Source organism: Hymenobacter sp. (assembly GCF_036388155.1).
GTDB lineage: Bacteria > Bacteroidota > Bacteroidia > Cytophagales > Hymenobacteraceae > Hymenobacter.
In genome coordinates, this window is sequence record NZ_DASVSI010000115.1 from 1 (window position 1) to 56,218 (window position 56,218).

Genomic DNA, 56,218 nt, shown 5'->3' on the forward strand with positions numbered 1-56,218 from the left:
GCTCAAAAAAGTGTCTGGCATTGACAGGACGGATTGCTTCGCTGCGCTCGCAATGACCGGACGCGCCAGCCGGTGAACTTAACCTTTTCACGCTTGTTTATCTGCTTGGAAACCGCTAGCTTTCGGCGGGTTATCCGAGCCCCAAGCGTGTATGGACCAAAAAGTATTAGTGCTGAATGGCGACTATACCGCCATTACCCTGTGCAGCGTGCAAAAGGCTTTCGTGCTCCTGTTCCTCGATAAAGCTGAGATGGTAGCCAAATCGGAGCATGGCACCCTGCGCACCATTTCGCAGTCTTACCCCAAGCCGAGCATCATCCGCTTGCAGCGGTATGTGCGCGTGCCCTACAAAGGCATTGCCCTGAGCCGCCACAATATTTTTAAGCGCGACCATTTCGAGTGTCAGTACTGCGGCTCGACCAAAAACCTGACCCTCGACCACGTAGTGCCCCGTTCGCGCGGCGGCGAGTCGAGCTGGACCAACTTGCTGACGGCCTGCGCTCGCTGCAACCACGCCAAGGGCCACCACACCCCCAACGAGGCCGGCCTCACCATTCGGCAGCAGCCCAAGAAGCCCACGTTGGCCGGCTTCCTGAAGCTCTCAGCGGGCACCATCGACCAGAACTGGCACGCATACTTAAACTAAGTTCTGCCGTATGGGGTTGAAGCGGGGTACCTTTATCCCTCGCATTCAATATCTCGCCCATGGCCCTCCCCAAATTCGCTGCTACTCGCTCCTTTCATACCGAGCTAAAAACTCGCATCAACCAGTACTTTGAGGAGTCGGGCCGGCGCATGACGGGCGATACCAGCCTAATCATTAAAGCGGTACTGCTTGTGGGCGCCTTGGTGGCGCTCTACGTACACTTGGTGTTTTTCACGCCGCCCACTGGCTGGGCCTTGCTGGAGTGCGCACTGGTTGGGTGCACCATCGCCGCCATCGGCTTCAACGTGATGCACGACGGGGCGCACGGCAGCTTTTCGCGTTATGCCTGGGTGAATAAACTGGCGGCCTACACGTTGGGTGTGCTCGGCGGCAGCCCCTACATGTGGAATTCCAAGCACAACCTCATCCACCACACCTACACCAACATTGAGGGCCACGACGACGACATCAACATCCAACCCTGGATGCGCATGACGCCCGACCAGCCCAAGCACCCGTTGCACCGCTACCAGCACTTCTACTTCTGGGCCCTGTACTGCATGCTCTACACGTCCTGGATTTTTGCCATGGACTACCAGAAGTACTTCAGCCGGCAAATCGGGGCCATCGGCCTCAAGCCCATGAACACCGGCGAGCACGTGAGTTTCTGGGGCTTTAAGGCGCTGAATCTGGTGTTGTACGTGGCGTTGCCCATTTACATGGTGGGCTTTCTGCCGTGGTTGGCTGGCTTTTTCCTGAGCACGGCCGTCGCCGGGCTGGTGTTGAGCATGGTGTTCCAACTGGCCCACACCGTGGAAGACGCCGCTTTCCCCGTGCCCCACGCCACCACCGGCAAGCTGGAAGACGAATGGGCCATCCACCAGGTGCGCACCACCGCCAACTTTGCTACCGACAACAAGGTGGTGAGCTGGCTGGTTGGCGGCCTCAACTTCCAGATTGAGCACCACTTGTTTCCGAAGATTTCGCACGTGCACTACCCGGCCATCAGCAAGATTGTGCAGCAGGTTTGCCACGAGTTCGACGTGAAGTATAACAACTACGCCCGCACCCGCTCGGCCATTGCTTCGCACGTCGGCTTCCTGCGCCAGATGGGCCGCGCGGCTTAGGTAGCTTCGACGATAAATTGGAAAGATCTCAGCTGAGCCTTTGTCGGTTCGGCTGAGGTCTTTCTCGTTAGGCCAAAGACAGCCGGGGGTTACGCGCCAGAAACAACCCGGTATCGGGGTGCCGGCCCGCTGCTTGCTCCCAGGTAAAGCCCTGCGCGAGCACGGCCCGCCGCACCGCCAATTGGCTCGCTTTCGAGTGAATTTCAATCAGCAGCGTATTTACCTGCGCCAGCCACTCGGTAGGCCCCGCAAATACCTGCTGCTCGTAGTCCTCAATGTCGATTTTCAGCAAGTCGACCCACGTCAGCTGCTGCGTTTGCAGCAGCGTGCGCATGCAAATGGCCGGTACTTCGGTGCTGCCCGCCTCCGTGCTGATTTTGGCGTTGTACGCCTGGGGGCTGGCATCAATGCGCAGGGTGCCATCGGTGGGAGAGAGGGCGGCCTGCACCGTCACGGCCGGCGTGCCGCGCAAATTGGCTTGCAGCAGGCGGAAGTTGGCCGCTTCCGGCTCCACGCAAATAAGCCGCGAAACCGGAAACCGCTGCAGAAAAAACAAAGCCGCTAAGCCCACGTTCGCCCCCACATCGACCACCGTGCGAAACTGACCCTGACGCAGTGCGGGCAAATCGTAGGATTGCTGCCAGAATATTTCGTAGAGGATGCTCAAGTCGCCCGCGTGAGTGCGCAGCGTTGTGGCCAGTGGCGCATTGGGCAAGGCCAGCAAATACTGCATCGAGGCCGCTTTCTGGCCTGTAGAGGAAGCTTTGCCCTGCCGGGCGGCTTTGGTTTGAAGTACCAATTGCAGGAAAGTGCCCGGCGTACGAGCAATGCGCCTGCAAAAGGAAAGCTTGGCCCAGGTGGAAGCAAGGCTCATGAAGTAGTCGATTGGTAGAGGGTGCCGGGCGGGACATCAAAGCTAACTATACACTCGGAGTCCAGGCGCCATGGTTGCCTGCTTGAAGCAAAAAACAAAGCGCCCCGACGTAGAAGCAGTGCTTCTCGTCGGGGCGCTTTGTGTAAAAGCCGTCAGCTACCGCCCCACAAAGGCGAGCAGGTCCGTCGTCAGTTGGTCCTTGTCGGTGAAGAACAGGCCGTGCGGCGCGCCTTTGTACACCTTCAACTCCGCCTGCGGAATCATCTTGGCGGTGCGCTCGCCGCTGGCTTCATAAGGCACGGTAGCGTCTTTGTCGCCATGAATCACCAACGTGGGCACCTTGATGGTTTGCAAATCGGCCCGGAAATCGGTGCTTGAGAAGGCCACCACGCAGTCGCGCGTAGCATTCGGTGCGGCTAGCGAAGCCACAGTGAAGTTCCAATCCAGCACGGCCTGGCTTACCGGGTGGCTAATCATGCCCACGCCATAGAAGCTTTTGGCAAAATTTTGCAGAAAGTCGAATCGGTCTTTCTTGATGCTGTCGCTTATTCCATCGAATACCGATTGGGGCACACCTTCGGGGTTGTTATCGGTCTTAAGCAAAAAGGGCGGCACGGCCCCCACAAAAGCCACGCGGGCAATACGGGCGTCGCCATAGGTGCCAATGTAGCGGGCTATTTCGCCGCCGCCCATCGAGAAGCCCACTAACGTTACTTGGTTCAGGTCCAACTCTTCGAGCAGTGCGTTGAGGTCGGCCGCAAAGGTGTCGTAGTCGTAGCCCGTCCACGGGCGTGAGGAGCGCCCAAAACCGCGGCGGTCATAAGCAATGACGCGCAAGCCAGCCTTGGCCAGCGCGATGGCTTGGTGCTCCCACATGGTATGGTCGAGCGGCCAGCCGTGGATGAGCACCACCGGGGCGCCCTGCCCCCAGTCTTCGTAGAAAATATTAACCGGGTTGCCGGCGGTGTCTTCGCCTGCTTTGATATAGGCCATGAGGGTAAGGAGTTTTGGATGAGTGTATACGTTCTCCTTACGGGCGTGGCGTTGTGCGGGGTTTGGCGGCGTAGTGTTAAGATTGTGGCTTGCGGTAATTGCTATGATGAACTTGCATAAATATTAGCCGCACAGCTTAACTTACAGTTTATGAAAACACTACTAGTTATAGCTGTGCTACTATGCAGCACCACGCTGGCCTTTTGCCAAGCCAGTTGGACCTACCGTGTTGGCTTTGTACTCAACGACCGAAGCGGCCAACAAATACATGATTATGAAATAACGTCGGGAAAGTGTCGAGTATTCACTAGAAAAGACTTTCCGGGCCAGGTGCTGAACTATACTTCAGCGCTTGGTATATTTTACATGACTGGCAGTGCTACATATCCAGGAATCTCAATTGGTCTGATAAATGGCTCAGACTCTACAGCAGTTGTGTTACCAGTAGTGTCAGAGCGCGTTATTCTTACGAACTGGCCTACCATACCTGGGATTTACGTTTTAAACGTAGATTATGAAACAAGAAGAATAAACAACCCAGAAGCCATATTAACTCAGTTCCACAGTGGGGATAAGTCTTTGTTTTCACTGACTGTTTTAGACTGGAGCAAATACCGTGTTGACCCTAAAAACCAAGACTGGAATTGGAAGGATTATTTTATAAAAGATAGAATAGTGAAGGTGCAAACCCATGAGTAGCTATTCACTATTCAACCTTGCCAAACCACCTCATAACCCGTACCTTTGCGGCCCCGCCAGGGTGGCGGGCTTTGCTGCACAACGGCAAGGTGTTCAACAAGAACCGCGTAAGGGCCCGGGCATCGGCCGCTACGTTTATCCAAGAGGTGCCCAACAGCTATTATGGCAGAATTGATTGACGATTTCGACTGGGATAATGTCGGAGCCACCGGTTTTGGTGGAAACTACTCGGCTGACCAGCGCGCCGAGATGGAGAAAATGTACGGCGACACGCTGACGACCGTACAGGAAGAAGAAGTAGTGAAGGGCACCGTGGTTGGCATCACCGACCGCGACGTTATCCTGAACATCGGCTTCAAATCGGACGGCTTGGTGTCCATCACTGAATTCCGCGACCTGCCCGACCTGAAAATCGGCGACGAGGTTGAGGTGTTCATCGAAGACCAGGAAGACATCAACGGCCAGCTCATCCTGAGCCGCAAGAAAGCCAAAATCAAGCAGGCTTGGAAGGCCATTTACGACGCCCTCGAGTTGGATACCATCCTCGAAGGCGTGGTGAAGCGTCGCACCAAAGGCGGCCTCATCATGGAGCTCGACGGCGTAGAAGCCTTCTTGCCCGGCTCGCAAATCGACGTGAAGCCCATCCGTGACTTCGACATCTACGTTGGCCGTCGCATGGAAGTGAAAGTGGTGAAAATCAACTCCGCTTTCGACAACGTGGTGGTTTCGCACAAAGTACTCATCGAGAAAGACCTCGAGAAGCAGCGTGAGGCCATCCTGAACAACCTGGAGAAAGGTCAGATTCTGGAAGGCAACATCAAGAACATGACCAACTTCGGCGTGTTCATCGACCTCGGCGGTGTCGACGGTCTGCTGCACATCACGGACATCTCGTGGGGCCGCATCGCTCACCCGAGCGAAGTGCTGACCTTGGACCAAAAGCTGAACATCGTGGTATTGGACTTCGACGAAGCCAAGAAGCGTATCAGCCTCGGCTTGAAGCAGCTGACGCCCCACCCGTGGGATTCGCTGCCGGCCGACCTGCAGCCGGGTTCGAAAGTATCGGGCCGCATCGTGAACGTGGCCGACTACGGCGCGTTCATGGAAGTGGTGCCCGGTGTGGAAGGCCTCATCCACGTTTCGGAAATGAGCTGGAGCCAGCACCTGCGCAACCCGCAGGACTTCATAAAGCAGGGCGACACGGTAGAAGCGCAGATTCTGACGCTCGACCGCGAAGACCGCAAAATGAGCCTCGGCATCAAGCAACTGACCGAAGACCCCTGGACTCGTGGCGACTTCGGCGGTACCTACGCCGTGGGCACCAAGCACAGCGGCACCGTGCGTAACCTGACCAACTTCGGCCTGTTCGTAGAACTGGAAGAGGGTGTAGACGGCCTCGTGCACGTGTCGGACCTGTCGTGGACCAAGAAAATCAAGCACCCCTCTGAAATGGTGAAGGTGGGCGATAAGCTGGACGTAGTGGTGCTGGAACTGGACCTCGGCGCCCGTCGCCTGGCCCTGGGCCACAAGCAGTTGGAAGAAAACCCCTGGGATACCTTCCAGACGGTGTTCACCCCCGGCTCGGTACACAAGGCTACCATCACCGAGAAGTCGGAGCGTGGCGCGGTACTCGAATTGCCTTACGGAATCGAGGGCTTCGCTTACCCCAAGTCTTTGGTGAAAGAGGATGGCTCGAACGCTGAGAACGGTGAGTCGCTCGATTTCCGCGTAACGGAGTTCTCGAAGGACGACCGCCGCATCGTGCTTTCGCACACTGCCGTGTTCAACAAGGAAGCTGCCGCTGAGGACGACAGCCGCAATGCCAAGTTCAAGAAGAAGACCAACACCAAAGGTGGCGACACCCAAGGCGAAGGCAAAATCAGCGACCTGAAGAAACCGGAAGAGAAATCGACCCTCGGCGACCTCGACGCCCTGAGCGCCCTGCGCGACCAGATGATGGGCAACGAGCGCAAGGCCGGTGAGCAGAAGCTCGCTGCCGCTGCCAAGCCCGCCACTGCTCCCAAGGCTGCCAAGGCCGAGGAAGCTCCCGCCGCTGAAGAAGGTGGCCTGCTGGCCGGCATCGCCGGTGCCGCTTCGGCTGCCCTCGACACGGTGAAGCACGCTGCTTCGGACGCGGTGGACGCCGTGACGAACTCGGAGGCTTTCGCTAAGGCTTCGGAAGTAGCCAGTGACTTGGTTGACAAAGCCAAGGACCTGGTTGCTGGCGACGACGCTGACAAGAAGGACGACGAAACCAAAGCTTAATGCTTGATTTCGAGTAAAGAAAAAGCCCTGGCCGTAACGCCGGGGCTTTTTTTGTGCTCGTGCCTTGCCCACCCCGAACGGGCTGCTTACCTTTGCGCTCCCAAAAGACCACTCCCGGTGACGTGACCGAGTGGCTAGGTAGAGGTCTGCAAAACCTCCTACGGCGGTTCGAATCCGCCCGTCACCTCTTAAAACCGTAATCCCCCTGTAAGCCAGCCAGTGCATACAGGGGGATTATTCTTTTTACGCGATGCTGCAGCCTGTGCAGTAGGCGCCGGGAGTTGCACCACTTGCACTGTTCTCGTTACTCCCTTAGTGCCACGCTATGAAGTGTTTTGGGTAGGAAGTTTCTAAAAAAAGGTAAGCTCTACCAAGCGGCTTGTGCGTGCTTAGAAGCCAATGTTTTCTTGGCTGGCGGAAAGAATTACCGTGCCGGTTAACGGGGAAATGGCACGAAAGCTCGGCATAACGCTTAAATTATCAGGGCGTAAGCCGGTGGATGAATTATGCCTCCAGTCCGACGACTCTTAACCCCGTTGACGAAAAAACTGCATACCGCCCCAAGCGCAAATTTGAATACAACCTAGAAGGCTTGCGGGGCCTGGCCGCCCTCGTCGTGGCGTGGTTTCATGCCGTGAGCATTGGGCGAATGGTTGATGCGCAGTATACGCTCTCGGGTGCGTGGGCTTACCCGGTTCCCGGGCACCTGAGCGTGCTGCTTTTCTTCATTTTGTCGGGGTATGTGATTGGCATTACCAATCCGGCGCCCCTGGCTGGGCAAGCGGTAGGGGCGTACCTAAAGAAGCGTTTTGTACGCATTTATCCCATTTATGCGGTCGCGCTGCTCCTCACGTGGGTGGTGGCGCAGCCCTATCCGCCGGCACAGTGGCTGGCTCATTTTAGCCTGACGCAGGTACTGCTGGCCCCAATGATAAACGAAAATGCACCGGCATGGTCGCTTCACTACGAAGCACTGTATTATCTGCTATTTATTCCGCTCTCCGTGTGGCGCGTCAATGCCTGGGCCGCCGCCGGAGCCTGCTTTCTTTTGGGGTTATTCAACCAATTGATGTGGCCGGCCAATACGCTGCTTACCTCCTACAGCTATGGCTTCACTTTTTGGCTGTGCGGGTTGGGACTGGCTCAAAACGACTCTTCGCGGGAGCGGCGCTACACGGCTCAGCTTTTGGTGGCGCTGCTACTTCTCTTTCTGAGCATGCGCTATTTCAATGTTTTCGAAACACTCCTTTTGAAAGGGACGCATTTTGCGGTCGGGCAGCGGCTTCATTATTGGGCCGGGGCCGAGCAATTTCGGTCCGTGATTACGTTTGCCGATTTGGCTTTTTTGCCGGTGGGGGTGGTATACCTGTTGGTGTTCACCAACCAGGATTTTCCGGGCCGGCGGGTTGTGCTCCGGGTTTTGTTTGGGCTGCCGGCCGCCACGTTCCTCTACCTGGGGCTGCATTATCACGAATTGGACCTGCGCCTTTACTACCTGCCAGCTGCGTTTTACGTGGCAGCCGTGATGTTGGCTGCCGTGCCGCTGGCACGGATGGAAGCCGTTGCGGCCCGAACGATGCAGCGGCTCGTGGAACTGGGCGGCATATCGTATGGGCTGTACATCATTCATTTTCCCATCATGACGGGGCTGAAGCAGGTAACGGTTTTTTCCGGGACCGGCTTCGCCTACGCCGTGCGTTGCGCACTGGCACTGTTGCTCTCGGTGCTGCTGGCGCATTTTCTAGAGAAAAAATTTCAGCCGCTCGTGCGTAAGCTGCTGAAGTCCCGCGAGCCTGAATTACTCAGGTCAAAACCGTACTAGGGAGTCACGGACAGTGTTGAGGCCACTGCAAACGAGGCTTTTTCTAGCTGAAAACCGGATTTTCGAGTTTTAGGCGGCATTATGCCTACATTTCGTAGCCAAGATGGTGCGCATTGCGTAGCCGGATTGGACTCGCCCTTGTGCGTACGACCCACGCTACTCTTCATCTCCACCACCTTATGAAAATTGTTGACATCCGCGTCATGCGCGGCCCCAGTTACTGGTCCGTGAAACACACCAAGCTCGTCGTTATGAAAGTGAGCTTGGATGAACTTGCCGGCACCTGGTCCAATGCGTTGCCCAACTTCGCCGCGCAGTTCATGCAGCTATTCCCCAATATTGGGCAGCAACAGCCCGGCGGCATGAGTGGGCGCCAAGCGGCCAAACGCCCGCCTCTGAACGAAGACCAGCTCAACGACGGTGAGCCGCTGGGCCACGTCATCCAGCACGTGGCGCTGGAACTCCAGCGCCTGGCCGGCATGCCCGTGTATTGGGGCAAGTCGTACCCTGCGCGCGAGGAAGGCGTGGAATACGTCGTTTGTGAATACCAGGAAGAGCGGGCGGGCCGCCGCGCCGCCGAGGCCGCCGTGGACATTGTGGAGGCCCTGACCAAAAACGAAGAAGTCAACCTCAAGTCCATCATCGACGAGCTGCACGACATTCGGGAGGAGGAATTCATCGGGCCCAGCACCTACAGCATTGTGGCGGAAGCCGCTTCGCGCAACATTCCTTACATCGCCCTGAAGAACAGCAACATCATTCAGCTGGGCTATGGCGTCAATCAAAAACGCATTTGGGCCACCACCACCAGCTACACCTCGCACGCCGGGGTGGAAGTGGCCGGCAATAAGAACCGCACCAAAGCCATGCTGAAAGACGCGGGCGTGCCCGTGCCACACGGCACCACGGTGTATTCGGAAGCTGGCCTGCGCGACGCCATCGAAGATTTGGGCTTTCCCATCGTGACCAAGCCGCTCGACGGCAACCACGGCAAGGGCGCCACCATCCGCATCACGAACTGGAACGACGCCGCGGCGGGCCTGAAAGCAGCCCAGGAATACTCCCGGGCCGTGATTGTGGAGCAGTTCATCGAAGGGTTCGACTTCCGGCTTCTCGTGGTGAATGGCAAGCTCATTGCCGCCGCCAAGCGCACCCCCGCCGCCGTGACCGGCGACGGCCGCAGCACCATTCAACAACTCATTGACGAGGTGAACAAGGACCCGCGCCGCGGCGTGGGCCACGAAAAGGTGCTCACGGCTATCAAGGCCGACAAGCACACCATGGACATCCTCGAAGCCCGCGGCCTGACCCTGGAGTCGGTGTTGCCGGAAGGCGAACTGCTGTACTTGAAGAGTACGGCCAACATCAGCACCGGCGGCACGGCCTCCGACGTGACCGACCAGATGCACCCCTACAACGTGCTGCTGGCCGAGCGCGTGGCCGGCATTGTGGGCCTCGACATTTGCGGCATCGACCTGATGGCCACCGACATTGCCGTGCCGCTCAACGAGAGCCGTGGCGCCGTGATTGAGGTAAATGCTGCTCCTGGCTTCCGCATGCACATTTCGCCGGCCGAGGGGCTGCCGCGCAACGTGGCCGCGCCGGTGGTCGACATGCTGTTTCCGCCCGGCGCTTCGGGCCGCATTCCCATCATTGCCATCACGGGTACCAACGGGAAAACCACCACCACGCGCCTGATTGCGCACCTCGTGGCCAGCAAGGGGTACAAGGTAGGCTTTACTACCACCGACGGCATCTACATTCAGGGCACGCAACTGCAGAAAGGCGACTGCACCGGCGGGCAAAGCGCCGAGTTCGTGCTCAAGGACCCTACCGTGAACTACGCCGTGCTCGAAACGGCGCGCGGCGGCATGTTGCGTTCGGGGCTGGGGTTCAATGCGTGCGACATTGCGGTGGTGACCAACGTGGCCGCCGACCACCTGGGCATGCGCGACATTTACACCGTGGAGGAAATGGCCGCCGTGAAAGGCGTGGTGCCGCGCACGGTGCGCAAGAACGGCTGGGCCGTGCTCAACGCCGACGACGACCTGGTGTACGCCATGGCCCGCACCGTGGACTGCCGCGTGGCCCTCTTCAGCATGAGCGAAGCCAACCCGCGCATCACCGAGCACGTGGACGCCGGCGGGGTGGCGGCGGTGTACGAGGAAGGCTACATCACGATTTACCGCAACAGCTACAAGCTGCGCATTGACCGCGCGGCTGAGTTCCCGGTCACGTTTGGCGGGCGTGCGGGCTTCAACATTGAGAACAGCTTGGCCGCCGCCTTGGCGGGCTATCTGGCCGGCTTCGACAAGGACGACATCAAGACGGCCTTCCGGACGTTTGTGCCCTCGGCCTCCAAAACGCCCGGCCGGATGAACGTCTACAAGTTTCCGGACTACGAGGTGATTGTGGATTACGCCCATAACACGGCCGGAATCAGCAAATTTGCCGAGTTCATGGAGGCCACGCCCGCCACCCGCAAAATCGGGGTGGTGTCGGGCCTGGGCGACCGGCGCGAGGAGGACACCATCGGCTTTGCCCGGGTGGCCGGCCGCATCTTCGACGAAGTGGTGTTGCGCCAGGACCGCGACCTGCGCGGCCAAACCGCCGAGCAAATCCGGGCCACCATGGAGCGCGGCCTGCAAATGGACAAGCCCGACCTGCCCATCACCTACATTGAGCACGAGATGGACGCCATCGACCACGTGCTGAGCACCGCGCCGAAGGGGGCCGTCATCACGCTCTTTACCGAGAACATTGCGGCCGTGCTGGCCAAGCTCGACAAGCACGAGGGCTTGGTAAACGCCCAATAAAGCCCCAGGGTGCCGGGCACAAAAAAGCCGCTTCAGCAACTGAAGCGGCTTTTTTGTGCCGAAGAAGGACGTGTTTACTTCAGCATAAAGGTGGTTTTGCCCATCAGCTGGCCGCTTTCGTACAGCTCCACGGTGTGCTGGCCTTTCTTGTATTCGGCGCCTTTGGCGTACACAAATTCCAGCTTTTGCTTGGTGTTGTCGTACACAATGTCCTGCTTCTGGGTGTAGAAGGCTTCCTGGCCTTCCACGGTGAACGTGCCGCCGCCGGTGCTCAGGTTGTAGAGGGCCGCGCCGTCGGGCTCCAGAATGCGCATGTAAATGGCTTTGGTTTCCTTGGGCGAAACGTCGTTGCGGGCCAGGTTGGCGGTAACCTTGATTTTTTCGACGCGCTTGGCTTTGAACTCGTCCTTGTCGTCGTCTTTTTCCTTGTTTTTAGACGTGATGACGGCCACCTGAATGTTCTCGGATTGCAGGCGGGAGGCCACGCCCACTTTTTCCGTCAGCTCCTGGTTGGTGCGGGCAATGGTGCTGATGGTGTCGGTCAGCTTGTTTTGCCGCTCTTTCAGGGTGTTGGTTTCGGTGTAGAGCGTCTCGTTGTCCTGCTTCAGGCTGGCGATTTCGTCGTCCTTTTTGCGCAGTTGACTTTCCAGGTTTTGCGCGCGCTTCTTGAACAGGCTCTGCTGCGCAATGGAGAAGCTGCCGGCCTTGAAGGAACGCAGTTTCACGAGGTCGGCGTTGACGCTGGCAATCTTGGCTTCCAGCGAGTCGTTGCTCAGGCCCAGGGCTTGCAGCTCCTGGCTTTGACGCTCGAAGTCGGTCTTGAGGGCCTCGTATTGCTGAATTTGCTCTTGCAGCTTGCTGTCTTTGGCCTTTACCTCGGTGGTCAGCTCCTCGTTTTGCTGGCCTTTCTGTTGGTTGAGGTAAAACAGAACCCCGTTGATGCCGAGGAGCACGGCCACGAGGGCTACCCAGAGAAGGACGCGGCTGTTATTGGAGCGGGGTTCGGTGGTTTCGTTTGGGTCCATGCGGGAATTGTTAAGCGAGAAAAGCGGAAAATATTCAAGGTGCCCGCTGTCATGCGGCTCTTACCTTTGGGCGTAAAAATAGGGGACTTTCGTACCCTGGCAAGTGTGCGATATACTTCGACGGTATGAAAACGGTTTTATCAACTTTTGATTCTAGCTACTGGCAAGCGCGTTACGCCACCGGTCGCGACGGCTGGGACGCCCACGGCATCACCCCTCCGCTGCGGGCGTATTTCGACCAAGTGGCGGTCGGCCAACAGCCCCGGATTCTGATTCCCGGCGCCGGCCGTGCCTACGAGGCCGAGTACCTGCACCACGCCGGCTTCGAGCAGGTGTTCGTGGCCGACATTGCCCCGGAAGCCTTGCAAGCACTGGCCGAACGGTTGCCTGCTTTCCCCAAAGAACATCTGTTGCTAGAGGACTTTTTTGCCCTTTCCAACGAGCCTCCCTACGATTTGATTGTGGAGCAGACGTTTTTTTGTGCCCTCGACCCCGCCCTGCGGCCGGCCTATGCCCAGCAGTGCGCCCGCCTGCTGCGTCCCGGCGGCACGCTCATGGGGCTGTTGTTTGACACTGATTTTGGGCCCGTCACGGAGCCCCCCTTTGGCGGCAGCAAAGAAGAATACCGCGAATACTTCGCGCCGTACTTTGAGTTCAAGCATTTCGAAACCGCCACCAATTCGCTCAAGCCCCGGCAGGGGCGAGAGCTGTTTATGTGTTTAAAGAAGGTAACAGGACATCAGCAGTAAGTAGCAAGGATTGTTGCGGGGGCTCTGCCTTCCCCGTTAACTGCCTTTGTTATTTACCACCTGCGTCTTGCTATCCAGTACGTGTCACTTACTACGATTTTTCTTCTCCATGCTCCAAGCCCTCGCCAACACGCTCCCGCACTTCCGCCACACCAGTTCTGGCCAGTTCTTTCTCATGGCCGGCCCCTGCGTCATCGAGGGCGAGGACATGGCCCTGCGCATTGCCGAGCGCATCAAGCACATCACCGACAAACTGCAGATTCCCTACATTTTCAAGGGTTCCTACCGCAAGGCCAACCGCTCGCGGCTGGACTCTTTCACCGGCATTGGGGACGAAACGGCGCTGCGCATCCTGCAAAAAGTAGGGCGTGAAATTGGCGTGCCCACCGTGACCGACATCCACGAGTCGGGCGAGGCCGCCCTGGCTGCCGAGTTTGTGGACGTGCTTCAAATTCCGGCTTTCCTGTGTCGGCAGACCGATTTGCTCATTGCCGCCGCCCAAACCGGCAAGGTGGTCAACGTGAAGAAAGGCCAGTTCCTGAGCGGCGAGGCCATGAAATGGGCCGTGGACAAAATCCGTCAGTCGGGCAATGAGCACGTTATCCTCACCGAGCGCGGCAACTCCTTTGGGTACTCCGACCTGGTGGTGGACTTTCGCAACCTGCCCGCGATGCGCGAGTTCGGCGTGCCCGTGGTAATGGACGTGACGCACTCCCTGCAGCGCCCCAACCAGAGCAGCGGCGTGACCGGCGGCCAGCCCGCGCTCATCGAAACCATTGCCAAAGCCGCCATTGCCGTGGGCGCCGACGGCCTCTTCATCGAAACGCACCCCACGCCGGCCACCGCCCTGTCGGATGGCGCCAACATGCTGCCCCTCGACCAGCTAGAGGCCCTGATGGTGAAGCTGACGCGAGTGCGTGATGCACTTCGCTAGCTCCATGCACACGCCAACCACTCTGGCGCACAGGCAGTTTCTGGTAGCGCTCTTTCTCGCGCTGAATGTGCTGGGGTGGGCAAGCGTGGTGCTTTTTGTGTACACCAGCAGAACCACTTGGTCTGGCGAATACGGTACCGGGGTGACGTACGAAACACCAGTTGTGCCCCTAGCAGCAGGCTTACTTGCCACCGTCCTCTATTGGCTTGGCCTTTCGCTGCTAGCTGTTTACGACAAAAAGCGGCGGCGATTCTTTGTAAAGACTCTGCTGCTTGCCGTTGCATTTTTCCTCACGCTGAGCGTGACCTGTCTGGTGCTCAGGATGTATTAAACGCATTTATGCCCGCAGCCAGAAGTGCTGCTTGGGCTGGTTCTTGCGAAAGAAAACCAGCCCGATGTAGAACAGGTCCACCGTCAGCGTCACATCGGGGTGTGCCTTAATGGCCTCCCAGGCCCGCTCCATATCAGCCGACCAGTGGATGTCGTCGAATACGAACACCGACTCGTTGGTGCGGTGCGCCAAGCATTGCTGGAAGTAGCGCAGCGTGGGCTCGTAGCGGTGGTTGCCGTCGAAAAAAGCAAAGTCCACGGGGGCACCCAACGCCGAAAGGGCCGGGGTTAGCGTGTCGTCGATGTTGCCTTCGATGATGTCGACGTTGCTCAGGTGCAAGCCGGCAAAGGTTTCGCGCGCTACAGCGGCCACGTTGGGGCAGCCTTCGAACGTGACCACGTGGTTGCGCGAGTCGGCCGCAGCCAGGTAGGCCGCGGTTAGCCCGAGCGAGGTGCCCAATTCCAGGATGGTGGCTGGCCGAAAGTAGTTGACCAGCCGAAACAGCAATTGGGCCAAGTGCGCCGGCTTAGCCGCCGTGCGGGCAATGTCGGCCACGCGGCGCTGACGGCCGGCGCCGGTGTGCGAGCCGGCCCCAAAATCGGTGACGCTGATGCTGGCCGGACTGTTGAGCAACTCCCGCCGCCGCGCCTCAACGTCGGCGTAGGCCCGGTAAGTGCCCGTGTGGCGCACCACCGAGGTGTACAGGCCAAAAACAAACGGCGAATGCAAGCCGTGGGCATTGCCCGACCGAAGCCAAAAGCGGAGGTAAGCGAGGAGTTGAAACAAAATAGTTGTCGGTTGTTAGTTGTCCGTTGCCAGGCAAATTCGACAACCATGGTACAAACTAACAACCGACAACGAGCAACTGACAACTCAGCCTTAGTTCAGGCGATAGGGGACCATGAGGGTGAACTCGGGAATTTCCACCGAGAATTTCTGGCCGTTGGCGAGGCGCTCCATGAGGTAGGTGCCGCGCATTTTGCCCACGCCCGACTTCAGGTTGCAGCCGCTGACGTACTGATGGGCTTCGCCGGGTTCGAGTACGGGCTGGCGGCCCACCACGCCTTCGCCCTCCACCTCGCGCACCACGCCGTTGGCGTCGTGGATGTGCCAATGGCGCCGCAACAGTTTCACGGTGAACTCGCTGTTGTTGCGAATTTCGATTTTGTAGGCAAACACAAAATGCTCCTGGCCGGGGCTGGAGTAATCGGGCAGGTAGTTGGTCGTAACCGAAACGGTGACGCCTTGCGTAGTGGTGGTGGGCATAGGTGTCGAGCTTAAAAGCAGCTGTGGGCGTAACAGCCGCCCGCTGAAATTGGTTTTACGCAAAAGACGCCGGGTAACGCCGCAAAAGTTCGTTTATTTTCTTCAGAAATGCTATGGTAAAGATAGCCGAGAGCTGGCGCCCTGTGTTAGCCGATGAATTTGAAAAGCCTTATTTTCAACGGCTAATTGCTTTTGTCAAAGGCGAATATGCCACGGCTACGGTTTACCCCGCCGGTTCGCAGATTTTTCACGCCTTCGACGCCACGCCTTTCGACAACGTCAAGGTCGTAATCCTGGGCCAAGACCCGTACCACGGCCGCAACCAAGCCCACGGACTGTCCTTTTCGGTGCAGGATGGCCAGCGCGTGCCGCCGTCGCTGCAAAACATCTTCAAGGAGCTACAGTCCGACATTCCGGGCACGCCCCCGGCCCCCAACGGCAACCTCGACCGCTGGGCCCAACAGGGCGTGCTCCTGCTCAACGCCACCCTCACGGTGCGCGCCAGCGAGCCCGCTTCGCACCAGAAAAAGGGCTGGGAAGAATTCACCGACGTCGTCATCCGCAAAGTTTCGGAAGGCCGAGAGCACGTCGTGTTCATTCTCTGGGGCGCCTACGCCGGCAAAAAATCGGAGTTGATTGACGAGAAAAAACACTTGGTGCTGAAATCGGTGCACCCGTCGCCTTTCGCCGCCGACAAAGGGTTTTTCGGCAGCAAGCCCTTCAGCAAGACCAACGCCTGGCTGCAAAGCCAAGGGTTGGAGCCAATTGAGTGGTAGGCCCACCTGTCATTGCGAGCAGAGCGAAGCAATCCGTTCTGTCAAACCCTAACACACTCAGGATGCGAAAAGCCCCCCCGGGTACGCCTCCGGCACTGCGCAGTGTCGGGGGCGTACCCGGGGGGGCTTTTCGCATTACTAAGTTGGTCGCGGAGAACAGGACGGGTTGCCACGGCCTGCGGCCTCGCAATGACAGATTGGGTTTCAGCGGATGATGTTGAAGAGGCGGCTCCAGCGGATTTTGTGCCAGAAGTCGGCGTTGGGGTCGATGGACAGCCAGATGAGGGTGGCTTTGCCGACCACGTGGTCCTCGGGCACGAAGCCCCAGAAGCGGGAGTCTTCCGAATTGTGGCGGTTGTCGCCCATCATCATGTAGTAGTTCTGCTTCACGGTGTAGCTGCTGAGGACTTTGCCGTTCTGGTAAATCATGCCGTCCTGGTTGTTCCAGGTCACGCCTTCGTTGTGCTCGTAGCGGGCAATGATTTTGAAATAAATGCCGGCGTTGCCGGGCGAAAGGGCAATGGTCTGGCCTTTCTTCGGGATGGGCAGCGGGCCGTAGTTATCGAGGTTCCAGTTGCGGGGAGTAGCGCTGCTGGCTTCTGAGTTGGTGAAGTCGGCGGCATCGGGGAAGAGGCGCACCTGGGGCTGAAGCACCGTCATGTTCTTCACGTAGGGCTGCTTGCGGAAGTAGTCGGCCGCTGCGGCGGTGCAGGAAATGGCGTAGCCAATCTTGCCATCGGGGCCGGGAATGGCCTGCGGGATGCCGTAGGGCTGCTCGTAGTCCACCACGCCTTGGGCCTTCAGGGCCGCCGTCACCTCGTCGTTGGGGTTGTCGACTTGCATGAAGTAGGTGGTTTGTATGCCAGGGGGCGTTACGCCGGGCTTGCCGTTGAGGTACACCTGGCCTTCGCGAATTTCGAGGGTGTCGCCGGCAATGGCCACGCAGCGCTTGATGTAGTTGGTGCGCAGGTCGGCGGGGTACTGGGTTTCGTGGGGCACGTGAAACACCACCACGTCGTTGCGCTTGATTTCGGAGAAGCCCGGGAGCCGGTACGTGGGCAGCTGAATCAGCTCGGAGTAGCTTTTCAGGCCCGTGCCCCAGATGGTTTGGTGCGTGAGGGGCACCTGCAGCGGCGTTTGCGGGGTGATGGGGCCGTAATGCAGCTTGCTCACAAACAGGTAGTCGCCCACCAGCAGCGAGTTTTCCATGCTGGGTGAGGGAATGGTGTACGCCTCAAACGTGGCCCAGCGGATGAGTGTGGCCGCCACGATGGCAAAAATCAGCGAGTCGGCCCACTCGCGGGTTTTCGTCTTGGGCGGCTTGGGGGCAGTGGTGCGGTCGGTTTTGAGCAGAGACATGGGGAGCAAGCTAGGGCTTGGCAATAAAAATCAGGCAAAGAAACGCAGCGAAACGGGGTTTCTAGTTGTCAGTTGTTGGTTGTCAGTTGTTAGGTCGTTCTATTTAATGCCGACGACTGACAATCTTGAGCTACAAATCCAACAGCTCTTTCATTCCAAACACGCCGGTCCGGCCCGGCAGCCATTCGGCCGCGAGCAGGGCCCCCTGGGCGAAGCCTTCGCGGCTGTGCGCCTCGTGCTTCAGCTCCAGCGTGTCGACGCCCGAGGTATAGGTGACGATGTGCGTGCCCACCACTTCGCCGCTGCGCTCGCTGATGATGGCCAGCTCGGCGGGGCTTTCGGCGGGGGCGTTGCGCCAGGTGGTTTTGCCGGGGAAGTGGGCCAGAATGCCTTCGGCCGCGGTGAGGGCCGTGCCGCTGGGCTGGTCAATTTTATGGGTGTGGTGGATTTCGCGCACCGCCACGTCGTAGCCGCCGAACTGGTGCATTTTGGCCGCCATGTACTCGTTGAAGTGGAAAAACAGGTTCACGCCCACGCTGTAGTTGGAGGCGTAAAATAAGCTGCCGCCCAGTTCCGCGGTCAGGCTTTTGGCTTCGTCGAAGTGGTGCAGCCAGCCCGTAGAGCCGCACACCACGGGCAAGCCCTGCCGCAGGCAGGCGGTGATGTTGGCCAGGGCCGAGTCGGGGTGCGTGAATTCAATGGCCACGTCGGCCGTGGCGGGCGTGAAGTCGCTAATGTTCAGCTGGCTCGCGTGCAGGTCCACGATGCCCGCAATCTCGTGCCCGCGCTGGGCGGCGAGTGCGGCAATGGTTTGGCCCATTTTGCCGTAGCCAATGAGTAGAATTTTCATGAAATTGTCAGTTGCTCGTTGTCAGTTGCTTGTTGTCAGTTGTTAGTCGCAGCCGGCCACCAATGAGCTAACAACTGACAACAAGCAACTGACAACTAAAAACTATTTTACCCGCAAAGCCAGCCGAAAGCCCGGCGTGGTGGGCAGCGCTGCGTATTGGCCCGGCACCGACAGCATGGCGGGCTCCCAGTGCAGGCTAAGGTCGTCGCTCACGTCAAAGTCGCGCAGGTGGGCATCCACGAGGGCATCCACCACCTGCAAGCTGTACACCAAGCCGATGTAGAGGTAAAAAAGGTCCCGGTTGCCGCGGTAAAACACGATGCCCCGGTTAAGGACGTCCACACTCCTTGCCGTACTAGCCCGCGGGCCCAATTCGATGTCGCCAACTTTGAATGGGGCACCGGTTCTTTTATTGGGTACGCGGTCGATGATTTTATTGTAAGCGTCGGCGTACTCGCGGTAAGCGGTTTGGTAGAAGTATTCGCCGTAAATGACCCCGCCCAGGCCGCCGTACACCAGCGGTAGCTTCCACCAGCGCCGGTTGTAAATCTGGCCCGCGCCGGGCAGTACCACGGCCAGCAAAGCGGCTTTGCCAGGCCGCGTCAGGCGGATGCCCTGGAACCCGAAGGCCCGAAACATGCGCTCCGTGCGCTTGGCCGAGTCGGCCGCGGCTTTGTTGCGCTTGGCTTCGGCCGTCATCGTTACCTCGCGTCGCTCCGTGGTGTCGGGCCGGATGACGGTAGGAGGGGGAGGGGGCGCAAAAACCTGCGCGTGGCCGCTATGTGCGAGCAGCGACCCAACAAAAACCAACAGAGCCGTTAGGCGATGACGCGAATAATTCATAGGTGACCTGCTAACGGAATACGCCAGTTGTTTCGCGTATCCGGGTTTCTGTTTATTTAACCCGGAGTGCTGCACAAGCTGGGGTTGCCAGTTCGGTGCAGTTCCTGTTACGATGGATGCAGAATGTGCAGGATGCGCTGCATGTCCTCCACCGAATCAAACGCAATTTTGATTTCGCCGCTGCCCTTGGGGCCGGGCCGCAGCTGCACCCGCGAGCCAAACCGCTCGGTGAGGTGGCGTTCGGTGCGGCGCAGCTCGGCCACGGGCACCACGGGCTGGTTCGACACCGCGCCGCCGTTGGCGGCCGCGTTTTTGCTCGTGGCTTCGGCGGGACGGCCGAAGCCGCTGCGCACCAGTTCCTCCACGCGGCGCACGGAGAGTTCCTCGGCCACAATCTTGCGGAACAAGTCCACCTGGGCTTTGGGGTCCTCGATGCCGATGAGCGCGCGGGCGTGGCCCATGCTGATTTCGGCGTCGCGCAGGCCGATTTGAACGTCCGGGGGCAGCTTCAGCAGGCGGAGGTAGTTGGTCACCGTCGAGCGGTTTTTGCCCACCCGGTCGCCCAGTTCTTCCTGCCGCAGGTTGCACTCGCTCAGCAGGCGCTGGTAGCTGAGGGCAATTTCGATGGCGTTGAGGTTCTCGCGCTGAATGTTCTCAATCAGGGCCATTTCCAGCATTTGCTGGTCGTCGGCTTTCCGGATGTAGGCCGGAATGGTTTCCAGGCCCGCCAGCTTGGACGCCTGCAGGCGCCGCTCTCCGCTGATGAGCTGGTAGGAGTTGGTGCCAAGCTGGCGCAGCGTCACGGGCTGAATGATGCCCTGAATTTTGATGCTTTCGGCCAGCTCCTTCAAAGCTTGCTGGTCGAAGTGGGTGCGGGGCTGGTAGGGGTTGGCCTCGATGTGCTCCACCGAAATGAAGCCCACCGAATTGACGGGGTGCGACACCAGGCGGTCGCTGGAGCCGGGCCGGTCGCCTTTTTTGTCGTAGCTGCCCTCAATGAGGGCATTTAGGCCGCGGCCCAGGCCGCTTTTGCGCTTTACCGCGGCGGCCGCGGCCAGGGCCGCTTGCAATTTCTCTTCGTTCTTCTCTGGAGTCATCTCGGCAAGGTCCTGTTGGCCGAAAGTGCGGCGCATACGGAACTTCAAAATTACGGATTGTTGGGCGAAGGGCAAGCCGGGAAGTTCGGCTTGGCCGGTTCAGCTAGCTACTTGGCTCTCCGAGAGTGCCTAACAAGTTGCAATTGCCGGTTTTCGCATGCGCTACGCATTTCTGGCCGGCACAACATCTGCTCGTCCAGCGCGCACCAATGCCCACCCGATGAACAGTTGCAGGAGGCCAACAGCCAGGAAGCCCAGGTCGGCGGGCAAGTGGTTGGCGGTGTACTCGTACACGTGGTGCAGGCCCAGCAGCTCGTGGTCAATGACCCCTTCGATGACATTGAACAGGCCCCAGCCCAGTACGAGGCTGCCCGCAAAAGTGCGCCCCGACCACGGCACGTCGCGCCGGTTTCCCACGTTCCAAAGCAGGCGCAGCCCCAGGGCCGTCATCAGCCACACCGCAGCGTGAAAAATGCCATCCCAATACATGTTGACCTTGGCATCGACGAGGTTGTTGGGCGGCAGCTTGCCCGACAGCATGTTGTGCCACTGCAGAATTTGGTGCAGCACAATGCCGTCGACAAAACCGCCCATGCCGGCGCCCAGCAAGATGCCGGCTGCAATCAGTGGGGCGCGGTGCTGGGTAGGGGAGGTGTTTTCCATGGCAGACGTTTGGGCGAGTAATAGAGCAGCAGGCTGCCGCCCACTAGCAGCAGAATGGGCAGCAGCAGGACCAGAGCCGTGGTCGAGTAAGCCGGCGTGTAGATGCCCGCCTCCACTTTGGGCCGGCACACCGCACACCCCAGCGCCGCCGTCGCGGAGGCCACCATGAGGCTGCACAAACCAATGAAAAATCTCCACATAAACGACGGCGAGTAATGGCTGGAACCAAAAGCTACGCGCCGCAGCCAGATGGAGTTGTAACAGGTCAGTAGCACAGTTGAGCTTGGCTAGCTGCGGCTTGCGGCGGCATATAATGCAAAAAGCCGCCCAGTAGGGGCGGCTTTCTTGGTGTGGTTGAGGCTACTGCGTTAGGCGGCTTGGCTTGCGCTGGGCTCGTCACATACGGGTTTTATGCTTCCTTAAATCCGTTCGTCCTCGGCGGTTTCTTCGGGGCGGGCTTCCACGCTGTTCTTTTCCACGATTTCGCGGGCCAGGTTGAGGTAGCTGATGGAGCCTTTGCTCTCGGCGTCGTGCATGATGACGGGGATGCCGAAACTGGGCGACTCGCTCAACTTCACGTTGCGCGGAATGATGGTGTCGAACGCCAACTGCTGGAAGTGCATGCGCACCTCTTCCACTACTTGGTTGCTCAGGCGCAGGCGCACATCGTACATCGTAAGTAGAATGCCTTCGATTTCGAGGTCGGTGTTGAGGCGGCTCTGAATGATTTTGATGGTATTCAAGAGCTTGCCCAAACCTTCAAGGGCGAAATATTCGCACTGCACCGGGATGATGACCGAGTGCGCCGCTGTAAGGGCGTTGACGGTGATGAGGCCCAGCGAGGGCGAGCAGTCGATGATGATGAAGTCGTACTGCTCGGCGAGGGGGCGCAGGGCCTCCTTCATTTTCTCTTCGCGGTTGGGCAGGTTTATCATCTCCACCTCGGCACCCACCAAGTCAATGTGGGAGGGCATGAGGTCGAGGTGAGGCAGGATGTTGGTGGGCAGGATGATGTCCTGGGCATTGATGCCGTCCACCATGCACTCGTAAATACTGTTTTGGATGTCCTTGGGGTCGTAGCCCACGCCGGAGGTAGCGTTAGCCTGGGGGTCGGCGTCGACGAGCAGGGTCCGGTAGTCCAGGGCGGCCAGGGAAGCCGCGAGGTTGATGGAGGTAGTGGTTTTGCCCACCCCGCCTTTCTGATTGGCTACCGCGATGATTTTTCCCATGAGTCTCTGTAGTTGTCAGTTGTTCGTTGTCAGTTGCTAGTGGTTTGTTGCTTCATCGTCAGTTAGTGGGCGTTTCAGGGCCTTTCAACTAACTACTGACAACGAACAACCGACAACTAAGAACTAATAACTTTTGCCGTAGCATTGCACAAAGATACATTCTTTCCCTGTTCGCATGCCCCCTTTTTTGGCTCGTTGGGCTGTCTTATTGGCTAAACCGTTTGGATTCTGGCTGGTGCTAGTGGCGCTAGTTGGCTGTCACGACGCGGCCCGTCCGGCTGCCGACGAGCGCCGCGTGTTTCGCTACAACCAGCCCGAAGCCCTCACCTCCCTCGACCCGGCGTTTGCCCGCAACCAGGCCAACTCCTGGGCCGTGTCGCAGCTATACAACGGCTTGCTGGCACTCGATTCGACCCTGCTGCCGGCCCCCGCGCTGGCGCGGCGCTACAGCATTTCGCCCGATGGGCGGCGCTACACCTTTGTGTTGCGGCCCGGCGTCCGGTTTCACGACAGCGAGGTGTTTGCGGGCGGCAAAGGCCGCGTGGTCACGGCTGGCGATTTTGTTTATTCCTTCAAGCGCATTCTGGACGCGGCCACGGCCAGCACCGGCGGCTGGATTTTTCGCGGTAAAGTCCTTGAAAAACCTGACGGCAGCCCCAGCGACACCTGCTTCGTGGCGGCCAATGACTCTACGCTCCGCATCCATTTGAAGGAGCCGTTCGTGCCGTTTCTGGGAATTCTGACCATGCCTTATGCTTACGTGGTACCCCGCGAGGCCGTGGCCAAGTACGGCAAGGACTTCCGCGAGCACCCGGTGGGCACGGGCCCTTTTCGGTTCAAGCTGTGGGACGAAGGCAACGTGCTGCTCTACGAGCGCAACCCCGCTTACTGGCGACGCGACGAGCAAGGCCGTCCGTTGCCCTACCTCGATGCCGTGGCCATCAGCTTCCTAGCCGACCGCAAGACCGAATTCCTGACTTTTCAGCAAGGCAAGCTAGACTTCCTCTCGGGCATTCGGGCGGGCTCGCGCGACCTGATTATGCACCCCGACGGCACCGTGCGGGAAGACTTTAAGGGCAAGTTTCGAGTGGAGAAAGTGCCTTACTTGAACACGGAATACCTCGGCATCCAGCTCGATTCGGCCAACCTGACCGGCGAGCAGGCCATCCAGGGCCGGGCCCTGCGCGACCGGCGCGTGCGGCAAGCGCTCAACTACGCCCTCAATAAGCCCGAAATGCTGACCTACATTCTCAACCGGGTGGGCCGGCCGGGCACTTCAGGCTTTGTGCCGTCGGCGTTGCCTTCCTTCTCTGAAAAAGAAGTGCCCGGCTATTCCTACCAGCCGCAGCGGGCAAGGCAACTGCTGCGCGCCGCGGGTTACGGCCCCCAGCGTCCGCTGCGTCTGCGCCTAAGCACCGTGCTGGAGCGCAAGGAGATAGGTGAGTATTTGCAGAAGCAGTGGGCCGATGTTGGTGTGCAAGTACAAATTGACATCAACCAGTCGGCGGCGCAACAGGACCTCGTGGACAACGGCCGGGTGGCCTTCTTCGCCAAAAGCTGGCTGGGCGACTATCCCGATGCCGAAAACTACCTGGCCCTGTTCTACAGCCCTAATTTCAGTCCCGCTGGCCCCGACAAAACGCACTTCAAAAGTGCAGCCTATGATAAGCTGTACGACGAGGCTCGCCAGACCCAGGACGTGGCCAAGCGTACGGCCCTCTACCAAGCCATGGACCGGATTATCGTGGAAGAAAGCCCAGTCATCAGCCTCTATTACGACGAGGTGGTGCGCCTGACGCAGAACAACGTGCGCGGCCTCGCGCCCAACCCCATGAACCAGCTCTTGCTGGAACGCGTGCGCAAGGAGTAGCCTCCAGACTCCGCTATCTGGGGTGGCGCTTATGAGTCTGATTACTACCTTTCACCCATGATGGCCCGCTTCTGCACCTTGCTACTGGTCCTGCTTTCGGGGCTGATGTCGAAGTTCACGGCGCAAGCGCAGCCGACCCGTTAACTGAGCCGGAGCCGCTGGCCATTGGTCACACGTTCAGCATTACCTCAACGGCCTTGGGAGAGAAGCGGCGCATCAACGTGTACCTGCCGGATGGGTACGCTGAATCGGCCACGTTGCGCCTGCCCGTTCTCTACATGCCGGATGGCGGGATAAAGGAAGATTTTCTGCACGTGGCGGGCTTGGTGCAAGTGCTGGTGGGCAACGGCACCATGCGGCCCTTTATCCTGGTCGGCATCGAAAACACCGAGCGGCGGCGCGACCTCACGGGCCCAACCACCAACGAGGAGGACAAGAAAATTGCCCCGCGGGTGGGCGGTGCAACGGCATATAGGGCATTCATTCGCAACGAGCTGATGCCGGAAGTGAAGCAGCGCTACCGCACTACCGACGAAACCGCCATTGTGGGCGAGTCGTTGGCTGGGTTGTTTGTCGTCGAAACGTTGCTGCTAGAACCTACGCTGTTCGACACCTACTTGGCCTTCCGACCCCAGCCTGTGGTGGAACAACGAAGACCTCACGCAGCAGGCCAGCACACTGCTGCAAGCTGCCGTAACCAAGCCTAAAACGCTGTACCTGGCGAGCAGCAGCAACGGAGGAATTGCCGCGCCCATTGCCCGCCTTACCAAGGCGCTGGGTACCAAGCCTGCGCGCAACATCACCTGGCACCACGACGCCATGCCGCAGGAAACGCACGCTACCATTTATCATCCGGCCGCGCTTCAAGCTTTTCGCATGATGCTGAAAGCGCCTACAGTTTCCAAGCCGCGCTAAAAACTGACGTAGTGTTACTTACCGTTCGGGGTTGACGCCCACCTGGGCCAGCTTGTCGAACTGGGTGATGAAGTAGGCGGTAAGCGCTTGCACGTTTTCGGGCGCGCCTTCCTCCACCACCACCGTTTTGAGCTGGCCGTTGGGCTGCCGGATGGCAATGATGGTGCTGGGCAGGTCGGTGGTGCCGCGCGAATACTTGTCTTGGAACTGCTCGAAACGCGCTTCCTTGGCCATGCGCAGCAGGTCGGCCACCGCGGCGGCGGGCAGCTTAAGCTCCTGCTGGCCCATCAGAGGCACGGCTCGGCGGCCCTCATAGGCCACGCGGCCATTGGCGTACACCTGCATTGTGTAAGTGGGACAGAAGCCGAAGCACGGCGTACGCTCGAAGGTGATGACGGGTCCGGCTTCGTTCTTGGCCTTGGTGCCGGGCTTGGCGGCGCTGGGTTTTGCGCTGGGTTTCGTCGCGGCCTTGGCAGGGGTAGCCTTCTGGGCGCAGGCCGGCAAAGCCAGGCCACTGGTCAGCAGAAGGAAGGAAACAGCGAAGTAGCGCATGGCGGGAAGGAAAAGTGAGCAGCGGCGGAAGGTGCAGGCCTGCGAAAGTAGGCAAACAAAAAACCGGCAGAACGAAAACCGTGCCTACGGTTCCGTCCTGCCGGCTTGCTCGGCTGGGCCGAGGCGGTGATGCTAGGACTGCTTGCGTTTGGCCTGGGCCTCGCGCTCCTGCGCGGCTTTCATGGCTTCGGCGATGCGGCCTTGCAGGCCACCGGGCTTCTTGTCCTTGTTCTTGATTTTGTTGGCGTCGAGCTGGGCGCGGATTTTAGTGTCATCCACGAAAGCCTTGGTGAGGGCCTGCTGGGCAAACGTCACCACGTTCGACACGAAGTAGTACCAGGTAAGGCCGGCCGCAAAGCTGTTCAGCACGAACAGGAAGATGATGGGCATCAAGTAGCTATAAGTTTTCATCGGGCCTTGCATGGCCGTGTTGGTCTGGTTGCTCTGCCAGGTCATGAGCAGGGTAGAGGCCGTCATGAGCAGCGTGAACATGCTGATGTGGTCGCCGTACCATTTCACGTAGAAGGGCAGCTTGGCAAACACGTCGTAGCTGCTCAAGTCCTTGGCCCACAGGAAGCTCTGCTGCCGCAGCTCGATGGCGTTGGGGAAGAACTGGAACATGGCAAACAAGATGGGCAGCGTGAGCAGCGTGGGCACGCAGCCGGCCAGGGGCGACACGCCGAAGGTCTGATAGAGCTTCATCGTCTCCTGCTGCACCTTGGTGTTGTCGTCGCCGTACTTGGCCTTCAGCTCGTCAATTTCCGGCTTCAGCACTTTCATGCGGGCCTGGCTCTCGTAGGTTTTGTAGGTGAGCGGCCACGTGACCAGCTTGATGAGTACCACCAAAAGCAGAATGATGATGCCGTAGGAGCTGATGTACTGCTCCAGGAAGTGGAACACCGGCAGCACCACAAACAGGTTCACCCAGCGGAACAGGCCCCAGCCCAAGTACACGTTGCGGTCGAACTCGGGGGCCACATCTTTCAGCAGGCTATAGGAGTTTGGCCCGAAGAAAAAGCGGTACTGGCCGCGGCCCTGCGCCACCTCGGTCACCGGGAGGGTGAGCGTGGTGCTCAGGGTTTTGATGGTGCTCGAATCGGCTAGGTTCACGGCCGAGTTGAACGCGCCGCCGCTGAAGGGCTGTTGGTCGGCGATGAGGCCGGCCACGAAGAAGTCGTGCTTGTGCGCAGCCCACTTTACCGGACCGTTGGCCTTGTATTCCTCAGGGCTCTCGCTGGCTTCGGTCAGGGAGCCTTGGTCGCCAGTGGCCAAGTAGTGATTGATGGTGGTGTGGTTGCGGTTCTGCTGCAAGTCCTGCTCGGTCTGCCGCACGCGGTCCACGAAGGTGAACGTGAGCGGCTCCTGGGCCACGGTGCGCTCCAGGCCATTAAGGCGCAGGTTGTACTTCAACTCGTAGCTGTTTTTGGGCAAGGTATAGGTCTGCACCACGCTACCGCCGGCCACCGGAGCCGTGAACGTGGCCACCGACTCGCCGCCCGTGCCCTGCACCACTACCGACTGAAACACTAGGTCCGAAAACTTGATGGTTTTGCCGTCCACGGTGCGGAAGCGGGTATCCATCCGGGCGCTGCTGGCGTCAAACAAATCCAGCGGCTTGCCGGAGAAGGTCTTGTACTTGCGCAGGCGCACGGCGGCCACGCGGCCACCGCGGGTCGAGAACGTCACGTCGAGGTTCTCGTTGGAAACCACCACGTCCTTCACCGGGCCGGCAGTGGTATCAAGGGCAGCTTCAGCGGCCAGGGCTGGAACCGCGGCGGGCGCGGCGGCCGGGGTAGTCGCGGCAGTGGTGGCGGCTGGTTTGCTGGTGGCTTCCTTCTCCACCTTGGGGCTGAAGAAGAACAGGTACACGAGGAGCAAGGCCGCTATGAGAAAGAGGCCGGTTGCTGAATTTTTATCCATTACAAAAAGAGGTTGCGAAAGGGCAAAGGTACGGAGCAAAGGGCCTCACCTGTCATTGCGAGCGCAGCGCGGCAATCCGTCCCCTCGATGCGACTAGCCCTAAGATGTGACAAGCCCTTTACTCGGCTAGTTCATCCCAAGCAGGATTGTTGGTGTTAATCAAGGTCAGCTTTTTGGCCCCTCGAGCCAGCCTTGAGCTGTTTCTCGCGGGCAATGGCGGCTTTGATGTCAGGGAAAGTCTCAAAATGTACCAGCTTGTACACGTTGTATTTTTTGGTAAAGCCTTCATGCTTGCCCGATTTGTGCTCGGCCACGCGCCGAGTTAAATCGTTGGTAACACCGATGTAGAAGACCGTGTGGTTGGCGTTAGTGAGCAGGTAGACGTGGTAAGTGCGCAGCATATTTTAGGCCTTATCACATCTCAAAGCTGGTTGCGTTTACAGGACGGATTGCCGCGTTACGCTGCGCTCCACTCGCAATGACACGTTTTACCCTTTGCGGTGTTGAATGGCGGCCCGCACGAAGCGCGTGAACAGCGGGTGGGGCTGCTCCACGGTGCTTTTCAGCTCGGGGTGAAACTGGCCGGCCACAAACCACGGGTGGTTCGGCAGCTCAATCACTTCAACAAGACCCGTGTCGGGATTAGTGCCCGTCATCTGCATGCCGCCCTCCTCAAATTGGTTGAGGAACTGGTTGTTGAACTCGTAGCGATGCCGGTGCCGCTCGCTGATGTGGTTGCGGCCATAAGCTTTGGCCGCGCGCGAGCCGCGGCGCAGGTCGCAAGCGTAGGCGCCCAGGCGCATGGTGCCGCCTTTTTGGGTGATGTTTTTCTGCTCCTCCATCATGGCAATGACGGGGTTAGGCGTGAGCGCGTCCATCTCGGTGGAGTTGGCGTTGTGCAGGCCCAGCACGTGGCGGGCGTACTCTACCACGGCCACTTGCATGCCCAGGCAGATGCCGAAGAACGGGATGTTGTTTTCCCGCACGTAGCGCACGGCGGCAATCTTGCCTTCAAAGCCGCGCTCGCCGAAGCCGGGCGCTACCAGCACGCCGTCGCAGCCGTGCAGCAGGCCGGCAATGTTGTCGTCGGTGATGTGGTCGGACTGAATGCTGCGAACCGTCACTTTGCACTCGTTCTGGGCCCCGGCGTGCACAAAAGCCTCGTTGATGGACTTGTAGGCGTCGGGCAGCTCCACGTACTTGCCCACCAGGGCAATGGTCACCTCCTCGGTGGGGTTTTTGAGCTTGCCGAGGAAGTCTTTCCAGGCTTCCAAATCGGGCAACTGGGTGCCGCCGGTCATTTTCAGGCGCTTAATCACCCGCTCGTCCAGCCCCTCCTTGCGCATGAGCAACGGCACGGAGTAGATGCTGTCGGCGTCGAGGCTTTCGATGACGGAGTTGATTTTGACGTTGCAGAACAGCGCAATTTTGCGACGCATCTCCATCGGAATGGGGTGCTCGGAGCGGCACACCAGGATGTCGGGCTGCAAGCCGGCTTCGCGCAAGTCGCGCACCGAGTGCTGGGTGGGCTTGGTTTTCAGCTCGCCGGCGGCCTTCAAGTAAGGCAGCAGCGTGAGGTGAATGACCAGCGAGTCGGAATCGGCTAGTTCCCAGCGGAGCTGGCGCACGGCCTCCACGAAGGGCAGGCTCTCGATGTCGCCGATGCAGCCGCCGATTTCGGTGATGACCACGTCGAACTGACCGTTCTGGCCCAGCAGCAGCATGCGCCGCTTGATTTCGTCGGTGATGTGGGGCACCACCTGCACGGTTTTGCCGAGGAAAGCGCCTTCGCGCTCGCGCCGGATGACGTGGTCGTAGATGCGGCCGGTGGTGACGTTGTTGGCCTGCGAGGTGGGCGTGTTCAGGAACCGCTCGTAGTGGCCGAGGTCGAGGTCGGTTTCGGCGCCGTCGTCGGTCACGTAGCACTCGCCGTGCTCGTACGGGTTGAGCGTACCGGGGTCGATGTTGATGTAGGGGTCGAACTTCTGGATGGTGACTCGGAACCCGCGGGCCTGCAGAAGCTTGGCCAGCGAGGCGGAAATAATTCCTTTGCCGAGTGAAGAAGTGACGCCGCCGGTAACGAAAATGAATTTCGCAGCCGACGCGGAGGGGGGATTGGAGCGTTCGGGCATGACGGGGGTCAAAAGTACGGCGCCCGAAATTGGGATGCGGAAAAAAAGCGCACTCAAGCCAACTCAAGGCGGGGAAACCGAACCCAAATTCGCCCTTAAGCCCGTCATGCAGAGCGCAGCGAAGCATCTCGCCCGCGGCAGTAATGTTTTGCTTAACGATTGAATTAGTATTGCAGGCGAGATGCTTCGCTGCGCTCTGCATGACGTTTCTTTGGGCCGTTCCTCATACCGTTTTGATGCTGCACGAAAACTTACTACTCATTCTGGGGCTGCTGTTCGCCGTTTTTTTGCTCGTGATGCTGGGGCAAAAGCTGCGAATCTCCTACCCCATCTTCCTGGTATTGGGCGGGTTGGTAATGGGCTTTGTGCCCGGCCTGCCCCGCATTGCCATCGAGCCCGACCTCATCTTCCTCATCTTCCTGCCGCCGCTGCTCTACGAAGCGGCCTGGAACACCTCGTGGCGGGACTTCTGGCGCTGGCGGCGGCCCATTGGGCTGCTGGCGTTTGGGCTGGTACTGTTCACGTCCGTCATCGTGGCCTACGTCTCGCGCGCCATGATTCCGGGCTTCACTCTGGCGCTGGGTTTCCTGCTGGGCGGCATTATCTCCCCGCCCGATGCTGTGGCCGCGGCTTCGGTGCTCAAGGGCATCAAGGTGCCCAAGCGCGTGATGGCCATCCTCGGCGGCGAAAGCCTGCTCAATGACGCCAGCAGCCTGATTGTGTTTCGGTTTGCGCTAGCCGCGGTGCTCTCGGGCAGTTTTGTGTGGCAGGACGCGGCCCTGAGCTTTGCCGTAACCAGCAGCATGGGCTTGGTGGTGGGCGTTGGCGTGGCCTACGTGTTTTACCTCATTCACAAATACCTGCCCACCACGCCCAGCATCAACACCGCCCTCACACTGATGGCGCCCTACGTGATGTACCTGCTGGCCGAGGAATTCCACTTTTCGGGCGTGCTGGCCGTGGTGAGCGGCGGGCTGCTGATGTCCTTTTTCTCGCACGCTGTGTTCGACGCCAGCACCCGGCTGCAGGCCAACGGCGTGTGGGCCAGCCTAAGTTTCGTGCTGAACGGCTTGGTGTTCATTCTCATTGGCTTGCAGCTGCCCGTGGCGGTGGAAGGGCTGGGCAATTATTCGCTGCAGGAAGCCATTGTCTACGGGCTCATCATCAGCTTCATGGTCATCGTCATCCGGCTGCTGTGGATGTACCCGGCGGCGTTTGTGCCGCGCTGGTGGAGCTACACCATCCGCACCAACGAGGTGAGCCCGGGCTGGCAGGGGCCGCTGGTGCTGGGCTGGGCTGGCATGCGGGGCGTGGTGTCGTTGGCGGCGGCGCTGTCGGTGCCGCTGCTGGCCAATGGGCAGCCGTTTCCGCAGCGCAACCTGATTCTGTTCATCACCTTCGTGGTCATTCTGGTGACGCTGGTTTTCCAAGGGCTCACGCTGCCCGCACTGATTCGTTTCACCAAGCTCGACGAGCTGGACGAGCCCGTGCCACCCGAAGAGCAGGAAGCCGGCGTGCGGCTCCGGCTGCGCAAAGCCGCCGTTGCGCACCTCAAGCAGCAATACGCCGACGAAACCAGCCGCAACCGCCTCATTAGCCGCTTGCAACAGCGCATGGAAAACGAAATCCAACTGACTTCACAGACCTTGGAATCGATAGAAATCGACGAGACGCAGCGCGAGGCCCTGCACCAATACCACCGGGTGTTGCTCGACATCCTGCGGGTGCAGCGCGAAGAGCTGTTTGTGATGCGCCGGCACAACGTGTTCGAAGACGAAGTGCTGCGCCAACAGGAGGCCCAGCTCGATTTGGACGAGGCCAAAGTGCTTCACATCGAACAACCTGAGTAGGAGGTGCTCCGGAGCACTGGCCCCAGCCGCCGGGTGTGGCACGGCTTTGGCGCGGGGTCGCGCGCTCCAGTACCTTTCCGTATGGGCTCAAAAGCTGCTTAACTTGCGTCACGTGCACCGTTTCCTCTATTTTATCTTGCTGCTGTCGCTGGGTTCGGCTCATCTCACGGCCTGCGCTCAGAATTCGCAAACGTCCGTTGCGGGCACGTCGGCCACGGCCCAGCGGCTGCCCTGGCTCGATTCGCTGCTATCGGCTTCGGCCATTTTGCGCCAGCACCAAGTGGGCCTGAGTCTGGCCTACGCCGACAGCACCCAGCCTTTCTACGGCTACCAGGAGACCAAATACTTCACCCCGGCCAGCACCATGAAGCTGTTCAGTTTCTACGCGGGCCTGCACCTGCTCGGCGACTCGCTGCCCAGCCTGCGCTACTTCAGCCGCAACGACACGCTGTTTTTCCAAGGCACCGGCGACCCCACGCTGCTGCACGGCGACGTGCCCAGCCGCCGCGCGTACGCCTTCCTGGCCAAGCGGCCCGAGAAAGTGCTGGCCTACACCGACATCAAATGCGTGACGCCCTTCGGCCCCAGTTGGACCTGGGATGACTACGGCTACTACTTCCAACCCGAGCGCACTCCTTTTCCCATTTACGGCAACACGGTGCGCTTTTATGCCGCCGCGCCAGTTCCCCCCAAGGCGCGAGCCGGTGGCGTAGCCGCGGCGCGGCCGGCCTTGGCGCCCTTGCCGCGGGTGCGGGTGCTGCCGCGCTACTTCGCGCCGCTGGTGAGCCCGGCCACGCGCGACTTGCTCACGCCCGGCCTCGACAAAGACACCCACGTGCTGCGCGACCCGCTCGAAAACCGCTTCCACGTGCTGGCTTCTACTAAAAAGTGGGTCGACGAAACGCCCTTCATCACCAGCCGCGGGCTGATGCTGCGGCTGCTGGGCGACACCCTGCGCCGGGCCACCAGCAGCGCCGCGTGGCGCCCGCGCCCGGGTCTGGACTCCATTCGGACGCTGCACGGCTTGCGCGTCGACTCGCTCTACCGGCGCATGCTGCGCGTGAGCGACAATTTCCTGGCCGAGCAACTGCTGCTCATGTGCAGCACCAAAATTGGCAACCACGACTCGCTCAGTACCGGCCGCGTCATCCGCTACGCCCGCCAGAACCTGCTGACGGGCCTGCCCGACCCGGTGGTGTGGGTGGACGGCTCGGGGCTGTCGCGCCTCAATCTCATTACGCCGCGCACGCTCACTGCGCTTTTGCTCAGGCTGCACCAAGAAGTACCTGAGCGTCGCCTGTTGAGCCTATTGGCCGCTGGCGGGCACCAGGGCACCCTGCGCAAGCGCTACCACGACGCGGCCGGCACCTGGGTGTGGGGCAAAACCGGCACCCTCAGCAACAACCTGAACATGTGCGGCTACCTGCGCACCAAAAGCGGCCGGCTGGTGGCCTTCAGCTTCTTCAATAACAACCACGTGGTGGACAGCTACCCCATGCGCAACGAGGTAGAGCGGGTGCTGCGCCAGGTGCGCGAGCGGCTGTAATAGGACGCGGCTTTTTTTACTAAAGAGGTATATTTAAAACCAAACACCATGAAAAAGACGCTAAGCATAGTAGCCTTACTGCTCATCGGTATCCCAGCTGGCGCAGTGTTAGAAGGCTGCACTGACTGCCCACTTACAGAGACTGAAAAGTTTTTCGATGTGCAGGGGATAGTTCTAAATGCTTTCCGGGCTACTCCCTACCAACCGGTCATTTCAGGGGAATCAGTAGCCGCTGCTGATATAAGAATGGAGGTACGACCACAAGCTCGTTTCTATAGCTTTCGAGCGCGTCCGTCTGGTTGGCTGCCGGCCGCTTACGCCTGCGAGCCTAGCCAGCTACCCGGCTATTCGGGCACTACGGAGGCGCTGGATTCCTTGGAAGTGCGTTGCGTGTACGCGTATGATGCGGCTCATCCGGCCGGCAGTTCGGTCAACGATTTGCTGGTTAATCAATCCAGTGGGCGGGTTTTGCCAGCAGTCCCTGAGCGCGGCACCAAACCGGAGCTAAACGGCTTACCGCTGCAACTAGCCCAAGCTCCCGCCCAGGCCGGCCCGCAGCAGTTTGCGTTACGCTACCGCCTCACCAACGGCGAAACGTACACCGCCCGCACACCGGTTTTCACGCTGCGCTGACCCTAGGGCAGGTACGAGCTAAGGTTGACAGGCATCTTTCAACCATTGACGTGCTTCGTGCAGCACCAAATTTGAAACACAGTTACCTGAGTCAGCCATTACTTGGCTACTGGCAGGGATTTGCTGGCGTTGATAGCGGGTCGATTGAAAAGTTGGGAAACCGCTGGCTGATTAATACGCCACTTCCTGGGAGTCCGACAACGACTTGATGAAGGCGATGAGGGCCTGCTGCTCGGCCTGGCTCAGGTTCAGGCGGTCTTCGGCCAGGGTTTGGGTGGGCACGGTGAGGCCCAGGCCGGTCCCGCCGCCTCGGTTGTAGAAGTCCATTACCTGCTCCAGGGTCTGGTACACGCCGTTGTGCATGTAGGGCGCGGTGAGGGCGGCGTTGCGCACGGTGGGCGTTTTGAAGGCGTGCTTTTGGTGGGCCACGCCGTAGAGCAGGAACTTGCCGGGGTCGGCGTCCAGCACGGGGTGCAGGGTGTCGGCGGTGGTGGGCACGCCCAGCACTTCGCTTTCGGATTTGTCGTAAAGCGGCGGCACCGTGCCGTTGAACAAGGGCATGTAGTGGCAGGTGCCGCACTGGGCCTTGCCCATGAACAGGTTGAAACCGAGTACTTCCTGGCGGCTGAGCACCGTGGTGTCGCCGCGCAGAAACTGGTCGAAACGACTATTGAGGCGGACCAGGGAACGGACGTAGGCCGCCACCGCCCGCCGGATGTTGCGCTCCGAAACGGGCTGCTTTTCACTGGCAAACGCTTGGGCAAACAGCTTGGGGTACGCGCCTTTTTTGCGCAGCACGGCGGGCGCCTCGCTCAGCTGGCCGCCCATTTCGGCTTTGTTGGACACCACGGCGTGCACCTGGTCTTCCAGGAAGTGCACCCGGCTGTCGTAGAACTGGTCGGGCTGCAGGGCGGCGTTCAGCAGGGTGGGGGTGTTGCGCTCCAGGCCGGCATCGGCCAGCAGGGAGCTGTTCACTTTCAGGCCGTCGACGTAGGCCCGCTCGGGGGCGTGGCAGCTGGCGCAGGAGCGCCCCGCCTTGCCCGACAGCAGCGGTTCTTTGAACAAGGCTTCGCCCAGTTTCAGCACGGCTGGCGTGGGTTGAGCGGCGTCGGCGGGCGCAAAAAAGGATGGGTCGAAGGCGTCGGCCACGAAGTAGCCGGTGGCGTTGGCCCGCACCGCCCGCTTGGCCGCCACCGGCGGAATCTGCAGTTGCACCTGGGCCTGCCGGAGCGCCGCCAAAGCCGGGTTGAAGTAGCGCACGAAGAAATGGGCGCGGTCGAAGCTATTGAAATCCTGCCGGGGGGCGGCCGCAGCGGCCTCGCAGCGGGCCAGCTGCGTGGTCAGGGCGGCGGGTACTCCGAACACGGCCAGCACCTCGCGGCTGGCTTTGAGCGTGGCGGCGGCTTCGGGCAGCGAGGCGTGCGCGGCGGGCGAGTCGAAGCCCGACACGCCCTTGGCCGCCAAGCGGTAAAGGTTCAGCCGGACGGCGTCGAACACCTCGGCGTCGCCGAAAGCCAGGAACGGCACCTGCTGCTCCAGGCGGCGCACTTCGAAGAGCATATTGTCCAGCTCCTGACGAATCTCGTCGCGGTTGGCGCGGGAGTCGGGGGCGGCGTACACGTACTCTTCCAGCACCTGAAACCCGGCGGGCGGAATGACTTCGCCCGGCTCGCCGGGCTCGGTTTCGGGCAGGGCGGCGCCGTTGAGGCGCGTGGCGGCGTGCGGGTAGTAGTACTCAATGGCAAATTCCAGGTGCTTGTATTCACGGCGGCAGGCGGCAAACTGGGCCCGCAGCGCGGTGGTGTCGGCCTGGTAGGCGCGCTCCTGGAAGCGCGCCAACGCAGTGTGCAGTTGGCGCAGGTGCCCGTCGTAGTAGTCCTTCACCTGGTCAGTTGGCCGCTTGTGCAGCACGGCAAACGACAAAAAGCCCGCCGCCAGCACCAGCAGCAACGGGCGGACCAGGCCAGGGAAACCAAACAAGCGGGAAGGCATCAGAAATAAAGTTTAGCGCCCGGCAGGTCCGTTTCGGCTTGGCGGCGGGTTTCGGCCGTGAAGGCGTTCTGCTTCACGATGACCGTTTTCAGCCGCTTCAGCCGGCTCAGCGAGCGGGGCAGGGCCGTGAGTTGGTTGTCGTTGAGAATCAGCATTTCCAGTTGGTGCAGCTTGCCCAGGCTCTTGGGCAGCTTCTTGAGTTGGTTGCCCGACAGAATGAGCACCTTCAGGTTCTGGCAGTTGCCGATGCTGGCCGGCAGCTCTTCCAGCTGGTTGTTGGACAGGTTCAGCTCTTCCACCTTGGTCCACGCGCCAAGCTGGGCGGGCAGGCTTTGCAGCTTGTTGTCGTTCAGGTACACGTAGCGCAGGGCGCCCAGCGCGCTCACCGATTCGGGCAAAAACAGCAGCTGGTTGTGCGACACGTCGCAGTACTCCAGCTTCGCCAGCCGCCCCAGCTGCTCGGGCAGCGAGGTGAAGTTGTTGTAGGCGCTCATCAGGAAGCGCAGGCTGTCCAGGTCGCCGATGCTGGGCGGCAGCTCGGTCAGCACGTTCTGCTCTATCTGCAACTGGCGCAGCCGCTGCAGCTTGCCCAAATTCGGCGGCAAGTCCAGCAGGCCGTTTTTGTTCAGAAACAGCACCCGCAGGCTATCGAGCTGGGTGAGGTCTTCGGGCAGGTGGCGCAGGTGGTTTTCGTGGGCAAACAGCAGGCGCAGCCGCCGCAGCTGCCCCACGCTGGGCGGCAGCAGCTCCAGGCCCTGGCCGCGCAGGTTAAGCTCGGTGATGCGACCGGGCTGCCCCAGGGCCTGGGCCAGCGAAAAAGAAATGTGCGGACCACCTTGCGCCAAACAAGTGTTGCCCTGCACTAGGTGCAGGGCAACAAATAGGATGAAAAAACCAGAAATCAGGCGGTTCCTCACTGCTTAATGAACGGACGGGTAGTGGTGGTGGTAGCGGTTTTGATGACCAGGTTGTAGTACCCGTTTTCAAGCTTGCCCACCGGCACTTTCAGCGTGTTCAAGCCCTGGCCCAGCGTGGCCGACTGCTCCAGCACGCGGGCGCCCAGCGGGTTAAATACGGTCAGCGTGGCGGCTTCCTTGCGGCTGTGGGTGAGCTGCACGTTCAGGTCCGCGCCGTTCACCGGGTTCGGGAACACGTCGGCTTTGGCCAGCTCCACCTTGCTTTTCGCGCTCAGGGCCGTGCCCAGGGTGCCCTTGCGGCCAATAACCAGCGCCGTGGACTTGTTGAACACTACCGATTGGCCGGCTGCGTCCACCGTGGCCAGACTATTAGCGGGGCCGGGGCTTTGAATCGAGATGAACATGAACCGCTCGTCGGGCGAGAAGGTCATGCCCGTGGGCTCGCAGTCGGCGGGCGTCACGGCGAACACCTCCACGGCGGGCGTGGCCTGCGTGTGGCAGGGCTTAATCAGCCACACGTGGTTGCGGCCGCCGTCTTGCAGCACGTACAGGTTGCCCAGCGAGTCGAAGGTGAGGTTGTCGTTGCCGGTGCGCCACAGCTCCGAGATGCTGCCCGAGCCGTAGTTGATGGTGTAGGCCTGGTTGGTGTTGGTGGGCGTGTTGCCTGCAAAAATTTCAAAGTTGCTGAACGTGGTGCCAGTGGCGCCGCTGTCGGTGAAGCGGTAGATGGTGCCGGGGCCTTTGGCCGTGAAGTAAATCTGGCCGGTCAGCGGGCTGATTTCAACGTCTTCCACGCCGTTGAAGCTCGTGGCGCCCAGAGCGCGGGCGGCAACCGTCGTGTTGTTGCATTCGGTCGGCGTCGAGTTCGGTACTTGAATCCAGGTGCCCGCGGTGCCCGTGCTGTTGAGCTGCAGGGCGTAGAGCGTGCCACTGCCGAGCTGGCCGGCCGTGGTGGCCACGTACTTGTACACGAAGCTGTTGGTGGGGCCGTCGTCGGCGCCTTGGTAGGCGGTGCGCTGGTCGGCGGCCACCACGATGTTCTCGTGCTTGAGGCGGCCCATGCGCCAGAGCTTGTCGGGGGTGCCGTCGCCGTTCTGGTCTTTCACGGTGTGGGTAGCTGGGTCGATTTCCACGTTCCAACCGGAGTCCATGTAGCCGTCGCCGTTGGTGTCAACGGGGTTGGTGGGGCCGGTGCTTTCCTCGCAGGTCACAATCGAGCTCCAGGGCGTCACCGTGCCCGAGCAGTTGTTGATGGTGCCGATAACCGGGGCGAAGTTCACCGGGTGCTTGGCCGTCACGCCCCACAGCTTGGTGGCGGCGTTAAAACCCAGGCTGAGCATGCTCACGCCCGAAGTGGTGCCGGAACCCTCGTGGTTGATGGAGAGGTAGCCGTTGGTGCTGCTGCCGGCGATGGGGGCGTAACCCGTGAAGTCGAACGATTCCAGCACGTTGCCGTCGGCCGCGTTGGTGTAGGGGCTGCCGCCCTGCACCAGCATCTGGAAGGTGTGGGTGGCCGGCAGGCGCAGGTCTTGCGGCTGCGTGGTGGGCTCCACCGAGGTAAACTGGCTGATGTGGCCGGCGGGCAGGGTCGGACAGGCCGTCTGGGCCAGGGCTTTGCCGCCACCCAGCAGCGCGGCTAACAGGAGAGTAGGAGTAGGTTTCATAGGGGCCTTTTGAACCGTTGATTGAGGCCGCAAATACGAAACGCACTGTTGCTTCTGGTTTACACCAAAATGAACCGTAGATGAACTGATGCATGCCAAGCCCTGGGGCGGGCGCGCTTGTCACCAGCTCTGTAAAAAGCACTATTTATGAGCAGAGAAAGAATCTGAGAAGCTGCAATTGCAAAAAAGAGCAGAATTTGACGCTGAGACCAGGTTATAAGCCCAGTACTCGGGTGCTTTCTTCGCCGAACTGGCTGATAACTCGCACCGCTACACGGCGCCCGGGGCGCAGCTCGATAGGGTGGGAGCGGAAGCCGTAAAGCCGCTCCCAGGCTTCTTCATCCAGCTCGATGCGCAGAGTTTGCTCAGTTTTGCGCTTTGCGGTAGCGCTGGCCTGGCCGTCGAGCTTGCTGCGCCACTTTTTGAATTCGCTTTTTTCGCCGCCGCAGAAAAATACCTGACGCACCAGGAAACTGGAGCCGTCGTAGTCATCGTCGAGCATCCAGTAGGCAATGTCCTCCACGGAGCGGGCGGCCAGGCGGTTGTTGATGGGGTCCCAGATGTCGAGGCCCCGCACCTCCACCGTAGCCGTACCTGCGGCTTCGTCGCGCAACAGCCCGATTTCGGGCTCGCCAATGGTGACGAAAGACGCAGCTTTTTTGTCTTTTTTCAGCAGTCCCTCCTGCAGCAAGTCCTCGCCGATGCGCGCGCGCGTTACCTGAAACGTGCCGGCGCTGGTGGTTTGCTCGCGGTTCTCGATGGCGTCGTCGAAGGAAAAGCCCAGCACCACCAGCCAGTCGGCGTCGCCGAGCTGCCGACATTCCTTCACGGCTTCGTTCACCTGGCTTTTGCTCACGGTGCCGAAGCGCGGGCCCAGCAGGAAATAGGCCTTGCGCTCGCGGCCTTCGGCGTCGCGCCAGTAGCCTTCGGCCGGCAGGGCGGGGGAAGCGCGGCGCTCCACGCGCAGGAACACGGCCTGCTCGTTTTTGGCCCCGTTGCGCACGCCCGACGCGGTGAGGCCGGCGAACACGCGGCTCTCAAACTGAGCCTGGCTTTCCAGTTCTTCTTTAGGCGCTTCCAGTTCCTCGGGCGCCACGGGGTTTAGGCTTTGCAGCGTCTCCACGGTGAAGGGGCCGGCCACGCGCAGACGCTTGTCGTCGCGCAAAGGCTTGTCAAAAATCTTGATGCTTGCCGGCACCTCATCGTTGGCGATGTTTTTCATAGTTACACGAAAAACTTCGTTATAGACGAAGCCTTGGCGTAAGTCTTGTTCGCTTTCGTCGTATAGCTTGTAATAGGGATAAGCAGCCGTCATTAACCTTGTTTTGGCGATATTAAGGGCAATGCGAGAGGTATCGATGGTAATCCAGCGCCTCCCCCACTGTTCTGCGGCATGGGCTGTTGTGCCGCTGCCACAGGTAGGGTCCAGCACTAGGTCGCCTGGGTCGGTAGTCATTAGCATGCAGCGCTGAATGACCTTGGGAGTGGTTTGTACCACATAATTCGCTTCGCCCGTCTGGCTGCCGGCCCCAGTATCTGTCCAGTTGTTGTCTAGGCTGATATACGGAAAGTCGTTAAAAAACCTTTTATATCGCAGCGTATCGCCCACTACGGCCAGTCGGTCAGCATTTGCCAGCCGATTAAGTCCTTCAGTTGAAGTAGACCAATAACGTTTTTTAGAAGTGAATACTTTCCCTTTATACTCAAAATCGGGACTGTTATAGTAATGCGACGATGTAAGGTCACCCAGCCCAAAAAGCTTGCCCTCAGGTAATGAGTAAATGTTGTTGCGTTCTTCCTGCGTTAAACGCCGCCACATGCCACCGGGCAGCTCCAAGCAGCCAAAGCTGTCTGATGTAACCGATTCAAACGTCTTTTTCTCATAAAGGGGCCGGTATTTGACCACATCCTTATTTCGGGCGTACCAGATAATAAAATCATTGGAGGTAGGCAGCAACCCCGCTGTCAAATTGCTGGTCTTGCGAAAACTTATCTGACTCACAAAATTTCCACTCCCGAACACCTCATCCATGATGCCCCGCACCAAATGCACGTTCTCGTCCGAAATCTGCACGAAGCAGGAGCCGGATTCGGTGAGCAGCTCGCGGGCCACCAGCAGCCGGTCGCGCAGGTAGCTGAGGTAGCTGTGGATGCCCAGTTCCCAGGTGTCGCGGAAGGCTTTGATTTGCTCGGGCTCGGAGGAGAGGTGCTCGTCCTTGCCGTCCTGCACGGTGCGGTTGTTGAGCTTGATTTGCCAGTTCGAGCCGTATTTGATGCCGTAGGGCGGGTCGAGGTACACCATCTGCACCTTTTTGTCGAGGCCTTCGCGCTCCAGCAGGGAGGTCATCACCGAGAGCGAATCGCCGAGGATGAGGCGGTTTTCCCATGCGGCATGGTGCTGGTAGTAGCTTAGCGGCTTGTCCAGTTCATCCACGGTCTGGTAGTCCTGCCCAAACAAGCCGAGCTGCTCGTTGGCTTGGGCCAGCCGCTCGCGGTAAAGCCGTGCCATTAGCTCCTGGGGGCGCACGTGCTCGTGGCGGTAGAGCGAGCGGATGTCAAGCTTGAGGTAGTCGGGCCGGTCCTCGCCCTCGTGCTCGTACTTGCCCAGCCACTTCAGCTCGGGGTCCTGACCGCGGTGCACGATGGGGTTTTTGTCGAGTTGCCGCATGGAATGGCCCTGCACCTTGGGGTTAAATTGCTCAGCCCCGGCCTCGGTTTCGGAGGGAATGTAGCTGCGCTTGTCCTGGTGAACGTAGGCGGTGGGGTCGAAGGTAGCGGCGGGGGTAGGAGTAACAGATTTCTTAGCCATGAAGGAGATAGGCGGACGCGGGATTAGAATGAGTTTGGAAGGCTACTCAGGCCGTCCTGCTGAGCGCAGTCTAAGCATCTCTACCGCGCAACTAACTCTGTTGATTGGAGTGCTCTCGCGGTAGAGATGCTTCGACCCCGCTCAGCAGGACGTGCTTTCGTTGTGGGCGCTACAGCGCCTGGATTTTGGCCACCAGCTGATTGCGGAAGTATTTTTCGTCCTCGCTGATTTCGATGAAGGCCCAGGGCTCGTCGGGCGGCAAGCCGAGGGCTTCCAGGTCGCCGTTCACGGCGGGCAGCCAGTAGTGTTCGGTGTAAAGTTTTTTGGCGGTTTTGTCGCGGTTCATGCCCGTCACCTCGATAATCAGGTTCACGGTTTGGCCGCTCTGGGTGCACACGCGGGCGATGAAATCGGGCAGGTAGTTACCGTCCTTGCCTTCCTTGAGGTAGGGGATTTTGAAGTCGAGAAAGGCGTTTTTGACATAGCTCAGCACCTGGGGCAGGTCTTCGAGCACTTTGGCGCAAATCTGTTCCCAGGTCTGGGTGTCGGCCACCACGTAGTTGACGTGGCTTTTCGTGGTCTCAAATACCGGACGGGTGGTCTGGCCGTGCACGAAGCGGGTGCTGCCTTGGGCGTTATAGCGGAAGGGCACCGGCCGGATGCGGCGCTCCTCGGCTGGCTGGCCCACCGCAATGGCCTGCCGAATGTGGCTGGCCACGGCTTTGCCGTCCCAGTACTTCACCAGCCGCTTGAAGGCCGGGTCGGTTTGGTGCACCAGCGTGAGGCACTCGTGGTACCACTGCTCCACGATGCGGCGCACCGGGCCGAAGTACTGCATGAGCGGCGCGCCGCCCACGTCGGAGAAGTGGTGGCGCATCACCTCGTTGGCCACGTAGTAGATGGCTTCGTTGTCGCGAATGTGCTCGTGGGCCTCCAACTTCATGTTTTCGGTGCTGCCCGAAAAGGCCGAGGCCAGTTCCGTCGTAGTCGGGATTTTGGAGAAGTCCAGCTCGAACTTGCCCACGGCCGCAAAATCCGGCCGCAGCTCGTCGGCGCCCAGCTCCTCGCGGTAGCCGGCCAGGTTGGGAAAGCGAATTTCCAAGTGGTCCCGCTCGGGCAGGGCCCGGATGGGGGTAATTTCGTCGCCCCCAGGGCCTGGTGCGGCGCCGCCTTGCCCTCGGCGGAAAGCCCGAAAGGGAATGCCAATGATGCGGGCGTACTCGGGCGGAAACTTGTACTCGACGATGCGGGCCTTATCGGTCTTGGTAATGCCGGTCACTACCTCGCCGTTTCGGTCATAGCCTTGCAGCTCGTAGTAACGGCGTCGCAGGGCGCGGCCCGCCACCTGCTCGCACAGCAGCTGCGAGCCAAAAGCCCGTAAGCCCACGATGTGCGTCACAGTGTTGGCGTCCCAACCTTCCGTCAGCATACTCACCGACACCACGCAGCGCACGTGGGCACCTAGCTTGCCGGGGCGGCCCACGGTGTTCACCACCTCGCGCAGCAAGTCGGCTTCGGTCAGGTCGTCGGCCGAGCGTTCGGGGTAGAGGCGGCGGTACTCCTGGCGGAACTGCCGGATTTCATCCTTGAACACCCGCCGGAAGGCTTCGTCGACCTGCCCGCTGTTTTCCAGCGCGTCGGAGTCGATGAGCAGGGTGGGCGGGCGGTGGCGGGGCGACTTATCCGGTAGGTAGTTGGAGAAGATGGGGTGGTGGCCCAGCGCCACCTGCCCGCCGTGGGTGGGGTCGTCGTATTCGTAGCCGGCAATGTGCTTGTACACTTCCTTCGACACGCCGGTGTTGTTGCACACCACAATGAGCACGGGCGGGGTGCTCAGCAGCTCGGGGCGTCGCTCGCCCCGCTCGCGCACGCCCTGGTCGTACTCCTCGTAGTGTGCCACCAGCTGGTCGAGGGCCGTGACAAGCAGCTGGGGCAGGTCGGGCTTTTTCTCCACGTAGGCGGCGCCCTTTTCCTTGCGCTCGGTGGTCTTGCCCATCTTGGGCAGCTTCTCGCGCACGTGCTCGTAGAGGTTGCGCAGCACCGGCATGTCGAGCTGCTGGGTGTCGTCCTTTTCGGGCAAGTAGGGGATTTTCACCAGCCCGCTCTCAATGGCTTCCACCAGGCCGAAGTCGGTGGCAATCCACGGAAACAAGGTGTACGGCTTGTAGCCGGAGCCTTGCAGGTAGTAGGGCGTGGCCGAGAGGTCGTACACGGCCGCCAGCTGGTAGCGCTGGCCCAGCTCGCGAAGGCCGCTGAACCACACCGCGGCGCGAGCGTTTTCTTCGGCCCCGGCTTCGTCGGCTTCGGCGGCCTTCTTCTTTTTGCCGGGGGCTTCCTGGGGCAGGTAGCAGTGGTGGGCCTCGTCGTTGAGCACCAGCAGGCGGCTGCCGGGCCGGAACCCGCTCAGCAGGCGCCGGAATACCAGGCTGTAGTCCTCGTACTCTTCCTGTTTTTTGCCGTCGGCGCCCACTTTGCCGTCGAACACACCGCGCTTGTTGCCTTGCAGGGTGCGCGGCTCAAATTGGTGGTAGTTGCAAATGACGAGCCGGGCGTTTAGCCCTTCGAGCAGGTCTTCGTACGAGGCCGGCACCAGCTTGCGCTCGTGGTAGTAGTCCTGCGCGTAGTTGCGGTCCGAGGTAGTATCGGCCCGCAGCACGCCCAGCCGGTCTCGGATGGTGATGCCGGGCGCCACGAGCAGGAAATTGTCGGCGAAGCGGGTATCCTGGCGGTACTGCTGGCGGTTGAGGTAGTGGTAGAGGATGAGGGCGGCCATCACCACGGTTTTGCCGCTGCCGGTGGCCATCTTGAAGGCGATGCGCGGCAGGTGGTCCGTTGGCTGCCCGGATACGCTTTGCTGGCCCTCGCGCAACTGACTCAGGATGTGACTGCCGGCGTTGGAGCGGCTGGCTACCTCGTTCAGCCAGATGGCAGTTTCCACGGCTTCGCGCTGGGCAAAGAACAGCTGCTTGGTTACCAGACGCTCTTCGTTGAGAAACCAGTATGTCAGCAGCTCGCGGGTGACGCGGGTGGTATCGGGGTAGGTGGCGCTGCGCCACTGTTCAACCTCCTTGCGCACGAGGTTGATGAGGTGCGTGCCGTAGGAGGCGGCCGCCTCGTTGAACTCGAATACCTCTTTCTGGCCTTTGTGCCGGCCCGGAATCACCTGCACTTCGGGCACGAACAGGCGACGCCCTTTTTCAATTCTGGCGTAGTCGAGGTTGCCTTCTAGGTCGGTGGCGTAGTGCTTGTCGGGGGCTAGGTACGGATTGTTGAGGATGGGATTGTCCGGCAAGCGGACAAGGGTAGAACCAGGCTGGGCGTCCATAAGAAAACTTATGAGACAAATATGAGACATTATCGTCTCATAAGCGCAGCTATTGATTCAAAATAAGGAAATAATCAGCGCCGGAGCGGGTGAGCGAGGGTCCCAACTTTGGCCCTTCCTAGTCCAACCCGATATGGCCAAGCAACACCGCGGGGAAATTCTGCAAGACGTAGTTCTCAAAAGCGGCGTGAAGGTGTCGCGGCTGTACATGGCGCTGGGCATCAGCCGCGCCACCCTCTACCGCCGCTTCGAAGAGCCCAATCTGGACTTCGACTTCATCCGGCGGGTGGGCGAAATCATCTACCACAACTTCGCTGAGGAGTTCAAGGAACTGGCCCCCGCGGTAGCCGAGCCGGTGGAAGTGTACCAGCTGGCCAGCGTGGACGAGTGCAAAGACAAGCTCCTGCGCGTGTATGAGCTGTACCTGGAAAAGGTGCGGCAATACGACGAGCTGAAAGCGCGCTACGACGCGCTGCTGGCCGAAAAAGGCAGCCAGTAACTTCTCGCTTGAAACCCCGCAACCCATGAATTTCTACGTCGGCGTCACGGACAAGGGCTGGTTTGATTTCCTGCGGCAGGAGCCCCGGGAGGACGTAAATTTCTGGAAGCCGCTAGGCGGCGGCACAACCTTCGGCGCGGTTTCCAAGGACGCGTATTTCTTGTTCAAACTCAAGAAGCCCTTCCACTGCATCGCTGGCTTGGGCCGGTTTGTCAATCAAATCGACCTGCCCACCAACATGGCCTGGGAGATATTTGGCCCGCGCAATGGCTTTGCGAGCTACGGCGCTTTCGTACAGGCCATCAATAAGTACCGAGCTGGTTCGGGCAAGGCGATGGAAATCAGCCCGGTCATTAGCTGCCTGGTGATTACGGAGCCTGTTTTCTTCAAAGAAGAAGACTGGATTCCGGCCCCCGCAGATTGGAGCAACCCCATCGTGACGGGTAAGGTATACAACACGGGCTCGCCCATCGGCAGCAAGCTTTGGGTCGACGTGAACGCGACGCTGCTTAGATACCAGCACGATTTATTTGCCCCAACTTCGCCGCTAACCGAAAACCTGGTATTGGAAGCGCCCGGCACGTACCGGCAGGCCCTTACCAAGGTCCGGGTGGGGCAGGGCGCTTTTCAGTCGTTGGTTTTGCAGGCCTACGATAAAAGGTGCGCCATTTCGGGCGAGAAAACGCTGCCGGTGCTGGAAGCCGCCCACATTCAGCCCTTCTCCCAAGCCGGTCCCAACTCGCTCGGCAACGGCCTGCTGCTGCGCTCCGACCTGCACAAGCTCTTCGACCGGCATTACCTCACCATCGACGCCCACGACCGGGTAGTCCGGGTCAGCAGCCGCATCCGGGAAGAATTTCAGAACGGCAAGGAGTACTACCGCTTTGACGGCCAGCCGTTGCGAGTGCTGCCCAAAAGCCTGGCCGACCAGCCGGCCAAACAGTATTTGCAGCACCATAATGGGCTGTTCATGCCGTAAGCGGGTGGCACGCTACCTTTATGATTTCCCACTCTTCGCCTCCGCCCATGCCTGCACCTCCTCGCTTGCGCCAGCTCCGCCGCGACAAAACCGTGTTCGGGTTCGTCATGAACGTCGTCCGGCTTGACTTGGAAGAGGACGAGCGGCTCGAGCACCTACCCGCGCTGCGCGACACGCCCGACGAGGATTTGCAGCACCTGCGCCGGATTGCCCGCTACTGGCTGGGCGTGGCTTCTATCCACTTTATGCGCAAGAGCCGCTGCTCACCCGAGGCCGCCGTGCACGCCGTAAGCGAGTTGCGGGAGGAACTGGAAGAAACCGTTCCCGAAGCTGAAATCCGGGCCGTGCCACTGCGCGAGGTGCTGGACGTGCCAGCCGAACTATTGCCTAGGGCGTGTTGACAATCAGAGTAGCCAGACGAAAGTAGCTGCGCATTGGGCGAAAGCCAGGAACGAGGCAGCGGTTTTGTCGTAGCGGGTGGCCAATCGGCGGTACTGCTTGAGGCGGTTAAAGAAGCGCTCCACTTTGTTGCGGTCCGCGTACAGGTTGCGGTCGAGCAGGCGTGGTGCGCGCCGGTTGCGTTTGCTGGGCACGACGACCGCGGCCCCTGCCTGGCGGATTTGGGCAACCAAGGCGTTGGTGTCGTAGGCTTTATCGGCCAGCACGGCCCCCACCGCCAAGCCTTTTAACAGGTCGGCGGCGACGCCGCAATCCGCCTGCTGGCCCGGCGTCAGGGCCAGGCGCAACGGGTTGCCCAGCGCGTCTACGACGGCGTGCAGCTTGCTGGTGAAGCCCCCGCGGGAACGGCCGAGGGCTTCGGCCGGGGCGTTGCTTTTTTTTGCCCGGCCGCGTGCTGGTGCGCTCGTACGCTGGTTGAGTCGAGCATGGCCCAGTCCAGGTCCGGGTCCTGCACGGCCTCGAATACGCGCTGCCAAACGCCTTTTTGCGCCCAGCGCCGGAAGCGCCGAAAAACAGAATTCCACGGCCCGAACCGTTCGGGCAAATCGCGCCACGGCGCCCCGCTGCGGGCAATCCAGAGCACGGCATTGACAAACAGCCGGTTATCAGCGGCTGAACGACCCGCGTCCCCGACTTTGCCTGGCAACAACGGCGCTAAGCGCGCCCAATCCGCATCTTTGAGTTCATAACGTCGCACAACCCAAAGGTCACCAATTGTCCACACACCCTAGCGCGCTGCGGCCATCTGCGATTTAATATTTAATACAGCACCCGGAACTTGATGGTGTGCTCCACCCCGCGCAGGGCCTTGATGACTTCCTGGTCGTACTCGCGGTTGATGTCCGTAATCACGTAGCCGATGTGCTCGTTGGTTTTCAGGTACTGGCCCAGAATGTTGACGTGGTGGGCGGCCAGCACGTTGTTGATTTTGGCCAGCACGCCGGGCACGTTGGCGTGAATGTGAATGAGGCGGTGGGCCTGCTGCGTGGGCAGCTGAATGTTGGGGAAGTTAACCGACTGCTGGGTGTTGCCCGTGTTGATGTAGGCCATGATGCGCTCGGGCACAAACTCGGCGATGTTGCGCTGGGCCTCGGCCGTGCTGCCCCCGATGTGGGGCGTGAGCAGTACGTTGGGCAGGCCGCGCAGCTCGTTTTCGAAGCTCTCGTTATTGGTTTTGGGCTCGTAGGGAAACACATCTACCGCCGCGCCGCCGAGGTGGCCGCTGCGCAGGGCGGCGGCCAGGGCCGGCACGTCCACCACGTGGCCGCGGGCGTTGTTGAGGAAGAGCGCGCCGGGCTTCATCTGGGCAAATTCCTGAGCGCCTATGAAGTTCTCGTTGGCCGCGCGGCCGTCGATGTGTAGCGTCACCACGTCGGCCTGCACCAATAGTTCTTCCAAGGTGCGGCACTTCACGGCGTTGCCGAGCTGCAGCTTTTCGGCAATGTCGAAGTACACCACCTTCATGCCCACGGCCTCGGCCACCACCGACAGCTGCGAGCCGATGTTGCCGTAGCCGATAATGCCGAGCGTTTTGCCGCGAATTTCGAACGAGCCTTTGGCCGACTTGTCCCACTCGCCGGCGTGCATTTTGGGGTTTTTCTCCGGAATGCGACGCGCCAGCACGATGATTTCGCCCAAAGCCAGCTCCACCACCGAGCGGGTATTGCTAAACGGCGCGTTGAACACGGCCACGCCCTTTTTCATGGCCTCGTTCAGGTCAATCTGGTTGGTGCCAATGCAGAAGGCGCCAATGGAAATCAGCCGGTTGGCGGCGTCCAATACGCGCTTGGTTACCTGCGTTTTGCTGCGGATGCCAAGGATGCTTACGCCCTCAATTCGCTGAATCAGCTCGTCCTCGTCCAAGCCGCCGGGCACGGTGTCTACCTGGTAGCCTTCTGCCGAAAAAAGCTCTTTGGCGCGGGCATCGGGGTTTTCGAGGAGAAGGACTTTGATACGGTTCTTGGGGTACGAAAGAGTCATGGGAAGTTTTAGTTGGTACAAAAACTCGTCGAAAGTGGGGAGCACTTCGTCGGCTTGGGCCACCACCGTGGGGCGACTAACGTTTTCAGTGTAAGCGTAAAATCGGTGGGCCAGACCGGCCTCGCGGATTTGATAGTCGGTATATCCGTCGCCGAGTACATAAACGGGGCCGTCCAAATCGAGCAATACCAACTGGCGGATTTTGCCGCCGTCGCGGCTCAGCACGTTGGCCGGGTCGCAGCCGGTGATGTTGCGGGCGTCGTCGAAGGTGAAGGTATTGGCCAGCACGTGCCCGGGCGCGATGCCGTATTCGGCCACCACGGGCTCGATGAATTCGCGGAAGCCGCTGCTCACCACGTAAATCCGGTCGGCAAACTGGCGGAAGAAGTTGCCGTTGCGGCGGATGCTCTCGCTCACCTTGGTGCGCAGGCGGGCCACCAGCGGCGCCAAGTGCCGCTCGTTGGCGCCCAGCAGTGCCAGCCGCTTGCTCAGGGACTCCTGGAAGCCGATTTCACCGGCCATACCCCGGTCGGTCAGGGCCCGGATTTGGGCCACCACGTCGGCTTGGTCGGGGTGGCCTTGCAGGGCGATGTCGGCCAATTCATCGAGGCCTTCGACCTGGGTGAAGGTGCTGTCGAAATCGAAAACGAGGTAGGGCAGGGGGGCGGCAGGGGCGGACATATCCACAAAGATGGGCGCGGCGCCAGTTTGTGGGCCATGTGCCCGCGAAGTATTTTCAGGGTGCGGGCCCGGCGCGGTGGCGGGACACTTTGAATGGCTGGTCAGGCACGCCTACCGAAAGCGGCTTTGCAGCCGGAGGGTTAAGCTCAATCGCAAACATTAGTGATAGAGAATATGAAATTTAGTTTTTACCTTACTCCATGAGGCGCTTCGGCTGACACTGGTCCCGGCTGAAGTGCTGATTATTGGCAAGTTGACCGGCAAACTAGCCCCGCGTGTGATGCAGATGAACCGTAACAGTTTCTTGAAAGCGGCTTTGGCCACCGGGACGTTTCTGGCTTTGCCGTTTGAGGTGGCTGCCCGAGCGGTGGCCCGCTTCCGGACGGGCAAAGGCTTCTTGGTGAAGACGGCCCAGGACCGGGCCAACCGCCCCATGGCGTTGTTCGACGGCGACACGTTCTGGACCAAAATAGCCACTGCCGACACCGAGGGCGACTTATATGTATTTGAGTCGAGCCGGGAAAAAGAGGGCGGGCCCTCGCACCACTACCACTTCGAGCAGGACGAGTGGTGGTACGTGCTGGAAGGTGAATTCTTGGTCAAGGTTGGCGAAGAAGTGTTTTCGGCCAAAGCAGGCGACAGCGTGTTCGGGCCCCGCAAAGTGCCGCACAGCTTTGCCAAAGTGGGGGCGGGGACGGGCCGGCTGCTGATGATTTTTCAACCCGCTGGGAAGATGGAGGAATGCTTTCGCAAAATCAGCGAGGGCGCCACGCGCAACATGACCGAGGCCGAACAGGACGCCTTCCGGGAGGCCCACGGCTTCAAGCGGGTGGGCCCGCCCCTGCGGCAGCCCAAGCCCATGGTAGACAAATAGGGCGCCTCCCCCGGCTTTACCAGCTTCGACTGCGCTTATGAAACGCCCCTTGCTCTTGGCGCTATTCGGTTTGGCCTATCTGGCAGCGGGGGCCCCGCCCCGCGGCGCGGGTCAGTCAGGCAAAGCCATCATTTGCCTTACCTATGACGACGGCCTGCCTTCGCACTTGGGCACGGTGCTGCCGCAATTGCAAGCAGCGGGCCTGAAGGCCACCTTTTTCCTGAATGGCATCGCCGGCGCGTCTACCGCGTTGGGAGAAGCGTCGCCGGCCGTGGTGGGCTGGACCACGGCCGCGGCCAACGGCCACGAGCTGGCCAACCACACGCTTTTCCACGCCTGCCCCGAGGAGCTGGGGTGGCAAAAAGCGTATGCCATCGAAAGCTACACGGTGGAGCGCATGGTGCAGGAAGTGAAAGCGCAGAACAACTTGTTGGCTTTGCTCGACCCGGCCCGAAAAATTCGGTCCTTCGCCTACCCCTGCAACAACTTGTTGATTGGCACGGTCGACTACGGGGCGTTGCTGATGCAGCAGGGCTTGGTGCGTTACGGCCGTGCAGGCGGCGACCGCCTTAGCGTGGTCACTGACTTGGCCCGCATTAATCCCATGCAAATGCCCAGCTGGATGGTGGAACAAGGCACCACGCTGGCCGAATTGGTGGCATTTGCCGAGAAGGCCAAAAAGGCGGGCGGCGTGGGCATCTACCAGTTCCACGGCGTGGGAGCCGAGTTTTTCACCGTTAGCACTGAAACGCATCAAGCCTTTCTGGCTTACTTGAAGCAGCACGCCAACGACTACCGGGTACTCACGTTTTCGGAGGCAATGGAAGCCATCGCAAGAAAATAACCTGCAGAAGAACGCAGGGGGGCATGCAGCAAAGGGCGGGCTATAATTGAGGGTCAAGCAAGCAGCAATACAAGAAGTATGTTGCAATTAATCAGCGCGTTATTCCTTGATGGGAGGCCGGGGACTGCGTTACGCCCTGCAGCCCGACCATAACCAAACCAGCCTGTGGCAGTACAGCCCTCATACTCTTTGCAGGGAACGGGCATGGCACGGAAGCAAGCACTCGAATTCATTCTGGAATCGGTTACCAACCACCAAACCGTGGGCGGTGTGCAGGAACTGACCCTGCATACCAACCAGGGCGGCATCACGGCGCGGCTACACCCCGGGCCGGAGGGGGCGCCGGCCGTGGTGTGGGTGGGCGGCGCAGGCGGCGGGCTCGACGGGCCGGCCTGGGGCATGTACCCGCGCTTGGCTGGGCAACTAGCCGCACAAGGCCTCGCCTCGCTGCGGCTGCACTACCGCCACCCCAACCACTTTGAAGACTGCGTGATGGACACCTTGCTTGGCGCCGAATACCTGGCCCAGCAGCACGGCTACCGCAACATTGCCCTGGTGGGCCATTCCTTCGGCGGGGCCGTGGTGATTGCTGCCGGTGCGCTTAGCGACACCGTCACGGCGGTGGTGGCCATGAGCAGCCAGACCTACGGCACCGACCTGGCGCCACGCGTGAGCCCGCGCCCCCTGCTGCTGGTGCACGGCACCGAGGACGAAATATTGCCCGATGCCTGTTCTCGCAACATTTTTGAGCGCGCCCTGGAGCCCAAAGAATTGCGCCTGTACCCCGGCTGCCGCCACGGCCTGGACGAATGCCGCGACCAGGTGGATACTGACGTGGTAAATTGGTTAGTAGGGCAGTTGGTAACGAATAGTGCTGAACGGTAAGAACGAAGGCTGTCATAAAGCAGTGAGCCGAAAGCCCGTCATGCCGAGCGCAGCCGAGGCATCTCGCCCGCGTTGTCCTCACGATTGAATTACTACCACACGCGAGATGCCTCGGCTGCGCTCGGCATGACGTTGTTTTGCCTGCGCTTTTCTCCTCTTTCAACCATAACCTATGCTCCAGCGCCTGCTTTTTGTGTACAATGCCGACGCGGGGTTGCTGCCCGGGCTGAAGGACATGTTCCACAAAGTGCTTTCGCCCAGTACCTACCCGTGCTCGCTCTGTGCTGTCACGTATGGGGCCACTAGCATGCAGCCACAGTGGCGGGAGTTTATCAAGACCTTGCCAGTGCCGGTGGATTTTCTGCACCGCGACGAGTTCATTCGGCAGTACCCGCAGTGGAGCCAGCACGCTTTGCCGGCGGCTTTTGCAGTGAATGAAGCGGGTGTGCTCACGCCGTTCATCCAATCAGCGGAGATGAACGCGGTCGACTTGAACGGGCTAATGCGACTGGTGCAAGCCCGATTGGAATAGGCGCAGGACGCGGCTACCTTTGGCGCAGAACTGGGTTTTTGCTCGGTTCGATGTCATTTTTTCATCCCTTGTTTTCGCATGATTCGAAACTTTCTGTCTGGCGCTTTGCTGAGCGCAGTCTTGCTCGTGGCCGGCACTGCGGCTGCCCAGCAACCTGCCATTGGCCCGGCGTATGACGCTCGCACGCTGTTCAGTCCTGGCTTTATTGAGCAACTGGCCACGCCCACCCGCACGGCCGGCGGCCAGCCCGGCGCCGCCTACTGGCAAAACGCGGCCGATTACAAAATCGCCGCCCGCCTCGACGAAAAGGCGGCCCGCGTGACGGCCACCGTCGACATTACCTACACCAACAACAGCCCCGACGCGCTGCCTTTCGTGTGGCTGCAGCTCGACCAGAATCTGTACCGCGCCGACTCGCGCGGGGCGGCGGCTACCGCAGTGGCCGGCGGGCGTTTTGGCAACTCGGCCCGCGGCTTTAAGGGCGGCGACAGCCTGCAAACGGTGAACATTGAGCTGCACGGCAAGAAGCAAAAGGCCAACTACCGCGTGCAGGATACCCGCATGCAAATCATCTTGCCCGAGGCGATGAAGCCCAAAGGCGACAAACTGAAAATCAGCATCGATTACGGTTTCAACGTGCCCGAGTACGGCTCCGACCGCCTCGGCCGCCTGCAAACCAAAAACGGCGAAATCTTCGAAATAGCGCAGTGGTACCCGCGCATGGCCGTGTACGACGACGTGGAAGGCTGGAACACGCTGCCCTACATGGTGGCTGAGTTTTACCTCGAATACGGCAACTTCGACTACACCGTGAACGTGCCGGCCAACTACCTCGTGGGCGGCTCGGGCGAGTTGGTGAACCCCGGCGAGGTGCTCACCAGCACCCAGCAAAGCCGCCTGGCCAAAGCCGCTGGCTCCGACAAAACGGTGGTGGTGCGCTCGGCCGACGAGGTGACGCAAGCCAACTCCCGCCCGGCCGGCAAAAACGGCCGCCTTACCTGGCATTTCCGTTGCCAGCGGGCCCGCGACGTGGCCTGGGCGGCATCGTCGGCCTTTGTGTGGGACGCGGCCAAGATGAACCTGCCCAGCGGCCGCAAGTCGCTGGCCATGTCGCTCTACCCCGCGGAGGTGGCCCAGGACACGGCTTGGAACCGCTCGACGGAATACGTGAAGAAGAGCATCGAATACAACTCGAAGCAGTGGTACGAATACACCTACCCGGTGGCCACCAACGTGGCCGGCGTGGTGGGCGGCATGGAGTACCCGGGCATCGTGTTTTGCGGCGCCAAGGCCCGCAAGGCCAGCCTGTGGAGCGTGACGGACCACGAATTCGGCCACAACTGGTTTCCGATGATTGTGGGCTCGAACGAGCGCAAGTACCCGTGGATGGACGAGGGCTTCAACACCTTCATCAACATCCTGTCTACCGGGGCTTTCAACAACGGCGAGTACGCGAAACTGCTCAACGACACGGCCCGGCTGGTCCTTGGCAACACCCGCTACATGGCCGACCCCAACACCGACCCGCCCTTCACCGTGCCCGACGTGACGCAGCCCAACTACCTGGGCTACGCCGCCTACAGCAAGATGGGCTACGGCCTGTTTTTGCTGCGCGAGGAGGTGCTGGGGCCCGAGCGGTTCGACTACGCATTCCGCAGCTACATCCGGCGCTGGGCCTTCAAGCACCCGCAGCCCAAGGACTTCTTCCGGACGATGAACGAAGCCAGCGGCGAGGACCTGACCTGGTTCTGGCGCGAGTGGGTGTACAACAACTGGGTGCTCGACCAGGCCGTGACCACCGTTGCCTACGTCAACCAGGACCCCGCCCAGGGCGCCCTCATCACCATCGAAAACCGCGGCCGGGCCGCCATGCCCGTGACGGCCGACGTGACCGAAACCAACGGCAAAAAGTCGCGCGTGAAGCTCCCGGTGGAAATCTGGCAGCGCGGCGGCACCTGGACCTTCCGCTACAATTCTACCACGCCGCTCACGCTGGTGCAACTCAACGCCACCAAGCTCTTGCCCGACGCCAACCCGAGCAACAACGTGTGGCGCGCGCAAGTGCTGCGCTAGGAGCCACAAGGAACGAGTACCCCGAAATTTCATTTCGGCCCGGTAGAACTTCCATCGTTCCCACGGGCCGAAATGAAATTTCGGGGTACTCGTTCTTGCTCAGCGGCTGGCCACTTTGCGGGGTGGGGGAGCGTCGGCGCCGTCCTGCCGGGCGCGTTTGATGACTTCCAGGCCCACTTTGCGGCCCATGTCCAGGCCCACGGTGTTGTCCACGCGGAAGTGCACGCCGGCGTCGAAGCGCGACTCGGCGGCCTCGCGGGCCTTGGCCAGGAACAGTTCGGCGTCTTCCGGAAACAGGTAGCCCAGCACCGTGGCGCGGGAGTTGGACAGCGTGGCGTGCCCCGAGGGATACCCGGGAAACGGCGGCGTCAACGGCAGCACCGTTTGGTACGTGGGGTCGTATTGATTGGGCCGGATGCCCCAGTACACGTACTTGGCGTCCCAGCAGGCCACGCCGGCGTCGAAGGCCGCCACGCTGAGCAGGGCGTAGGCGCGGGCTGCCCGCGGGGCGTTGAGGTACAGGCCGGTTTCGAAGAGCTTGCGGTTGAGCATCTCGCCCCATTGGTTGCCCGTTGCCCAGTGAAAGGCCCGCGCCATGGTGGCTTGGGTGCGTTTGGCGGTTTTCAGCTCCTGCATGTCGGCGGCCGGGTCGGGCGGAGGGCCGGGCCGGAACTGCCGCCCCGAAGCCAGCACAAACGGCCGCCAATGGCCGCGCATGGGCGCCACGGGCGGGCGCTTGTCGCGCCACAGGCTGGCCTGGGTGGGCACGGTGCCTTTCCACACGGCGTCGCAGCTGTCGGTTTTGGCTTTCTCGATGATGGCGGCAGCCACGCGCCGGCCCAGGTCCAGGCCGGCCTGCACATCGCTGGGGTAAGCCACGCCCGCCAGCACCCGCGACTGGGCCGCGGCTTCGGCCAGCTGGCGCAGCGAGTCTGCTTTGGCCGGGTACACGTAGCCCAGCACGGCCGCCGCAGCCCCCGCCGCCACCGCGTGCTCAGAAGGGTAGGAGGGGCTGGTGGGCAGGGCCACGCACGCCGTGCTGCGGCGCCGGCCGGCGGGTCCCGTGCGGCGGTAGGCGTACTTGGCGTGCCAGGCGGCCACGGTGGCGTCGTAAATGGCGATGTTCATCAGCGTCTGGCCGCGCCACATAAAGATGGGGTCGCTGGAGAGGTGCTCGGCGATGGCCTGCCAGCGGTAGCCGGGCGCGCCGGCGTCCCAGTAGCGTATCTGCCGCTGCGCGGCCGTGTCGCGGCGCTGCGCCAGGGCGAGCACGGTTTGGGCTTCGGCGCGGGTGGCTTTGGCCGAGGGCGGCGGGGCTACGGCCATGGCGGCGCCGGATGGAATGACCCAGGTTTTCCACTGCCCCGCGGCGGGCTCCACCTGGGCCAGTGTGGGCCGGGCCGACAAGCAGCAGAGCCCCAGAAAGAGCAGCTTTGTTCTCATAATGTAGTAGTTTGCAGAGCTATTGCAAAATACAAATTATTCGGAACATTCTTCAATCAGCCCGCTGCGCGTTGCCCACAAAAAATGCTGCCCGCAGACCGAAGCCCACCGAGCAGCATTGAAGAAAACGATGAACGGGCCGCTTGCGGCTAAGCCACGCGCCCGTGGTGCTGCCACTTGGGGTCGTAATGCGTGCCGCCAAACCAGTAGAGCCACAGGGCCCGCGAGTAACGAAGCACGGGCGGCGCGATGAGCAAGGACACAACCGTGACCACCACCACATACACCCAAGTGTCGGGGTTGCCGAACAGGTAATAGAGTAGCACGCCCAGGCTCAGCACGGTGGCCACGTTGAATCCGTAGGTGACGAACATGGAGCCGAAATAGAACCCCGGCTCCGGCTCGAAGCTTTGTCCGCACACGGGGCACTGGGCCGGCATCTCGGCAAACTTGGTGATGTTGAAGGCCGAGTGAGAGAAA

48 protein-coding genes and 1 tRNA gene are annotated in these 56,218 nt (G+C 60.5%); 24 read left to right on the forward strand and 25 right to left on the reverse strand.

Annotated elements, in window-relative coordinates:
* The first annotated feature begins 151 nt into the window (after nt 1-151).
* Both VF629_RS15580 and VF629_RS15585 read left to right on the forward strand, forming a co-directional pair.
* Complete coding sequence (locus VF629_RS15580; RefSeq protein ID WP_046245156.1) at nt 152-646, forward strand: HNH endonuclease; 495 nt, start codon at nt 152-154, stop codon at nt 644-646.
* Between the two features lie 59 nt (nt 647-705).
* Entirely contained in the window at nt 706-1,773 is a 1,068-nt protein-coding gene (locus VF629_RS15585) for an acyl-CoA desaturase (RefSeq protein ID WP_331059413.1), read from the forward strand.
* A gap of 67 nt (nt 1,774-1,840) precedes the next feature.
* On the opposite strand, the gene VF629_RS15590 is transcribed toward VF629_RS15585, so the two are convergent.
* Nucleotides 1,841-2,647, reverse strand: coding sequence for an FkbM family methyltransferase (locus tag VF629_RS15590; RefSeq protein WP_331059414.1), 807 nt, complete (start codon nt 2,645-2,647; stop codon nt 1,841-1,843).
* A gap of 156 nt (nt 2,648-2,803) precedes the next feature.
* The gene (locus VF629_RS15595) at nt 2,804-3,640 is read right to left on the reverse strand and encodes an alpha/beta hydrolase (protein WP_331059415.1); all 837 of its coding nucleotides are present in this window, start codon (nt 3,638-3,640) and stop codon (nt 2,804-2,806) included.
* Between the two features lie 150 nt (nt 3,641-3,790).
* Between VF629_RS15595 and VF629_RS15600 the strand changes: the two genes are divergently transcribed.
* The 5 genes from VF629_RS15600 (at nt 3,791) to cphA (ending at nt 11,242) form a co-directional block, all read left to right on the forward strand.
* The gene (locus VF629_RS15600) at nt 3,791-4,339 is read left to right on the forward strand and encodes a hypothetical protein (protein WP_331059416.1); all 549 of its coding nucleotides are present in this window, start codon (nt 3,791-3,793) and stop codon (nt 4,337-4,339) included.
* A 162-nt stretch (nt 4,340-4,501) separates the two neighbouring features.
* Nucleotides 4,502-6,604, forward strand: coding sequence for a 30S ribosomal protein S1 (gene rpsA / locus VF629_RS15605; RefSeq protein WP_331059417.1), 2,103 nt, complete (start codon nt 4,502-4,504; stop codon nt 6,602-6,604).
* Nucleotides 6,605-6,720: 116 nt separating this feature from the next.
* A tRNA-Cys gene (locus VF629_RS15610) sits at nt 6,721-6,791 on the forward strand.
* Between the two features lie 312 nt (nt 6,792-7,103).
* Complete coding sequence (locus tag VF629_RS15615; protein WP_331059418.1) at nt 7,104-8,426, forward strand: acyltransferase; 1,323 nt, start codon at nt 7,104-7,106, stop codon at nt 8,424-8,426.
* A gap of 179 nt (nt 8,427-8,605) precedes the next feature.
* Entirely contained in the window at nt 8,606-11,242 is a 2,637-nt protein-coding gene (gene cphA / locus VF629_RS15620) for a cyanophycin synthetase (protein ID WP_331059419.1), read from the forward strand.
* Between the two features lie 74 nt (nt 11,243-11,316).
* On the opposite strand, the gene VF629_RS15625 is transcribed toward cphA, so the two are convergent.
* The gene (locus tag VF629_RS15625) at nt 11,317-12,267 is read right to left on the reverse strand and encodes a hypothetical protein (RefSeq protein WP_331059420.1); all 951 of its coding nucleotides are present in this window, start codon (nt 12,265-12,267) and stop codon (nt 11,317-11,319) included.
* Nucleotides 12,268-12,392: 125 nt separating this feature from the next.
* Between VF629_RS15625 and VF629_RS15630 the strand changes: the two genes are divergently transcribed.
* The 3 genes from VF629_RS15630 (at nt 12,393) to VF629_RS15640 (ending at nt 14,281) form a co-directional block, all read left to right on the forward strand.
* Complete coding sequence (locus tag VF629_RS15630; protein ID WP_331059421.1) at nt 12,393-13,016, forward strand: methyltransferase; 624 nt, start codon at nt 12,393-12,395, stop codon at nt 13,014-13,016.
* 109 nt (nt 13,017-13,125) lie between these two features.
* Nucleotides 13,126-13,950, forward strand: a complete 825-nt coding sequence (gene kdsA / locus VF629_RS15635; protein WP_331059422.1) for a 3-deoxy-8-phosphooctulonate synthase — start codon at nt 13,126-13,128, stop codon at nt 13,948-13,950.
* 4 nt (nt 13,951-13,954) lie between these two features.
* The gene (locus VF629_RS15640; protein WP_331059423.1) at nt 13,955-14,281 is read left to right on the forward strand and encodes a hypothetical protein; all 327 of its coding nucleotides are present in this window, start codon (nt 13,955-13,957) and stop codon (nt 14,279-14,281) included.
* A 6-nt stretch (nt 14,282-14,287) separates the two neighbouring features.
* Here the strand turns inward: VF629_RS15640 and VF629_RS15645 are convergent, their stop codons facing one another.
* Nucleotides 14,288-15,067 (reverse strand): class I SAM-dependent methyltransferase, encoded by a 780-nt coding sequence (locus VF629_RS15645; RefSeq protein ID WP_331059424.1) that lies wholly within the window; start codon nt 15,065-15,067, stop codon nt 14,288-14,290.
* Nucleotides 15,068-15,160: 93 nt separating this feature from the next.
* Nucleotides 15,161-15,547, reverse strand: a complete 387-nt coding sequence (gene apaG, locus VF629_RS15650; protein ID WP_331059425.1) for a Co2+/Mg2+ efflux protein ApaG — start codon at nt 15,545-15,547, stop codon at nt 15,161-15,163.
* 113 nt (nt 15,548-15,660) lie between these two features.
* Here apaG and VF629_RS15655 point away from each other — a divergent pair, with 113 nt between their 5' ends.
* Nucleotides 15,661-16,323, forward strand: a complete 663-nt coding sequence (locus tag VF629_RS15655; protein WP_331059426.1) for a uracil-DNA glycosylase — start codon at nt 15,661-15,663, stop codon at nt 16,321-16,323.
* Between the two features lie 204 nt (nt 16,324-16,527).
* On the opposite strand, the gene lepB is transcribed toward VF629_RS15655, so the two are convergent.
* The 7 genes from lepB to VF629_RS15690 all read right to left on the reverse strand — a co-directional run bounded on the left by lepB (nt 16,528) and on the right by VF629_RS15690 (nt 22,364).
* Complete coding sequence (gene lepB, locus VF629_RS15660) at nt 16,528-17,682, reverse strand: signal peptidase I (RefSeq protein ID WP_331059427.1); 1,155 nt, start codon at nt 17,680-17,682, stop codon at nt 16,528-16,530.
* A gap of 130 nt (nt 17,683-17,812) precedes the next feature.
* The gene (dapB, locus tag VF629_RS15665) at nt 17,813-18,532 is read right to left on the reverse strand and encodes a 4-hydroxy-tetrahydrodipicolinate reductase (protein WP_331059428.1); all 720 of its coding nucleotides are present in this window, start codon (nt 18,530-18,532) and stop codon (nt 17,813-17,815) included.
* Nucleotides 18,533-18,634: 102 nt separating this feature from the next.
* Nucleotides 18,635-19,375, reverse strand: coding sequence for a DUF5683 domain-containing protein (locus VF629_RS15670; RefSeq protein ID WP_331059429.1), 741 nt, complete (start codon nt 19,373-19,375; stop codon nt 18,635-18,637).
* A gap of 107 nt (nt 19,376-19,482) precedes the next feature.
* The gene (locus tag VF629_RS15675; protein ID WP_331059430.1) at nt 19,483-20,508 is read right to left on the reverse strand and encodes a ParB/RepB/Spo0J family partition protein; all 1,026 of its coding nucleotides are present in this window, start codon (nt 20,506-20,508) and stop codon (nt 19,483-19,485) included.
* A 126-nt stretch (nt 20,509-20,634) separates the two neighbouring features.
* Nucleotides 20,635-21,135: a DUF2243 domain-containing protein gene (locus VF629_RS15680; RefSeq protein ID WP_331059431.1), complete on the reverse strand. Its 501-nt coding sequence runs from the start codon at nt 21,133-21,135 to the stop codon at nt 20,635-20,637.
* A complete protein-coding gene (locus tag VF629_RS15685; protein WP_331059432.1) occupies nt 21,096-21,335 on the reverse strand; it encodes a hypothetical protein in 240 nt (79 codons plus the stop codon). Before VF629_RS15685 ends, VF629_RS15680 begins: the two co-directional genes overlap by 40 nt.
* Nucleotides 21,336-21,554: 219 nt before the next feature.
* A complete protein-coding gene (locus VF629_RS15690; RefSeq protein ID WP_331059433.1) occupies nt 21,555-22,364 on the reverse strand; it encodes an AAA family ATPase in 810 nt (269 codons plus the stop codon).
* 175 nt (nt 22,365-22,539) lie between these two features.
* Between VF629_RS15690 and VF629_RS15695 the strand changes: the two genes are divergently transcribed.
* Nucleotides 22,540-24,234, forward strand: a complete 1,695-nt coding sequence (locus tag VF629_RS15695) for an ABC transporter substrate-binding protein (protein WP_331059434.1) — start codon at nt 22,540-22,542, stop codon at nt 24,232-24,234.
* 197 nt (nt 24,235-24,431) lie between these two features.
* Nucleotides 24,432-24,941, forward strand: a complete 510-nt coding sequence (locus VF629_RS15700) for an alpha/beta hydrolase (protein ID WP_331059435.1) — start codon at nt 24,432-24,434, stop codon at nt 24,939-24,941.
* A gap of 226 nt (nt 24,942-25,167) precedes the next feature.
* Here the strand turns inward: VF629_RS15700 and VF629_RS15705 are convergent, their stop codons facing one another.
* From VF629_RS15705 to VF629_RS15720, 4 genes are all read right to left on the reverse strand, one after another.
* The gene (locus tag VF629_RS15705; protein WP_331059436.1) at nt 25,168-25,701 is read right to left on the reverse strand and encodes a DUF6438 domain-containing protein; all 534 of its coding nucleotides are present in this window, start codon (nt 25,699-25,701) and stop codon (nt 25,168-25,170) included.
* 132 nt (nt 25,702-25,833) lie between these two features.
* Nucleotides 25,834-27,621, reverse strand: a complete 1,788-nt coding sequence (gene yidC / locus VF629_RS15710; protein ID WP_331059437.1) for a membrane protein insertase YidC — start codon at nt 27,619-27,621, stop codon at nt 25,834-25,836.
* Nucleotides 27,622-27,776: 155 nt separating this feature from the next.
* Nucleotides 27,777-28,022 (reverse strand): GIY-YIG nuclease family protein, encoded by a 246-nt coding sequence (locus tag VF629_RS15715; protein ID WP_331059438.1) that lies wholly within the window; start codon nt 28,020-28,022, stop codon nt 27,777-27,779.
* An 87-nt stretch (nt 28,023-28,109) separates the two neighbouring features.
* Complete coding sequence (locus VF629_RS15720) at nt 28,110-29,753, reverse strand: CTP synthase (RefSeq protein ID WP_331059439.1); 1,644 nt, start codon at nt 29,751-29,753, stop codon at nt 28,110-28,112.
* Nucleotides 29,754-29,989: 236 nt separating this feature from the next.
* Here VF629_RS15720 and VF629_RS15725 point away from each other — a divergent pair, with 236 nt between their 5' ends.
* The 3 genes from VF629_RS15725 (at nt 29,990) to VF629_RS15735 (ending at nt 33,782) form a co-directional block, all read left to right on the forward strand.
* Nucleotides 29,990-31,603 (forward strand): Na+/H+ antiporter, encoded by a 1,614-nt coding sequence (locus VF629_RS15725; RefSeq protein ID WP_331059440.1) that lies wholly within the window; start codon nt 29,990-29,992, stop codon nt 31,601-31,603.
* A 112-nt stretch (nt 31,604-31,715) separates the two neighbouring features.
* Complete coding sequence (locus VF629_RS15730; RefSeq protein WP_331059441.1) at nt 31,716-33,149, forward strand: D-alanyl-D-alanine carboxypeptidase; 1,434 nt, start codon at nt 31,716-31,718, stop codon at nt 33,147-33,149.
* A gap of 48 nt (nt 33,150-33,197) precedes the next feature.
* Nucleotides 33,198-33,782, forward strand: a complete 585-nt coding sequence (locus VF629_RS15735; RefSeq protein WP_331059442.1) for a hypothetical protein — start codon at nt 33,198-33,200, stop codon at nt 33,780-33,782.
* Between the two features lie 171 nt (nt 33,783-33,953).
* Here VF629_RS15735 and VF629_RS15740 read toward each other — a convergent pair whose 3' ends face one another.
* The 5 genes from VF629_RS15740 to VF629_RS15760 all read right to left on the reverse strand — a co-directional run bounded on the left by VF629_RS15740 (nt 33,954) and on the right by VF629_RS15760 (nt 44,489).
* A complete protein-coding gene (locus VF629_RS15740; protein ID WP_331059443.1) occupies nt 33,954-35,774 on the reverse strand; it encodes a cytochrome-c peroxidase in 1,821 nt (606 codons plus the stop codon).
* Nucleotides 35,774-36,691, reverse strand: coding sequence for a leucine-rich repeat domain-containing protein (locus VF629_RS15745; RefSeq protein WP_331059444.1), 918 nt, complete (start codon nt 36,689-36,691; stop codon nt 35,774-35,776). Before VF629_RS15745 ends, VF629_RS15740 begins: the two co-directional genes overlap by 1 nt.
* Nucleotides 36,688-38,355: an alkaline phosphatase PhoX gene (locus tag VF629_RS15750; RefSeq protein WP_331059445.1), complete on the reverse strand. Its 1,668-nt coding sequence runs from the start codon at nt 38,353-38,355 to the stop codon at nt 36,688-36,690. Before VF629_RS15750 ends, VF629_RS15745 begins: the two co-directional genes overlap by 4 nt.
* A gap of 214 nt (nt 38,356-38,569) precedes the next feature.
* Nucleotides 38,570-41,164 (reverse strand): site-specific DNA-methyltransferase, encoded by a 2,595-nt coding sequence (locus tag VF629_RS15755; protein WP_331059446.1) that lies wholly within the window; start codon nt 41,162-41,164, stop codon nt 38,570-38,572.
* 169 nt (nt 41,165-41,333) lie between these two features.
* Nucleotides 41,334-44,489, reverse strand: a complete 3,156-nt coding sequence (locus tag VF629_RS15760) for a BPTD_3080 family restriction endonuclease (protein WP_331059447.1) — start codon at nt 44,487-44,489, stop codon at nt 41,334-41,336.
* A 133-nt stretch (nt 44,490-44,622) separates the two neighbouring features.
* Between VF629_RS15760 and VF629_RS15765 the strand changes: the two genes are divergently transcribed.
* Genes VF629_RS15765 through VF629_RS15775 form a run of 3 tightly spaced genes read left to right on the forward strand, consistent with a single transcriptional unit; the run spans nt 44,623 to nt 46,368 of the window.
* On the forward strand, nt 44,623-44,988 hold the full coding sequence (locus VF629_RS15765) for a hypothetical protein (RefSeq protein WP_331059448.1): 366 nt from the start codon (nt 44,623-44,625) through the stop codon (nt 44,986-44,988).
* 25 nt (nt 44,989-45,013) lie between these two features.
* On the forward strand, nt 45,014-45,967 hold the full coding sequence (locus VF629_RS15770) for an HNH endonuclease signature motif containing protein (RefSeq protein ID WP_331059449.1): 954 nt from the start codon (nt 45,014-45,016) through the stop codon (nt 45,965-45,967).
* Nucleotides 45,968-46,014: 47 nt separating this feature from the next.
* Nucleotides 46,015-46,368 (forward strand): hypothetical protein, encoded by a 354-nt coding sequence (locus tag VF629_RS15775; RefSeq protein ID WP_331059450.1) that lies wholly within the window; start codon nt 46,015-46,017, stop codon nt 46,366-46,368.
* Between the two features lie 3 nt (nt 46,369-46,371).
* On the opposite strand, the gene VF629_RS15780 is transcribed toward VF629_RS15775, so the two are convergent.
* A protein-coding gene (locus VF629_RS15780; protein ID WP_414653894.1) for an IS5 family transposase occupies nt 46,372-47,123 on the reverse strand; the annotation gives its coding sequence in 2 pieces (ribosomal slippage) (nt 46,372-46,791 and nt 46,794-47,123; 750 coding nt in all).
* 62 nt (nt 47,124-47,185) lie between these two features.
* On the reverse strand, nt 47,186-49,087 hold the full coding sequence (gene serA, locus VF629_RS15785; protein ID WP_331059452.1) for a phosphoglycerate dehydrogenase: 1,902 nt from the start codon (nt 49,085-49,087) through the stop codon (nt 47,186-47,188).
* Nucleotides 49,088-49,373: 286 nt separating this feature from the next.
* Between serA and VF629_RS15790 the strand changes: the two genes are divergently transcribed.
* The 5 genes from VF629_RS15790 to VF629_RS15810 all read left to right on the forward strand — a co-directional run bounded on the left by VF629_RS15790 (nt 49,374) and on the right by VF629_RS15810 (nt 54,295).
* Nucleotides 49,374-49,961 carry a cupin domain-containing protein gene (locus tag VF629_RS15790; protein ID WP_331059453.1) on the forward strand — a complete coding sequence of 196 codons (588 nt, stop codon included), beginning with the start codon at nt 49,374-49,376 and terminating at the stop codon, nt 49,959-49,961.
* Between the two features lie 37 nt (nt 49,962-49,998).
* Nucleotides 49,999-50,805, forward strand: coding sequence for a polysaccharide deacetylase family protein (locus VF629_RS15795; protein ID WP_331059454.1), 807 nt, complete (start codon nt 49,999-50,001; stop codon nt 50,803-50,805).
* A gap of 204 nt (nt 50,806-51,009) precedes the next feature.
* Nucleotides 51,010-51,690, forward strand: a complete 681-nt coding sequence (locus tag VF629_RS15800; protein ID WP_331059455.1) for an alpha/beta hydrolase — start codon at nt 51,010-51,012, stop codon at nt 51,688-51,690.
* Nucleotides 51,691-51,862: 172 nt separating this feature from the next.
* Nucleotides 51,863-52,222, forward strand: a complete 360-nt coding sequence (locus VF629_RS15805) for a hypothetical protein (protein WP_331059456.1) — start codon at nt 51,863-51,865, stop codon at nt 52,220-52,222.
* A 78-nt stretch (nt 52,223-52,300) separates the two neighbouring features.
* A complete protein-coding gene (locus tag VF629_RS15810; protein ID WP_331059457.1) occupies nt 52,301-54,295 on the forward strand; it encodes a M1 family metallopeptidase in 1,995 nt (664 codons plus the stop codon).
* A 99-nt stretch (nt 54,296-54,394) separates the two neighbouring features.
* On the opposite strand, the gene VF629_RS15815 is transcribed toward VF629_RS15810, so the two are convergent.
* Both VF629_RS15815 and VF629_RS15820 read right to left on the reverse strand, forming a co-directional pair.
* On the reverse strand, nt 54,395-55,738 hold the full coding sequence (locus tag VF629_RS15815) for a phosphatase PAP2 family protein (RefSeq protein WP_331059458.1): 1,344 nt from the start codon (nt 55,736-55,738) through the stop codon (nt 54,395-54,397).
* Nucleotides 55,739-55,887: 149 nt separating this feature from the next.
* A partial coding sequence (locus VF629_RS15820; protein ID WP_331059459.1) for a DUF983 domain-containing protein occupies nt 55,888-56,218 on the reverse strand: 331 nt, incomplete at its 5' end.

Excerpts from the sequence above, each read along its gene's own strand:
- VF629_RS15580 (WP_046245156.1), top strand. The coding sequence starts at position 152 with ATGGACCAAAAAGTATTAGTGCTGAATGGCGACTATACCGCCATTACC.
- VF629_RS15585 (WP_331059413.1), top strand. The coding sequence starts at position 706 with ATGGCCCTCCCCAAATTCGCTGCTACTCGCTCCTTTCATACCGAGCTA.
- VF629_RS15590 (WP_331059414.1), bottom strand. The coding sequence starts at position 2,647 with ATGAGCCTTGCTTCCACCTGGGCCAAGCTTTCCTTTTGCAGGCGCATT.
- VF629_RS15595 (WP_331059415.1), bottom strand. The coding sequence starts at position 3,640 with ATGGCCTATATCAAAGCAGGCGAAGACACCGCCGGCAACCCGGTTAAT.
- VF629_RS15600 (WP_331059416.1), top strand. The coding sequence starts at position 3,791 with ATGAAAACACTACTAGTTATAGCTGTGCTACTATGCAGCACCACGCTG.
- rpsA (WP_331059417.1), top strand. The coding sequence starts at position 4,502 with ATGGCAGAATTGATTGACGATTTCGACTGGGATAATGTCGGAGCCACC.
- VF629_RS15615 (WP_331059418.1), top strand. The coding sequence starts at position 7,104 with ATGAATTATGCCTCCAGTCCGACGACTCTTAACCCCGTTGACGAAAAA.
- cphA (WP_331059419.1), top strand. The coding sequence starts at position 8,606 with ATGAAAATTGTTGACATCCGCGTCATGCGCGGCCCCAGTTACTGGTCC.
- VF629_RS15625 (WP_331059420.1), bottom strand. The coding sequence starts at position 12,267 with ATGGACCCAAACGAAACCACCGAACCCCGCTCCAATAACAGCCGCGTC.
- VF629_RS15630 (WP_331059421.1), top strand. The coding sequence starts at position 12,393 with ATGAAAACGGTTTTATCAACTTTTGATTCTAGCTACTGGCAAGCGCGT.
- kdsA (WP_331059422.1), top strand. The coding sequence starts at position 13,126 with ATGCTCCAAGCCCTCGCCAACACGCTCCCGCACTTCCGCCACACCAGT.
- VF629_RS15640 (WP_331059423.1), top strand. The coding sequence starts at position 13,955 with ATGCACACGCCAACCACTCTGGCGCACAGGCAGTTTCTGGTAGCGCTC.
- apaG (WP_331059425.1), bottom strand. The coding sequence starts at position 15,547 with ATGCCCACCACCACTACGCAAGGCGTCACCGTTTCGGTTACGACCAAC.
- VF629_RS15655 (WP_331059426.1), top strand. The coding sequence starts at position 15,661 with ATGGTAAAGATAGCCGAGAGCTGGCGCCCTGTGTTAGCCGATGAATTT.
- lepB (WP_331059427.1), bottom strand. The coding sequence starts at position 17,682 with ATGTCTCTGCTCAAAACCGACCGCACCACTGCCCCCAAGCCGCCCAAG.
- dapB (WP_331059428.1), bottom strand. The coding sequence starts at position 18,532 with ATGAAAATTCTACTCATTGGCTACGGCAAAATGGGCCAAACCATTGCC.
- VF629_RS15670 (WP_331059429.1), bottom strand. The coding sequence starts at position 19,375 with ATGAATTATTCGCGTCATCGCCTAACGGCTCTGTTGGTTTTTGTTGGG.
- VF629_RS15675 (WP_331059430.1), bottom strand. The coding sequence starts at position 20,508 with ATGCGCCGCACTTTCGGCCAACAGGACCTTGCCGAGATGACTCCAGAG.
- VF629_RS15680 (WP_331059431.1), bottom strand. The coding sequence starts at position 21,135 with ATGGAAAACACCTCCCCTACCCAGCACCGCGCCCCACTGATTGCAGCC.
- VF629_RS15685 (WP_331059432.1), bottom strand. The coding sequence starts at position 21,335 with ATGTGGAGATTTTTCATTGGTTTGTGCAGCCTCATGGTGGCCTCCGCG.
- VF629_RS15690 (WP_331059433.1), bottom strand. The coding sequence starts at position 22,364 with ATGGGAAAAATCATCGCGGTAGCCAATCAGAAAGGCGGGGTGGGCAAA.
- VF629_RS15695 (WP_331059434.1), top strand. The coding sequence starts at position 22,540 with ATGCCCCCTTTTTTGGCTCGTTGGGCTGTCTTATTGGCTAAACCGTTT.
- VF629_RS15705 (WP_331059436.1), bottom strand. The coding sequence starts at position 25,701 with ATGCGCTACTTCGCTGTTTCCTTCCTTCTGCTGACCAGTGGCCTGGCT.
- yidC (WP_331059437.1), bottom strand. The coding sequence starts at position 27,621 with ATGGATAAAAATTCAGCAACCGGCCTCTTTCTCATAGCGGCCTTGCTC.
- VF629_RS15715 (WP_331059438.1), bottom strand. The coding sequence starts at position 28,022 with ATGCTGCGCACTTACCACGTCTACCTGCTCACTAACGCCAACCACACG.
- VF629_RS15720 (WP_331059439.1), bottom strand. The coding sequence starts at position 29,753 with ATGCCCGAACGCTCCAATCCCCCCTCCGCGTCGGCTGCGAAATTCATT.
- VF629_RS15725 (WP_331059440.1), top strand. The coding sequence starts at position 29,990 with ATGCTGCACGAAAACTTACTACTCATTCTGGGGCTGCTGTTCGCCGTT.
- VF629_RS15735 (WP_331059442.1), top strand. The coding sequence starts at position 33,198 with ATGAAAAAGACGCTAAGCATAGTAGCCTTACTGCTCATCGGTATCCCA.
- VF629_RS15740 (WP_331059443.1), bottom strand. The coding sequence starts at position 35,774 with ATGCCTTCCCGCTTGTTTGGTTTCCCTGGCCTGGTCCGCCCGTTGCTG.
- VF629_RS15750 (WP_331059445.1), bottom strand. The coding sequence starts at position 38,355 with ATGAAACCTACTCCTACTCTCCTGTTAGCCGCGCTGCTGGGTGGCGGC.
- VF629_RS15755 (WP_331059446.1), bottom strand. The coding sequence starts at position 41,164 with ATGGCTAAGAAATCTGTTACTCCTACCCCCGCCGCTACCTTCGACCCC.
- VF629_RS15760 (WP_331059447.1), bottom strand. The coding sequence starts at position 44,489 with ATGGACGCCCAGCCTGGTTCTACCCTTGTCCGCTTGCCGGACAATCCC.
- VF629_RS15765 (WP_331059448.1), top strand. The coding sequence starts at position 44,623 with ATGGCCAAGCAACACCGCGGGGAAATTCTGCAAGACGTAGTTCTCAAA.
- VF629_RS15770 (WP_331059449.1), top strand. The coding sequence starts at position 45,014 with ATGAATTTCTACGTCGGCGTCACGGACAAGGGCTGGTTTGATTTCCTG.
- VF629_RS15775 (WP_331059450.1), top strand. The coding sequence starts at position 46,015 with ATGCCTGCACCTCCTCGCTTGCGCCAGCTCCGCCGCGACAAAACCGTG.
- serA (WP_331059452.1), bottom strand. The coding sequence starts at position 49,087 with ATGTCCGCCCCTGCCGCCCCCCTGCCCTACCTCGTTTTCGATTTCGAC.
- VF629_RS15790 (WP_331059453.1), top strand. The coding sequence starts at position 49,374 with ATGAACCGTAACAGTTTCTTGAAAGCGGCTTTGGCCACCGGGACGTTT.
- VF629_RS15795 (WP_331059454.1), top strand. The coding sequence starts at position 49,999 with ATGAAACGCCCCTTGCTCTTGGCGCTATTCGGTTTGGCCTATCTGGCA.
- VF629_RS15800 (WP_331059455.1), top strand. The coding sequence starts at position 51,010 with ATGGCACGGAAGCAAGCACTCGAATTCATTCTGGAATCGGTTACCAAC.
- VF629_RS15805 (WP_331059456.1), top strand. The coding sequence starts at position 51,863 with ATGCTCCAGCGCCTGCTTTTTGTGTACAATGCCGACGCGGGGTTGCTG.
- VF629_RS15810 (WP_331059457.1), top strand. The coding sequence starts at position 52,301 with ATGATTCGAAACTTTCTGTCTGGCGCTTTGCTGAGCGCAGTCTTGCTC.
- VF629_RS15815 (WP_331059458.1), bottom strand. The coding sequence starts at position 55,738 with ATGAGAACAAAGCTGCTCTTTCTGGGGCTCTGCTGCTTGTCGGCCCGG.